Source organism: Micromonospora sp. ATCC 39149 (assembly GCF_000158815.1).
Lineage (GTDB): Bacteria > Actinomycetota > Actinomycetes > Mycobacteriales > Micromonosporaceae > Micromonospora.
The window spans coordinates 6,150,068-6,200,718 of record NZ_GG657738.1; the positions used below are offsets into that span (position 1 = coordinate 6,150,068).

Genomic DNA, 50,651 nt, shown 5'->3' on the forward strand with positions numbered 1-50,651 from the left:
CGTGATCGGTGGGGCGACGCTGTTCCCCGGTACCGGCTTCGTGGAGCTGGCGCTGCACGCCGGCGCCCGGGCCGGCTGCCCCGGGGTGGACGAGCTGACCATCGAGATCCCCCTCGTCCTGCCCGCCGAGGGCGGCGTCCAGCTCCAGTGCGCGGTGACCGCGCCGGACGAGGCCGGGCTGCGGCGGATCACCGTCCATACGCGACCTGAGGGTGGCTCCGCCGACCTGCCCTGGACCCGGCACGCCACCGGGACGCTGGCCCCCGACCGCGGGGCGGCGGGCGGCACCGAACTGGCCGCCTGGCCACCACCCGGCGCCGCCGAGCTGCCACTGGACGGGATGTACCCGGAGTTCGCCGCCGTCGGCATCGACTACGGCCCAGCCTTCCGTGGCCTGCGTCGCGCCTGGCGCCGAGGCGACCAGGTGTTCGCCGAAGTGAGCCTGCCCGAGTCGGCGGACTTTGAAGTGGACCGTTACGAGTCGCACCCGGCCGCGCTGGACGCCGCCCTCCAGGTGATCGGGCGCAGCGGGCTGGCCGGTGCAGAGCCGGCCCTGCCGTTCTCCTGGTCCCGGTTGCGGCTGCACGCGGTCGGCGGGACGAGCCTGCGGGTACGCGTCACGCCGGCCGGCACCGGGGCGGTGTCCCTGCACGTCGCGGACCCCACGGGGCAGCCGGTCGTCACCGTCGACTCGCTCATCCTGCGCCCGATGTCCCAGGCGCCGGTACCCCCGACCGCTGCCGCCCGGGCCACGGACACCCTGCGCCGGCTGGAGTGGCGCCCGCTCACGGTGCACAGTGCCGACCTGACCAGCCGGTGGAGCGTACTCGGCCCGGACCGGTGGGGCTTGGCCGAACCGCTCAGTGCCCCGGTGGTCTCCGACCTGGACGCGGCGGCCGACGCCGACGTGCTGGTGCTCCCGGCCGGTGGCCCGGGCACCGACGTGTACGCCGAGACGGCCCGGCTCCTCGACCTGCTGCGTGCCTGGCTGACCGACTCTCGGTTCGCCGCCGCCCGGCTGGTTGTGGCGACCAGCGGCGCGGTCAGCGGCACCGGCATCGAAGCGGTGGACGCGCCTTCCACCGCCGGCGTCCCGGACCTGGCTGGCGCCGCCGTGGCCGGGCTGGTCCGCGCCGCACAGGCCGAGCACCCGGACCGGATCGCGCTGGTGGACCTGGACACGGCCGCGGCGTCCGGGCACCTGGTCCAGGCCGCGCTGCGCTCCGGCGAGCCGCAGGCCGCGCTGCGCCGGGGCGAGCTCTGGGTGCCACGGCTGGCTCCGGTGAGCCCGCCCGCCGGGGACGGCAAACCGGTCTGGACCACCACCGGCACCGTCCTGATCAGCGGGGCGACCGGCGCGCTGGGCGGGGTGGTGGCCCGCCACCTGGTCGCCCGGCACGGGGTCCGGCACCTGCTGCTGGCCAGCCGGCGGGGTCCGGACGCCGCAGGGGTGGCCGCGCTCACCGGCGAGCTGGCCGACCTGGGCGCGGTGACCGTGGACGTGGTTGCCGTCGATCTGGCCGATCGCGAGGCGGTGGCGGCGCTGCTCGCCACCGTCCCGGACGACCGGCCGCTGCGCGGGATGGTGCACGCCGCCGGGGTGCTCGACGACGGGCTGGTCACCACGCTGACCGCGGAGCGGCTTGGCGCGGTCCTGCGGCCCAAGGTGGACGGCGCATGGCACCTGCACGAGCTGACCGCGGACCTGGACCTGTCCGCGTTCGTCCTGTTCTCCTCGGCGGCCGGCATGCTGGGCGGCCCCGGGCAGGGCGCCTACGCGGCGGCCAACGCGTTCCTGGACGCCCTCGCCGCGCACCGCCGGGCGGCCGGGCTGGCCGGGCTCTCCCTCGCCTGGGGACTGTGGGCGACCGGCGAGGCCGGGATGGGTGCGGGGCTGAGCGAGATCGACACCCAGCGGCTGGCCGCGGCCGGCATCGCGGCGCTGCCCACCGAGGTCGGGCTCGGCCTGCTCGACGCGGCCACCGGCCTGGCCGATCCGGTGTTGCTGGCCGCCCGGCTGGCGCCGCCCGCCGGCGACACGGCGGACCTGCCGCCGCTGCTGCGCGACCTGGCCGGCCCGCAGACCCGTCGGGCCGTCGCGGCGGCGCCGGCCGAGGCCGGGTCGCTGCGCGAGCGGCTCGCCGGGATGCCGCCGCACAAGCGGGCACCGGCCCTGCTCGATCTGGTCCGCAGCCAGGTGGCGGCGCTGCTCGGATACCCCGACTCGGCCGACATCCCGGTCGAACGCGCCTTCCTCGACCTGGGTTTCGACTCCCTGGCCGCGGTCGGTATGCGCAACAAACTCACCCTGCTCACCGGGCTGAACCTGTCGGCCAGCCTGGTCTTCGACTACCCGAACCCGCGGGCCCTGGCCGAGCATCTCGGCGCGCAGCTACTGCCGGAGCCCGAACCGGCCGTCGAGGCGGTCGACCCCGTCGACGTACGGCAGATGCTGGCGTCGATCCCGCTGGACCGGCTGCGCGACGCCGGCCTGCTGGACAGCCTCCTCAAACTCGCCGGCGCCCCGGCGGCACCACACCACCCGACGACCACGTCGATAGATGACATGGACAGCGAAGAGCTGATCAACCTGGCGATCGGCGAGCATGCCGATCGTGGTTGAGCAGTCCATCCCAGCAGCAGCCAAGCCACAGAGAGGGCTGAACCGAATGGACACCACGTTCGCGATCGAGACGAGCGGGCTACGCAAGTCGTACGGCGACGTACGCGGGCTGCAGGGCGTGGACCTGAGAGTCGAACGGGGCACGATGCTCGCCCTGCTCGGCCCGAACGGTGCGGGCAAGACCACGTTGATCCGCATCCTGACCACGCTGCTAAACCCGGATGACGGGGTGGCGATGATCGAGGGCCACCATGTGGTCCGCGACGCCGCCCGGGTCCGCGAGGTGATCGGGCTGACCAGCCAGGACGCCTCCATCGACGGCGTGCTCACCGGTCGGGAGAACCTGGTCATGATGGGGCGGCTGTTCCACCTCGGCCGGTCCGCGGCCCGGCAGCGCGCCGCCGAACTACTCAGCGAGTTCGATCTGGTGGAAGCCGCGGAGCGGCAGGTCCGGTACTACTCCGGCGGCATGCGACGCCGGCTCGACCTGGCGGTCAGCCTGGTCACCGCGCCGCCGGTGCTGTTGCTCGACGAACCCACCACCGGGCTGGACCCGCGCAGTCGGCAGGCGCTGTGGGAAACCATCAGGAAGCTGCTGGCGGCCGGCACCACCATCCTGCTGACCACGCAGAACCTGGAGGAGGCCGACCAGTTGGCCGACCGGATCACGTTGATCGACGAGGGTCGCATCGTCGCGGAGGGCACCGCGGACGAGCTCAAACGCCAGGTCGGCACCGAGCGGCTGGAGCTTGGCTTCGCCACCGAGCGCGACGCCCAACGGGCGCAGGATGTGATCGGTGGAGTACGCCTGGCCGGGACCAGCATCAGCATCCCGGTCGAGGACGCCGGCGAGGTCCGCCGGCTGCTCAACAAGGTCGGTGACGCCGGCCTCGACGTGCAGGGCCTGGCCATGCGCCGGCCCACGCTCGACGACGTGTTCCTCACCCTGACCGGCCACAACGCGGGAGAAGTTCAATGACCCAGACCATGTCGCACGGGCTGACCCGGATCGAACCGCTGCAACGCCCGGCTTTCGTCTTGGCGCTGAGCGACTGCCTGACCCTGATCGGCCGCAACCTGCGGCACATCATCCGGGTCCCGGAACAGCTGATCCAGATGGTCTCGCTGCCGATCATCCTGCTGCTGATGTTCCGCTACCTGCTCGGCGGCGCGATCAAAGTGGACCAGGCGTACATCAACTATGTGATCGCCGGGCTCATCGTGATCAGCGTCGGCTTCAACCTCACCACGACCATCGTCGGGGTTACCGATGATCTGCGTAACGGCATCATCGACCGGTTCCGGTCGATGCCGGTGCTGCGGTCCGCGGTGCTGATCGCCCACGTGGTCGGCGCGTTGTGCCGCAACGCGGTCTCGGCGGCTGTGCTGATCCTGGCCGGGTTCGCGGTCGGTTTCCGGCCCACCGCCGGCCCGCTGGAGTGGCTGGCCACGTTCGGCATCCTGCTGCTGTTCGTCACCGCGCTGTCCTGGGTGGCGGTGATCCTCGGTATCACCGCGAAGTCGGTCGAGGGCGGCAACGGGCTGGGCATGATCCTGGTGTTCCTGCCGTACCTGAGCAGCGCCCTGGTCCCGACCAGCACGATGCCGCCGGTGGTCGAGGCGATCGTGGTGAACCAGCCGGTGAGCCCGGTGGTGGACTCGGTCCGGTCACTACTCACCGGCGTGCCGGCGGGGCACGCGGTCTGGCTGGCGCTGGCCTGGTGGATACCCATCCTGCTGCTCTCCGTACCGCTGGCCGCCCGGCTCTTCCGTCGCCGCACGGTCGGCTGAGCCGGCGCCGGGGAGCTGGGGGAGGTGCGAATCCGATGATCGGGGAGCGAAACGGGCGGGCCGGCCGTCGAGGCGCGCGGGCGGTGATCCTGACCGGCGACGCGCACGACCATCCGGGCGGGCTGTCCATGCGGTGGCGCGCCCTGCAAACCGCGCTGGACCGGCACCTGCCGTGCAGGCTCCAGCAGCTCGGCTGCGACCGGTGGGACCGGTGCCGGGCCGGCTGCCGGCTCACTGGCCGGCCGGGCGGCACCGCCGAGGTCGCCATGCTCGACGACGTGCAGGTCTGGCACGCCGACCGGACCTACTGCCCGGAGTACGTCCGGCGCTTGGCCGGTGAGTTGGTCGCGGCCCGCGTCACCACGGTGGTGTGCAGCGGCCTCGACACCCACCGGTATGTCACCGCCCTGGCCGCGCTGGGCTGGTTCACCGTGGTCTTCGACCTGCACAACGTGGAGGCCCAGCTGCACGAGGCAATCCACGCCGCGCTGCCGCCCGGATCACCGATGGCCGGCTTCTACACCCAGCGGCACGTGCGGCTGGTGGACACCGCGGAGCGGACCGCGGTCCGCTCCGCGGACGCGGTGTGGGTGTGCAGCGACGAGGACCGGGCGGAGGTGATCAGGCGGTACGCGGTGGCAGCCGACACTGTCCGGGTGGTGCCCAACGTCGTCGAGGTCACCGGCGCCGTGCCGCCACCGGCTGACGTCCGCTCGGTCTGCTTCACCGGCCGCATGGACTGGTATCCCAACATCGAGGCCGGGCTCGCCCTCCTTCTCCAGATCGCCCCGCTGCTGCGGAAGCGGGGCCACCAACTGCCGGTCGTGGTGGCCGGCGCGATGGCCCGGGAGATGCTGGGGGACGTGGAGCTGGCGCCCGGAGTCGAGCTGATCTCCGATCCGCCCAGCCCGGCCGCCCTGATCGCCGGCAGCATCATGGCGGTTCCGCTGAAGCTCGGCGGGGGCAGTCGCTTCAAGATCCTGGAGGCGTTCGCGAGCGGTGCGCCGACGATCTCCACGGCGAAGGGCGCGGAGGGGCTCGGCGCGGTGCCCGGCGAGCACTATCTGGCGGCGGAGGAGCCGGAGGAGTTCGTCGACGCGGTGGACCGGCTGGTCGGCGACCCGGCACTTCGCACCCAGCTCACTCGGGCGGCCTGGACGCTGCTGACCGAGCGGTACTCGCTCGACGCGCTCACCGCCCGGCTGGCCGACCTGGCCGTGCCGGCCCGCTGAGCGGTCCGCCTGCCCTGAGCGGTCAGCCAGGGCCGGTCGGCGCCTCCTGGAGGTAGGCGAGCACGGCGAGCACCCGGCGGTTGTCCTCGGCGGCCAGGGTCAGGTCGAGCTTTCCGAAGATGCTGTTGATGTGCTTGCCGACCGCCTTCTCGGTGATCACGAGCATGTTGGCGATGGCGGCGTTCGATCGCCCTTGCGCTATCAGATCCAGCACCTCCCGCTCCCGCCGGCTGAGTCGGGCCAGCGGCGGGCGGCGACTGGCCCGGCCCAGCAGGCTGGAGACGACCTTCGGGTCCAGGACCGTCCCGCCGTCCGCGACCCGGCGCACCGCGTCGATGAACGTCGACACGTCGGACACCCGGTCCTTCAGCAGGTAGCCGATCCCGCCCTCGCCGGAGTGCATCAGCTCCAGGGCGTACAGCTGCTCGACGAACTGGCTCAGCACCAGCATCGGCATGCCCGGCCGGCGCTGGCGGGCCTCGATCGCGGCGATCAGGCCCTCGGTGGTGAAAGTCGGCGGCATCCGGATGTCCACCACCGCCACGTCGACCTCGTGCTCGCGCAGCGCCGCCGCCAGCGCCTCCGGATCGCCGACGGCGGCCACCACCTCGATGCCGTGGGCCTCCAGCAGCCGGGTCAGGCCGTCCCGGAGGAGAGCGAGGTCTTCCGCGATGACAACTCGCACGGAACCTCCAGAGTGATCGAGGTGGGCCCGCCGGCCGGGCTGTTCACCCAGATGATGCCGTCGAAAGCCTCCAGCCGCCGGGCGATGCCATGCAGGCCGGTGCCGCCGTCGACCGACGCGCCGCCGACCCCGTCGTCGACGACCACGGCCACCAGTCGGCCGTCCAGGAAACTGATGTCCACCGCGGCCGTGGTGGCGTGGCTGTGCTTGACCACATTGGCCAGGCATTCGGCGATGGAGAAGTACAGTGCCGACTCGATCGCGGCGGGCGCGGGCCCGGGCAGGTCGCAGCTTACGCTGGTCGGTACGGCGAGGTCGAGGGCCAGCGCCTCGACCGCCTTGTCCAGGCCCCGGTCGGCGAGCACCGCCGGGTGGATCGCCTGCATGACCGCGCGCAGGTCGTCCAGCGCGGACAGGGTGGTCGCCCGGGCCTCGCTGACCAACCGGGCGCCGGCCGCCGGGTCGGTGCGCAGCAGATGCTCGGCCAGCCCGAGCGTCATGCCCACCGAGACCATCCGGGCCTGGGCCCCGTCGTGCAGGTCGCGCTCGATCCGCTTGAGCTCCGTGACCTGCGCGTCGACCGCGCCCCGCCGGGTCCGGGCCAGCGCGTCGATGCGTCGGGTCAGCTCCCGCTCCCGCTCCGGGGGCAGCTGCGACACCACCCAGGCGTGCGTGCCCACCCCCGAGGCGAGCAGCATCAGTGCCCAGATCGGCCAGAAGTACCCGCCTCCGGACAGCGCCCAGACCGCTAGCTCGGCCGACGCCAGCACGCACGCCAGCGCGGCGTGCAGGGCCAGCCAGCGGCGTCGACCACGCGGTACCTGCAGCGCACGCCGGACGGCCAGGTGCGTCCCGACGGCGACGGCCAGGCCGAACCAGGTCCACCGTGGCCAAAAGTAGCCGCCCCCCGTGACCGCCCAGATCATCCCGGTTAGCAGGGCGAGGCTGGCCGCCCCACCGGCCTCCGCGATGATCAGGTCGGTGCCGCCGCGACCGCCGAGGAGGCGGCGACGAGGGCTGGTCGGCATGCTCATCGCAAAATCTCCATCCGGTGCGGTTTCTCGGCACCTTCACCGTAGAAGGAGCACCGGATGCCGGCAAACGACCTATGCCCCCAAATAGGGGTGGGGATTTCCCTACCCTCTACGGCGGGGTCCGGTGGCTGGCCCGGTCGTCAGCTAACGTCGAGCACCGACACGCCGCAGATCCGCAGGGACCCTGTATCGTGCCGAAACTGCGTTCGGTGTCGTGAGCCGGATTCCGAGGGCACGGTCGTGGCGATGGTCGGCGACGGCGTCAACGACGCTGCCGCGCTCGCACAGGCCGACCTCGGCCTGGCCATGGGCACCGGTACCGACGTGGCGATCGAAGCATCCGACCTCACCCTGGTCCGAGGCGACCTGGATGCCCGCCGTCGACGCGATCCGGCTCTCCCGACGCACTCTGGCCACCATCAAGGGCAACCTGTTCTGGGTCTTCGCCTGCAACGTCGCGGCCCTGCCGCTGGCCGCCGCCGGAATGCTCAACCCGATGATCGCCGGCGCCGCGATGGCGTTCTCGTCGGTCTTCGTCGTCTCCAACAGCCTGCGGCTGCGCGGCTTCAAGCCGCTACGCCAGCCGTAACGACTACGGCGACCAGACCGTCCGTGCGGGCCCGAACTCCTCCGAGCCCTGGCGCTGCCGGTAGATGCCATTGCCACGTCGGTGAGTGGGGTGTCGTCAAGCCGGACGCACAGTTCGCCCAGGTCATCGACCTCGCCCATGGTGCGGAGGCTACTCGCCATGGGTGAGTCGGGCGACCGGCTCCGAACGGTGGTCGTCCTCGCGGCGGCGGCGGGTGCGCCGGCCGAACGCGTCGGCGAGCCCCCACCGCCCCGGTACGTCGAGCAGTTCTATCCGGCCCACCGACGACGGCAGGTACGGATCGACGGCGAGATGGTCCGGGTGTGGGGTGAGCCCCAGCATTGTGCGAAGCAGTAGCAGTGGCGCGCCCGCTGACCAGCCCTGAGGGCTGCACGCCGTCGGGTACTCGACCGGGTAGTCGGTGAGGCTCCGGTCATAGCCGGCGAATGCCTCGGGCAACCGGCCGTCGAAATACCCCGACGCGGTGATCATGCCATCGGCGATCCTGGCGGCCTCCTCCCGGAGACCGTAGCGCCACAGACCCCAGGCGATGATCGAGTTGTCGAACGGCCAGACCGCACCGACGTGGTAGCCGATGGGGTTGTACCGCAGGTTGGTGGTGGACAAGGTGCGCACGCCCCAACCGGAAAAGAGGCTCGGTCCAAGGAGGTGGTCCGCCACACGGCGTGCCCGCTCCGGCTCGACAATGCCGCTCCAGAGCAGATGCCCCATGTTGGAGGCGAGCGCGTCGACGGGCTTGCCGTCCGGATCGAGCGCAAGCGCGTAGTAACCCTCCTCCTCGATCCAGAAATCGCGGTTGAACTGTTCCCGCAGTTGCGCCGCCTCGCGCTCCAAGCGGTCGGCGTACTCTGGGTCGTTCCAGAACTCGCGGGCCATTCGCGCCCCGCGCATCTTGGCGTCGTAGGCGTACCCCTGTAGCTCGCAGGTTGCCCTGGGCAGGGCGGGCAGCCGGCCGTCCCGGTAGGAGATCGCGTCCGAGGAGTCCTTCCAGCACTGGTTCTCCAGGCCGTTGCGGGTGTTGCGCCGCCAGTAGTAGACGTAGCCGGTGCCAAGCAGATCGGCGTACTCGTCGATCCAGTTGAGCGCGGCACGGGCCTGCGGTTCGAACAGCCGTACGGTTTCCACGTCGCCGCTCCACCGCTCGTACTCGTCGAGCAGAATGACGAACAGCGGGCTGGCGTCCGCAGATCCGTAGTAGGGGGTGTGTGGCTGTTCCTCGAACGCCGCCGACTCGCCGTACCGGAACTCGTGCAAGATCTTACCCGGCTCCTCCTCGCGGAAGTCGTCGAAGGTGGTGCCCTGCAGCGCCCCCAACAGGCGCAGCACGGGCGGGGTCAGCGTGGGCGCGAACGGCAGTGTCTGCAGGCTGATGAAGATGCTGTCCCGGCCGAGGAGAGTCATGTACCAGGGCAGCCCGGCGGTCGGGATCGGGCTAACCGCGGTCAGCGACGAGTAACGCATGGCGGCCAGGTCGTACAGACTGCGCTTGTATGCCGCCGTGAGCGGCTCGTAGTCGCTTGCGAGTCGCGGCGCGCGGTCGATCCAGTGCTCCAACTCCTCGCGCACCTGTGGCCTGCTCCGCCGGCGGTACGCCTCCCAGACGGTAACGGAGCCGCCGCCGCCTCGGTTGATAATCGGTTCCACCTGGAGCCCGACGTCCCAGCGGCCGTGCGGTTCGAGACAGATGTCGAAGGTCATGCCGCCGTCGTCCACCTTGGCCGGTCTATCACTGGAGATGATGGTGTCCCGGCAAAACGTCGCCCGCTCGTAGTGCAGATGAAGGCGCCCGTCTTCGTGGGACACCGATCGCTTACCGTGCTTCGGCTGATTCTCCTTGATCTCGAATATGTCGGCGAAGTCGGCTTCCGCGTCGATCCGGATGGAGACGTCCGCCGGTTCGATGTCGTGGTTGAGAACCACGAGCCGTTCGACGAAGTTCGCGCCGATGGACTGCTCGCGGATGACCGAGATCTTGGCGTTGACGTAGTGCGTGGGCTGCCCGGGGACGAGCAAGAACCGCGTCTCGAAGAAGTGCAGATCGCTGCGGGACAGGGGGCTGAGTCGCTCCCCGTTGACGCGCAGCACCCAGGTCGACAGGAAGCGGGTGTCGAACGAGAAGAGCCCTGCCGGGGTGTCGGGGGACCTGGTGACATCTCCACGCACATCAGTGACGAGGAAGGTGTTTCCGTCCAGGATGCTGAGCGTCTTCTCGGTCATGATGGTCCGGCGGCTTCCTCATGGACGAAATCCCGTGGGTGACGGCCGGAGGGTGGTCCGGTGAACAGCACCCTTCCGAGCAGGTCCACCAGCCCCAGTTGCCCCTCGACCACAAGCGCGTTGCGGAAGAACAACGGCACGAAACGTTCCTCGCCCCGAACGAGCCGGTCGAACGTATCGTTGTCGGTGCGCAGAACGGCGTCCGGCTCCGGCTGAGGCGTTTCCGGATTTGCCCTGCGGACCCGGGCAGTCCCGCTCTCTATGGCGACAAACCACTGTTCCACGACGGTGCCGGCCGACTCTGTCACGTCCAGGCGGACGGTGCCCTTGGTCTCCCGAGGAATACTCTTGAAAGTACGGCTCTCCCCACGCTCCAGCATCTGAAGTGCGTCAGCCAGCTGGTCGCCCACTTGGCGTCACCCTCCTTCCCTCGCGTGCCACCTCGGCATGACCGAAACCAGCCCCGGTCGGGTCCGCATCACCAGCTGCGCATGACGCCGCCTCTCAGATCCCGGACAGGGACGGGACGCGAGGCCCTAGCGGGTACTGCCGGTCCAACGGCGAGATGGTGATCCACCGTAGGTCGGTGAACTCGGCGAGCGCCGCCCGGGAACCGAACCGGCCCCAGCCGCTGGCCTTGACGCCGCCGAATGGCATCTGCGGCTCGTCGTGGACAGAGGCCCCGTTGATGTGGCAGATTCCGGCTTCGATCCGGCGGGCCACCTGCAAGGCGTTGGCGACGTCGCGGCTGAACACCGCGCTGGCCAGGCCAAGCTCGGTGTCGTTGGCGACTCGGACAGCCTCGTCGACGCCATCCACCTCGATCACCGCAGCGACCGGCCCGAACGACTCTTCGCTGTAGACCCGCATCTTCGGGGTCACTCCACGCAGTACGGTCGGTGGGTAGAACAGGCCGTCGGCTCGGCCCCCGATGAGCACTTTGGCGCCTTTGGTCTGGGCGTCGGCGACGAGCGACGCGACGTGGTCGACGGCTCGCTGGTTGACCAGTGGGCCGAGCTCGGTCGACGGCTCATGCGGATCGCCCATGGTCAGCCTGCCGGCGTGAACCACCAACTGGTCGAGAAACTCGTCGGCGACCGTGCGCTCCACCACGATCCGCTCGGTCGACATGCAGATCTGACCCTGGTTCAGGAAGGAGCCGGCGACGGCGGCGCGCACCGCCGCCGGGATGTCCGCGTCGGCCAGCACCAGCATCGGCGCCTTGCCGCCGAGTTCGAGGACGACACGCTTCAGATGCCGACCGGCCTTCTCGCCGACGATGCGCCCGATCGAGGTCGAACCGGTGAAGTTGATGCAGCGGGTCTGCGGATGGCAGACCAACTCGTCGACTATGTCCGCCGCGTCGGCCGGCGCGTTCGTGACCACGTTGATCGCGCCGGGCGGCATGCCGGCGTCATGCAGGGCGGCGGCGATCGCCACGTGGGTCGCCGGGGCCTCCTCGCTCGCTTTGAGCACCACCGTGTTGCCGTATGCCAGCGGAAGCGCGACGGCTCGCATGCCGAGGATCAGCGGCGCGTTCCACGGGGCAAGACCGACGACCACTCCTACCGGCTGGCGGACGCCGAGCGCGGTCATGCCGGGCACGTCAGACGGGATGACCTCGCCGACAATGCCGTACGTCTGCGCGGCCGCCTCGATGAGCATGTCGGTGGCGAGCTTCAGGTTGAAGTGGCACCAGCTGAGCACCGCGCCGGTCTCCTGGCACATCGCCCCGACGATCTCGTCGCCGCGTTCGGTCAGCAGACCCGCGGCGCGCTGCAGTACCTCGCGCCGTTGCCCCGGCGACCAGGTTCCCCAAGTAGCCTTCGCGGCAGCCGCCGCATCAACGGCGGCCGCCGCATCGGTACGGCTGGCGGCGGCAACCTCCGACAGCGGCTCGTTATCGACATTACGAACTTTTGTGGTCCTTCGCCCTGATTGGGCGGGTGTCCACCTACCGCCGATCAACAGATCGACGGTACGGATGGCGTCGGGCATGGCGATGCTGTCTCCCTCCAGTCGCGCGACACGACCTGTCGCCACGGCGCGGCTCGACCCGCCAGCGCAGCCATGGCCTCGACGTCCGCACGCTGATCGGAATAGCCAAGTTGCACCACCTTCAGCAGGATACTTCTGCAGGCGGCAGTGGGCGTGGTTTTCGAACGGAACCCTCCCCGTCAGGAGCAGCCACCGCCCGATGGAGCGCTCTGCGCGGCTGCTGGTGGCCGTCGGGCGGATCAGCATTACCGCCTGGTCGGGGTGAGTGACCGAGGAGGGCTGCGACGTCGGGCGCGATGGCGTAGCCGAGCACTCCCACCCCCAAGGGTGGGGCCGGGAACCCGTCGTCAGGTGGAAGGCCGGTCACGATCTCTGCTCGGAGTCAGGACGTGTCGGGTCCGGTCCCCGGTCCAGGCCGCTTCGAGGATCGCGGTCAGGCTGGCGGTGTCGGTCGGGCCTGGATGGTTCTGGATCAAGCGGGTGACGCCACTGGCCATCTGGGCGAAGCGCGGGAGGTCGGCGCGCGCCACGCCGATGTCCGCCAAGGTGGGAGGGATGCCGATGTCGGCAAGGAGCCCGTCGAGCCAGGTGAGGAACGTATCTGCGGCCTCGGCATCCGAGGCGTCGGTCACGTCGAGCCCGCACACCCCGGCGAGGATGGCCAACCGGTCACCGATGGCATCCCTGGCCGCGTCCAGCGCGTAGGGCAGTAGCAGCCCGACGCCCAGGCCGTGCGGCGTGTGCGTGGCTGCGCCGATGGGGTACTGGAGAGCGTGCGGGGCCGCGTTGCCCGCGTGGGAAAATGCGAGCCCGGCGAGCATGGACCCATAGGACATGTCCGCTCGCGCGTCCGTGTCGCCTCCGTCCCTGACAGCACGACGCAAGCTACGGGCGATCCGCTCCGCAGCCCGGAGCGCGTAGTGGTCGGTGATCGGGTTGCGGCCGAGGAAGACCTGCTCCACCGGGTCGCGCGGTCCGTGGGCCCGGGGTCGCGCGGTGTAGCTCTCCACCGCGTGACAAAACGCGTCGATGCCGGAGTGGGCGGTGACGGTCGCAGGGCAGGTGTAGGTGAGTTCGGGGTCGACGATGGCGAAGTCGGGCACGATGTGGACGCTGGAAACCCCCACCTTCAGCTCGCGGTCCGGGTCGGTCAACACCGAGACGGGTGAGAGCTCGGAGCCGGTGCCTGACGTCGTCGGGACCGCGACGAGAGGAATCGTCGGCCCCGGCACCTTCGACTCGCCGTAGAAGTCGCGCGGCGTCCCACCGTGGCGCCGTATGACCCCGACGATTTTGGCGAGGTCGATCACTGTGCCACCCCCGATGGCGAGGATCACGTCCGCGTCCACCTCGGCGGCGACCGAGACGGCCAAGGCGACATCGGCGAGTGGCACGTCTGGGGTCGCGTCGGAAAACACCTCGACGACCTCGACCTTCTCCCGCACGGCAACCACGATCTCGGCCACGCCCGGCTGCCCCAGAAGAACCTGGTCGGTCACGATGAGGACTCGCGAGCCGCACTCGGCCACCACTCGTGGGATATTCTGCGCGCCCCCCTCGCCCACTATCAGCTGGCGTGGTCCGCGGACGGTCTCAAGCATGTCAGTGCCTCTCTGGAACGTCGGCGGCGATTTGCTGGGCGGACGTCCAGGTCACCTGCGAGACCGGGACGGCGTCGGCAAGGTTGGCCGCCCGGGTGGCGCAGGCGCGCGCGCCGGGCGCTCGGACTCGATCGTGCCCAGGCGCCCTCGGCTCCATCGCGATGAAGACGTCACCCTTGGTGGACGGGTGGGTCGGGTCGAGGGTCCCGCGGTGGAGGTCGGTCAGGTCATGTTTGCACAGGGCGCGGTGATCCTCGGCGGGTGCCCGGGGCAGCAGGCCGGTCACGGTAGGTCGATCGCCGCGTAGGTGAGGTCGAGGTACTCAAGGATGCCCTCGTGCGACCCCTCCCTGCCGATCCCGGACTGCTTCACGCCGCCGAACGGAGCTGACGGGTCCGATATCAGACCACGGTTGATGCCGAGCATCCCCGTATCCAGCCCCTCGATGAACCGGAGCGCCCGCTGGAGGTCACGGGTGAAGATGTATCCGACCAGGCCGTGCTCGGTGTCGTTGGCCTTTGCCATCACCTCGTCGTCGGACGTGAACGAGATGATCGGCGCCACCGGGCCGAAGATCTCCGTCCTGAGCATCCGCGCATCTTCGGGCACGTCGACGAGGACGGTAGGCGGGTAGAAGTGGCCCGGCCCATCCGGACGCTCGCCGCCCACCAAGACCCGGGCGCCGCGATCGACAGCGTCGGCGACGAGCTCGTCGATCTTGGTGACCGAGGCCTCGTCGATCAACGCCCCGACGTCCACGCCGTCGTCGAGACCATGGCCCACCGAAAGCGCGCCCATCCGCTCGGCGAAGCGCGCCGTGAATTCCTCGCGCACCGGCTCCTCGACGTAGATCCGGTTGGCCGCGATGCAGGACTCCCCGATGTTGCGCATCTTGGCCACCATGGCGCCGTCGAGCGCGACGTCCAGGTCAGCGTCGGCACACACGATCAAGGCCGCGTTGCCGCCCAGTTCCATGGAGGTGCGCAGCACGTTGTCCGCAGCCTGTCGTAGCAGCACGCGCCCGACCTCGGTCGACCCGGTGAACGAGAGCTTGCGGGTCCGACCGTCGGCTAGCAGTGCTGAGACCACCTCGCCGGCACGTTTGGTGGTCACCACGTTGACGACGCCCGGGGGAACGCCGACCTCCTCCATGACGCGGGCCAGGAACAGCATGGTGAGCGGCGTCTGGGCTGCTGGCTTGGTGATCGTCGTGCAGCCCGCCGCCAGCGCAGGAGCGATCTTGCGGGCACCCATGGCCAACGGAAAGTTCCAGGGCGTCACGAAGACGCACGGTCCGACCGGCTTCGGCACGGTGAGGATGCGATATCCACCTGCGGGAGCGGTGCTGTAGCGCCCCTCGACGCGCACCGCCTCCTCGGCGAACCAACGGAAGAACTCGGCGCCGTAGGCCACCTCTGCCCGAGCCTCGGCGAGCGGCTTGCCCATCTCGAGCGTTATCAGCCGGGCGAGCTCCTCGGATCGCTCGGTCAGTGCCCGGTATGTCGCGGTCAACAGCTCCGACCGCTTCCGCGGCGGGGTCGCCGCCCACTCCGCCATTGCCTTGCTCGCCACGTCCAGAGCGGCGATCCCGTCAACGACGTCGGCGTCCGCCACCTCGGCGATGGTCCTGCCGGTGGCCGGGTCCTCGACGGCAAAGGTGGCTCCGCTTGCGGCGTCGCGCCAGGCGTCGCCGATCCGGAGCCGCCGGTGCTCGGGGGCCAGGACGTTCATCAGGTCACTCATTGCGTCAGCTCCTGTGAGGTTCTCGGTGATGTCCGGCGCGCCTCAGCGATCGCGCTGTGCGGGTAGACGAACGGGTCACACGCCCTCGTCGGGGGCGAGGTTGGCGAGCGGGTCGAATGTGGCCTCGGCCTTGGCTGTAGGGCGAGGCCACGCGCTACCGATCGCCTTCTCTGGCCACGGCCGTTTCAGCGTCGTCGGGCCGTGCTCACTGGTGACGGCCCGTCGAGGCTCGACTGCCACGTGCGGGCACATGTTGCCGTCGCCGCCCGGCGCGGTTACCGCCCGGCCCCGGACAGCGACACCCCGGTGCCCGCATCGAACAGGTGCGCACGCTCCAGGTCGACCGTGACAAGCAGCCGCTCGCCCGGCGTACCGGTGACGGTGGGTCGTGCCTTGACCTTGAGGATCTCCGTCCCCACTCGGACATCGACCACCGTCCGGTCACCGAGCGGCTCAAGCCCGTAGAGCTCCCCCGACAACGACGCGTTCCCACGCTGCTCGACGGACAGGTCCTCCGCGCGCAGGCCCAGCAGCAGCGGACGACCGTCCTCAGCCGTGGTCCAGCGGGGCCGCGGCAACGTCCAGCCTTCCGTACCGACCAGACGATCTCCCTCGGCGTGGCAGGCGAGCAGGCTGATCGGCGGGCTCCCGACGAATCCTGCGACCCACTGGTTGGCCGGACGCTCGTACACCTCGGTCGGCGTTCCGACCTGTTGCACCTTTCCCTCCTTGAGGATCGCGACCTGGTCGGCCATGGACAGGGCCTCGACCTGGTCGTTGGTCACGTAGACGAAGGTTGCTCCGAGGCTCCGGTGGATGCGGGTGAGCTCGGTGCGCATCTCGACGCGGAGCTTGAGGTCGAGGTTCGTCAGCGGCTCGTCCATGAGAAACGCGCGCGGGCGACGGACCAGCGCCCGGGCCAGGGCGACACGCTGCATCTCACCGCCCGACAACTGCGCGGGGCGACGCCGCAGCAGACGTTCGATGTGCAGCAGGCTCGACATCTGTTCGACGGCAGCGGCGATCTCGCTCGAAGAACAGCGGCGTGCCCGCAGCGGCGAAGCGATGTTCTCGTACACCGTGTGTCGCGGGTAGAGGGCGTAGCTCTGGAAGACCATGGCCAGGTCGCGTGCGGCCGGGGGGTCACCGGTCGCGTCCCTGCCGTCCAGATGCACCGACCCGGCGTCAAGCTTTTCAAGGCCGGCGATCGCGCGCAGGGTCGTCGTCTTGCCTGCCCCGGAGGGCCCGAGCACGACGAAGAACGAGCCGTCCGGCACGTCCAGCGTCACCCCGTCCAGGGCCTGGACTTTGCCGAAGGACTTGCACAGCCCGTGCACTGCCACGGTTCCCATCAGGCCACCAGTTCTTCCGTGCTCACGTCGTAGACCGCCGGGGTCCCGCCGGTGTGCCGCAGCCCGACCGGTGCGTCAGCGGCGAAACGGCCCGTCGGTGGCATCCGAACCCGTAGGTCGCGCTGGCCGCCGTGGTCAACTACGTAGATGATTTCGTCGCCCAGCCACTCCGCCGAGACCACGCGGGCCGGGACCGAACGTTCCGCCCCTGGTTCTGTTACCTCCAGCGCCTCCGGCCGTACGCCTGCGACCAGGCAACGGTCGCGCGGCAGGCCCGGTGGTGGCGTGAGGACCAGTCCGCCCTGACTGCGCAGCTTCCCGTCGGCCACCTCCACCTCGATGAGGTTCATCGGCGGGGAGCCGATGAACGCGGCGCAGAAAAGACTCGCCGGACGGTCGTAGACTTCCAGCGGCGTGCCGATCTGCTCGACGCGGCCTTTGTTGAGGATGGCGATTCGGTGACCGAGCGACATCGCCTCGACTTGGTCGTGGGTGACGTAGACCATGGTCGTCCCCAACTGCCCCTGCAGGTGCTTGATCTCCGTGCGCATGTCCGCCCTCAGCTCCGCGTCCAGATTGGTGAGAGGTTCGTCCATGAGGAACGCGCGCGGTCGTCGCACCAGGGCGCGAGCAAGCGCGACGCGCTGCTGCTCTCCGCCCGACAGCTGGCGCGGTCGCCGGTTCAGGAGCGGACCAAGCCGCATCAGCCGGGCGGCCTCGTCGACCCGCTCGTGCACCTCCGACTTGGGCAGTCCCTCGGCCCGCAGTGGGAACGCCAGATTGTCGCGGGTTCTCAGATGCGGATAGAGAGCGTAGAACTGGAACACCATGGCGATGTCGCGCTCGGCGGGCGGCAGGTCGTTGACCAGCGTGTTGCCGATGCGGATGTCGCCCGTCGTCTGCCTCTCCAGGCCGGCTATGGCCCGCAGCGTGGTCGTCTTGCCGCAACCCGAAGGGCCGAGCATCACGAACAGCTCGCCGTCGCCGATGGACAGGTCCACGTGATCAACCGCGACCGTCCCGTCCGGGTAGCGCTTGTGCAGGGCGGTCACCTCGATGCCCGCCATCAGCGTCGCACCGCCCCGAGCGTCACGCCGGCGACGAGGTGCTTGCGCACCAGGTAGGCGAAGACGAGTACCGGTAGCGCGAACACCACGGAGGCGGCGGCCACGAGACCCCAGTCCACGGTGGTGCCACCGATGAGGCCGGCGATGGCGGGTGGAGCCGTCCGCACGTTGTCGCTGGAGGTAAGGAAGATGGCGAACACGAATTCGTTCCACGAGAAGATGAGTGCGAAGACCGCCGTGGCGGCAATGCCGGGCACGAGCAGGGGAAGGGTAAAACGCCAGAACGCCTGCAAGCGGGTGTAGCCGTCGAGCATGGCGGCATCCTCGTACTCCGCGGGCACCTCGTCGACGAACCCCTTCATCATCCAGATCGTGAACGGGAGGTTGTACGCGGCGTAGATGAGGATCAGGCCGAGCTTGCTGTCGATGAGTCCGACTTGGCGGTACATGAGGAAGATCGGGATCACGACTACCACGGGCGGCATGAAGCGGGTGGACAGGATGAAGAAGAGTTGGTCCTTCTTGGCCTTCACGGCGAAGCGTGAGTAGGCCCAAGCCGCCGGGACCCCCAGCGTGGTGGCCAGCACCGTGGAGGCCCCGGCGACCACGACGGAGTTGAGGAACGAAACGGACAAGGCCGAGCGACCGCCGCCGGAGGCGACGAACACGTCCTTGAAATGGTCCATAGTGACTTTGAAGCCGAAGAACTCGGCCGGAATGGCGTAGACGTCCCGGTTCTCCTTGATGGACGTCTCGATCATCCACAGCACCGGGAAGAGCATCACGACGGCCAGCACGGTCAGCAGCGCGATCTCCAGCACGGAGCGGCCCCGGCCGCCAACGCGGCGCGCGGGGGGCGTGTGATCCCGGGCAGGACCTGTGGACACGGCCTCGTCGACGGAGACGGCCATCAGCCCTCCTTGAGCTTGTTCAAGTAGCGCAGGTAGAGCTGCGTGAGGACGATGACGACGAGGACCATGAGGATCCCGTACGCCGAGGCGGTTCCGGTGTTGAAGCCCAGGAACGCGACCTTGTAGACGTGAAACGACAACGTCTCGGTGGAGACCCCCGGACCTCCGCTGGTGAGGATGTAGACGAGGTCGAACAGCCGGAAGGCCTCGATGGCCCTGAACAACACGGCGATGAGGAGCAGCGGCCACACCAGCGGAAGAGTGATGGTGCGGAACCGGAACCACTCGGACGCCCGGTCGATCGAGGCGGCTTCGTACAGGTACTTGGGAACCGCGGTAAGGCCCGCCAGTGCGATGAGCATGATGAACGGCGTCCATTGCCAGGTGTCGACCACGATCAGGGAAATCAACGCCGTTCGCTGCCGGGTGAGCCACTCCACCTGTCCCAGGCCGAGCGAGCCGAGCATGCTGTTGATCACGCCGAATTGCGCGTCGAGCATGAATCGCCAGAACAGCCCGACCACGACCGGTGACAGCATCATCGGAACCAGGAACAGAGTGGTCAGCAGTCCGCGCCCGTGCGTGCGCCGTGAGATCAGGTAGGCGATGGCGAAACCGAGCACGGTCTGCAGGCCGACCGCGCCTACCACGTAGATCAACGTCGTCAAGGCCCTCTGGTGGACCTGCGCCGACTTCAGGATGGCGGTGTAGTTCCCGAACCCAATGAAATGGGCGGGCCCCCCGCGGGTGGCCGAGTAGTCGGTGAAAGACAGGTACAACGCCCACAGCAACGGGAACACCGACATTGCGAGCAGCAGCAGCAGCGCGGGGGAGATGAAGGCCACGGCGAGCCCGCGGTCGCTCAGCCGGCGGGACCGACCCGGTGCAGGTGGCGTCGCAGACGCCACCTGCACCGCGTCGGTCCTCAGAGGGACGGGGTCGCTCACAGTCCGCCGCCGCCCTTGCGGCTGCTGGAGTCGAGCACGCCCTGCTGTTCCTTGGCGATGTCGTCGAGCGCATCCTTCGGCTTCTTCGCGCCGTTGAGAGCCGCGTTCACGTTGGTGTTCTCAATGTCGACGAGGCGCGCGTACTCGGGCACGTTCCACATGTCCCGCATCCGGGGAACCGAGTCGGTGTACACCTGGTTGAACGGCCCGGCATTGAGGAACTCGGGCGACTCCAGGGCGTCCGTACGCGATGGCACACCGCCAGCGGCGGCCCACTTCTTCTGGATATCAGCCCGCTCGAACCACTTCATGAAGTTCAGGGCCTCCGCCTGGTTTGCCGTGGAGGAGTAGGCCGACACGTGCATCCCCATACCGCCGAGAGGGACCAGGTTCGTCTTCTGGCTCGGCAGGGTGGCAAAACCCAGCTTGTCGAGAATTTGCTCCCGCGTGGTGCCGAGCGTCGACTGCTTCGGATCAAGCAGGCCGCCGCTCGCGGCGATCCAGTTGAACGCGATGCATGCCTTGCCCTGGGCGACCGCCGCGTTCACCTCGTCGATGAACCAGTTGCCGGAGCCCTTGGCGGTCAGCGGCTTCATCTTGTTGACCAGGACGTCCATCGCCTCCTGGCCCGCAGCGTCGTTGAGGACGCCCTCGATCTTGCGCGTCTTGGCGTCCCAGAGGTTGCCGCCGTAGACGCCGTTGACCGTGTTGTAGGTGACGGCAGCGGCGTCGGAGCCGTTGGCCTGGTGGAAAGCCAGCCCGCTGACGCCGGGGTTGTCCGCCTGGCACCTCTCGGCGACTGAGATCATCTGGTCCCAGGTCTGCGGTGGCTTGTCGCCGATCAGGTCCTTGCGGTAGATCATCGTCCAGGTGTCGCCGAGCAGCGGCAGTCCGTACAGGCTGGCGTTTTCGTCGCGCTTGCCGGTCTCCGCCTGGGGAAACTGGCCGTAGGCCGCCAGGAGGTACGGGTTGTAGGCCTTGACGTCGATGTTGTTCTTGACGAAGTCGGTGATGTCGAGGATGTTGCCGTTCGTCACGGCCTCGCCGATGTGTTGCGAGTCCAGGATCGCGATGTCGAAGTCGGTCTTGCGCGCGGCGAACTGGGTGAACATCGCGTCGTGCCAGTTCGCGTTCGGCACGGTGTTGACCTTGATGGTCGCGTTCGGTCGCTCCTTTTTGTACTCCGCGTTCGCGAAGGCTTCCAGTGCGTGGGCGGGAGGCCAGTCGAACCAGATGAAGCTGAGGGTCAGCGGGTCCTTGGTGAGCTCCGGGATGGCCGCCGGTGCCTTGGGGGCGCTCGCCTTCGCGCCGTCGTCCTGGCCATCGCCGCAAGCCGCCACGGTCGTGGTCACCAGCAGCATGGCCGCCGTCGCCAGCAGCACCTTTCGACCAGAAACGGAAATTCGTCCCATTCGCTGTGGATACCGCATCTTCTTGCCTGCTTTCCGGGTGGGGACTTCTAGAGCCTCGCTATGTGCCTCGCCGAGCAGGTGCTGGGTTGTTCAGGCGTGTTGCCGGGCTGTCGCGGGGGCCGCCCCGCGGGCCGGCGTCACGAGTGCGCCGCGATGTACCGGGTCTTCATGCCGTCGAGAAGTCCTTCGGTTCGTCTGCGGCCGGTGACGAACCGAGCAGGACGTCGATCATGCCCATCGGAACTCAAGGTGATCGAAGTAGAGCGATGGCGGGCGGTTCCGCGATGGTGCAGGATGGCGGGCATCCGACGCTTTTCCTATACGATCGATTGGGGCGTCAGCATGCCGCAGCGTCGTGACTGATGTCAACAGGTTCACGAAGGCGCAAGAAGGGACCTCACGTCACGATGGACGACGAAGCGATGATCGCGCGGGGCCGTAGGGCCGTGACGGGCGGAATGCCGCCGGGAAGGTCTGGCGGCCGGCTTGCCGACGAGGTGTACGACACGCTGCTCGGACAGCTGATGTCGCTACGGATCGAGCCTGGCTCCCGCGTCACGATCGACGTCCTGGCGCGAGAGTTGGGGGTCTCGCAGACGCCGATCCGAGACGCTCTGAACCGTATGGAGGCCGAGGGCCTGGTCGTGCGTGTGCCCCATGCTGGCTACCGCATTCCCCCCCAAATCACCCGGCATCGATTCGAGGACATGCTCGAGGTCCGCCTGCTCCTCGAGCCGGCAGCGGCGCGCAGATCCGCCGAACGCGCCTCCTCGGAGCAGGTGGCCGGTCTGCGACGAATGCTGGAGGAGATGGCGGAGTTGGAGGGGGGCAAAGGGCCCATGGCCTATGGCGCCTTCGGGCTGCGCGACGCCGCTTTTCACGATCTCGTCGCCCTGAGCGCGGAGAACCAGGTCATCCGTGAAGCGCTCGCTCGCCTGCACAGCCACGTGCACCTCTTCAGGCTTCACCACGACACCCAGGTCACTCACTTGGCCATGGCCGAGCACGAGGAAGTTGTGGCCGCGATCGCCGCGCGTGACCCCGACGCCGCCGCCTACGCGATGCGTCGGCACATCTTGCGGTCCGGCGAGCGTTTCCGACGATTGTTCGACGAGGCCAAGGATGCGGACGCAATGGCGGTGGCGGCTTGACGGGCGGGCGGGGCAGAGGAATGCTAGCCCAATCGGATCGGATTGGATCGCGTCCACCTCACCGCCACCAGATGCGAGGAGAAGCAGGTGCCCAGAGCGCTGCTCCTGACCGGCGACGCCGCCGAGGAACTCGACACCATGTACCCCTACTACCGCGTGCAGGAGGGTGGCTGGGACGTTGACGTCTCGTCACGGACGCTGCGTGACGTGCAACTGGTCATCCACGAGTTCGACCCCAACTCCGACGCCTACGTGGAGAAGAACGGCCGGAAGCTGCCGGTTGACGTGCCCTGGGCCGACGTCGACGTCGAGCGCTATGACGCCCTCATCATCCCCGGGGGACGTGCCCCCGAGTGGATCCGGGTCGACGCCGACGTCAGGCGCATCACCGAGCACTTCTTCGCGCGCAACCTCCCCATCGCGCTGGTGTGCCACGGCGCGCAGGTACCAGCGGTGTACGGGCTACTGAAGGGTCGAAAGACGGCGTGCTTCCCCCCCATCACCGGTGACATGGAGAACGCGGGCGCGACGGTCATCGACGCTCCCGACGTCGTGGACGGCAACCTCGTCTCCTGCCGGGGGTGGCCCGACATGCCGCAATTCGGCAGGGCGATGATGGAGGTCTTTTCGAAGTCCGTCAACCCCGCATCGGCATGAGCACACCTGGCTTGCCCCGGTGACGGCACTTCGGACCGTCGCAGTCGACGGTTCCCCCGTCCACGTCCTGGAGAGCGGCACCGGGCCCGCGGTGCTGATGCTGCACGGCTCCGGACCCGGCACGACCGGGTCCGGCGCCTGGGCAACGACGGTGGAGGCGCTGGGCACTTCCTGGCACCTGGTGGCTCCTGACCAGGCGGGGTTCGGCCGTACACCTATCCCGGCGGGCTCCAGGGGTGGGCTCCGGCTGTGGACGGAGCAGGCCGCGGGCCTAATGGATGCTCTCGGTATCGAGCACTACGCCGTGGTGGGTCACTCCATGGGCGGTGCCGTGGCGCTGGCGTTGGCGGCCGCGCGCCCCCAGCAGGTCACCCGTGTCGTGGCGGTCTCGACGATGGGCGCTCCCGGGGCGCCGCTGTCCGCCGATCTCGACGCGATCTGGGCCGCCCCCGCCGGCCCGCTCGGGGCACGAGACATGCTGAGTCGCCTCGTCCTCGACCAAGCGCTCGTGACCGACTCGGCCGTCGATGCCCGTGCAGCTGCGATGCGAGCGGGGGCGGCCGCATTCGCGTCGTTGTTCCCTCCACCTAGGGCACGATGGGTCGACGAACTCACCCTCTCGGCGCACACGCTGGCAGCGGTCCGCGCCCCCGTGCTACTCGTTCACGGCGCCGAGGATCGAGTCACCCCGCTCGAGACGGCAGCCCAGCCCCTGCTGGAACACCTGACCGATGTCCGTCTGCACGTGCTCGGCCGATGCGGGCACGTGCCGGCGATCGAGCACCCGTACGAGTTCAGGCTACTGTTGTCGTGCTTCCTCCGCCGGGACCGAGGTCACTAATTGCTGCGGCAGGTCCGCAGCCCGTGCCGCCAGGTCCGCACCGCAGGTGCTTACGCATGCTCAGCGCTGAGCAGGTTCCCACCACACCAGGTTGGCGGCCACCTGGCCCACCGGTTCGATGATCTCCCACGCCTCGGCTATCAGCCCGTCGTCGATCCGCCAGATGTCGACGACCGCGATCTCCGGTCCCGCGTCGGGAAGCCAGCGCCGCGAGTACATCACGACGTGATCGCCGTCGGTTAGCACCTGATGGATCTCGACCTGCATACCGGCGAGCGGTACCAGTGCGGCGCGGACGGCGGCGAGCGAGTCCTACTACCCGGCGGACGCGGAGAGTGCCGCCTACTTCACGGAGTAGCCTACTTGTGCCGCCCGATCGAGCGCGGCGGGCTGTCCGTCAGTCTCTTGATCAGGTGCGCGGATCTGCCGAAACCAGCTCGCTACCTGGCGTTACGGCCGACCTCGGCGCGGCAGTCGCAGTCCATGAACACGTGATTGATCAGCCCATCGGGCAAAGCCAGTCGATCAGGTGCCCCGCGATGCCTCAGACGTGCCGGACCGGGGCACCAGGACCACCACCGCAGTTTCGGACGAGCGCCGGGCAGCGTAGCCATCCAGGTTCTTGTCGATCTCACGCCAGCGGGCCCACAGCCGCGACCGTTCGTCGCCTGTCGCAGCATGACCACGCACCGGCCGCGGCCCGTCAACCAGGTCAACGGTCGCGTCCGGGTGCGCCTGCAGATTGAGCCACCAGGCCGCGGGTCGCGGGTGGGGCGTCGGTGGCGAGTTCGTGGTGTCCGCGTCGGAGGTTCTGCACGAAGGCGTGGCCGGTGACGATCGTCTGGGCGGTCCGGTCGGTGCGGAGTCCGCGCATCGGTCCGAGCCGGTGTTTGAGCTGGCTGTGGTCGGCCTCGATCGTCCCTCATCAGGGGGCACCGTTCCACGGGCTTCCGCGGCCTTCCCTTACCGCGCAACGGGTTCGGGCGTGTCTGCAACCAACCACCTAAATCGGCCACCCTCCACACTCACGCCGTTACATGGAGAGGCCCAGCGAATTTCGTCACCCGCCGCAAGTCAGATCAAATCGACGCCAACCATTCAATAAAGTTGATGTCTTGTCAGTTACGCCACCTACTGTTAGCGTTCATGTACAGGTAGAAACTCTCTGCTTTGCAGAGTCGACCTTTCCCGCGCCCGCAAATGGGAGCCAGACGTGCGATTCTCGCGACGAAGAATATGACGGCGACCTCTGCCCGTGAATTGCCGCTGCGGCCCGACTCGTCCCGCCCACGCGACTTTCGTCTCTACTGGCTGGCCGGCGGGATCAACCTGCTCGGCTCCCAGGCCTCCGGCCTGGTCCTGCCGCTGGTGGCGCTCGCCGTCAGCGGTTCGCCGACTTCCGCCGGCCTGGTGGGCGGCCTCGGCCTGGCCGGGCGGCTCGTGGCGGCGCCGGCGGCGGGCGTGCTGGCCGACCGGCTGCCCCGCAAGGCCATGATGGTCACCGCGCTGCTGGTGGCGGCCGGCGCCATGGCTACGGTCGCCGGCACTCTGGCGGCCGACGCGGTCACCCTCGGCATCCTGGCCGGTGCCGCCTTCGTGGAGGGCGTCGCCCAGGCCGGTTACGAGTCGGCCGGCGCGGGGGCCATCCGGCGGGTCCTGCCCCCTGACGACCAGCGGGCGCTGGCCCGGCTCGAGGCCCGCAACCACGCCATGCAGATCGCCGGGCCACTGCTGGGTGGGGCACTCTTCCAACTGGCGCGTTGGGCACCATTCCTCGCCGACGTGGTCTCCTACCTGGTCGCCGCGTCCTGCGTTGCCGCAATTCGCACGGACCTCAACCCACAGCGGACGGACCGCAATTCGTTCCTGGCCGACCTGCGGACCGGACTGCGCTTCGTGTGGGAACACCCGTTCCTACGTTTCGTCACCATCTGGGCCGCCGGCATCAACTTCGTCTTCGGCGCACTGATATACCACACGATCCTGGTCGCCGGCGGCCGTGGCGATCTGCCGGTGTCGGTCGGCCTGATTCTCACCATCGCCAGCGTCGGTGGTCTCGTCGGCGCGTTGTCCGCGCCGCGGGTGCTGCGACACCTGCGGCCGGTGGTGGCCATCCCGATCGCGTCGTGGGCGACGGTGGGCCTGGTCGCCGCGCTGTGCGTGGCCCGGCAGCCCTGGAGCTACGGGCTGCTGTTCGGGCTGGTCTTCCTCCTCACGCCCATGGTGGCCATCGTCTTCCAGTCCCGTGCCATCACGATCACCCCCGACCACCTCCAGGGCCGGGTGGCAACGGTGATCGGCACGACCGGAGAGGCGCTGCGGGTGCTCGCGCCGGTGCTCGCCGGCGCGCTGGTCGCCCGGTACCACCCCGGCGCGGTGGCACTGATCTTCGCGGCGGTCCTGGCCATGCTGGCCGCATACGCGACCGCCAACGTCCGGAAGCTGCGCACCGGCACGGCCCCGGCGAAGGAGGACTGAGGATGGCTCGCAACTTCCGCGTCTACTACCCGGCGCTGCCGCTGGTGGCCGAGCACGCGCCGCACCGGGCCGCCTTCGTCGGCGACGCCGACGGGCGCTGCCAGGTCTTCGTCTGGGACCGCGAAGTCGGGTCGGCGCGCCAGGTCACCGACCGGGCGGCCGGCACCGTCCGGGCCGCCATCGACCCTGGCGGCACCACCGTCTGGTGGTTCGACGACGACCTCACCGGGGTGGGCAGCTGGCGGGTCTGCGACATCGACCACCCGGAACACTCGACCGAGGCGCTGCCGGGGCTCGCCCCGGCCCGGCACGCCGGCCTCGCCATGGCCGCCGACGGCACCGCCGTGATCGGCCTTTCCGACACCGGGGGCATGACGCTGTTCCGGCGGACCGCCACCGGCCGGGTCGACCGGATCTCCCGGGTCTCCGGATACGCCCACCTGGTCGACGTGGACCCGGCCGGCCAGCTACTCGTGGTCGGCACCGACGCCGCGTCGCCCACCGCGGTCACCGTGCTGACCGGCGACGGCACGCCGGTGGCGGTGCTGCCGGGCAGTGCCACCGGACGGGTCTGGCCGCTGGGATTCGCGCCCGGGACCGGTCCGGCCCGGCTGCTGCTGGTGGTCGAGGAGAACGGCGAGTACGCGCTGGCCACCTGGACCCGGGCCGGCGGGCTGGCCCGGCACGAGTGGCGCTTCGACACCGAGATCACCGCCAGCTGGTATCCGGACGGAACCCGCGTCCTCGTCCGCCAGGATCGACACGCCGGCAGCCACCTGTACTGTGTCGACCTGTCGGCGGGGACGCGTACCGAGGTACCCACCCCGGCCGGCAGCATCCTGGACGCCGCGGCCTGGCCCGACGGTGACGTGGCGTACGTCTGGACCGACTCCACGACACCGCCGCAGATCCGCTCCGTCGCCGGGGTGGAGCTGCCGACGGCACCGGACGACGGCCCGGGTGACGAGGCGGTGTCGCTGGCGCAGTACTGCCGGCGGACGCAGGTCTGGGTGCCGGGGCCGGCCGGGCCGATCCACGCGCTGGTCGCGGCGCCCGCCGACCGGACCGGGCCGCTGCCGGCGGTGTTCCTGGTGCACGGCGGACCGTTCCAGCACGCCCGGGACGCGTACGACCCGCTGGTCGAGGTGCTCGTCCGGACCGGCTGTGCGGTGGTCCGGGTCAACTACCGGGGCTCCAGCGGATACGGGGCCGCCTGGCGAAACGACTTCCGCGCCGGCGTCGGGCTCACCCAGCTGGAGGACCTGGCGGCGGTCCGGTCCCATCTCTGCGAGCGGGGCGTGATCGTCGAGCACCGGGTGGCGCTCTGGGGCAGTTCCTGGGGCGGGTACCTGACCCTGCTCGCCCTCGGGGTGCAGCCGGACCTGTGGCGGCTCGGAGTGGCGATCAACCCGGTCGCCGACTACGCCGCCGCCTTCGCGGCCGCCACCCCGGCGATCCGCGCGCTGGACACGATGCTGTTCGACGGCACGCCGCAGGAGGTCCCGCAGCGGTACGCGGACTCCTCTCCCACGAGCTACATCGACCGGGTACGCGCACCGGTCTTCATAGCCGTGGCCACCGACGACGTCCGGTGCCCGCCCGCCCCGGTGGAACGCTACGCCGAGGCGCTGTCGCGCCGCCGGGTCCCCGTGAAACTCCTCCGGACGCGAGCCGGGCACGAGGATTTCGATGCCCGTGGTCACGTCTCCCTGATGCAGGCGGTGCTGCTGTTCATGCAGCGGCATTTCGACGGCGTACGGGACGAAGGGACGCCGGTCGCGCTCGCCATGGCGCGACCGACGGACTGACGTACCGGACGGCGGCCTGACGGTCCACGAATGGCGAGGGGAGGTGAGAGCCCATGCGTAAGAACATCATCGAGAACGACCCGATCAGCGGCAACCGCGACCAGGTCCGTTCCGACGTCGCCGTCACGGTGACGGTCACCGTCAAGTTCTGATCCACCACCGAGTGGGATCGCCGGTCCCGCGCCTCGGCCGGCACCCGGCGATCCCACTTCGGTGTCGCCCTCGTCGGGTCCGGGCTTCGTGAGCAAGGAGAGGTGACATGCGGGTTCTGCTGGTCAACATGCCGTGGGCGTCCATCGATGTCCCGTCCCTGGCGCTGGGGATCCTCACCAACAGCGTCCGCCGGAGTTGCCCGGATGCCGAGGTCGAGGTCGTGCACGCCAACCTCGACTACGTCGACTGGGTGGTCGACCGCACCGAGTTCACCCTGCACGACTACCAGTACTATTCCCTGTTCACCTACTTCGCCGGGTGCGGTGACTGGGTCTTCTCCTCCGCGCTCTACGACGACCCGCAGTGGCGGCTGGACGAGTTCACCAGCCGGGTCCGCGACCAGATGTCCGAGCGGGAACTCGCGCGCAACGTCGAGCTGCACCGGTCCGCCCCGCAGTTCATCGCCGAACTGGCGACGCGGATCGTCGAGCGGGCGCCGGACCTGGTCGGTTTCACCTCCACCTTCCAGCAGAACACCGCCGCGCTGGCGGCGGCCAAGCACGTCAAGCGGCTGGATCCGACGATCCGTACCGTGTTCGGCGGGGCCAACTGCGACGGCGAGCAGGGTGCGGCCCTGCACCGCAACTTCCCCTTCGTCGACCTGGTGGTGCGCGGCGAGGGCGAGGCGGCGTTCCCGCGACTGCTGGCCGCCCTGGCCGGCGGCGACCCCGCGCGCCCACCGGTGCCGCCGGGGGCCGCCGCGGGACTGGCCGGCGTCGAGGGGTTGTGCTGGACCGCCCCGGACGGCCGGCGGATCGCGAACCCGATGAGCACCAAGCCGCTGCCGCCCGCCGAGATCGTCACCCCTGACTACGCCGGCTACTTCGAGCGGCTCGCCGCCTCCCGGGCCCGCAACTGGGTCGAGCCGAAACTGGTCGTCGAGGGCGCCCGGGGATGCTGGTGGGGCGAGAAGCACCACTGCACCTTCTGCGGGCTCAACGGCTCGTTCATGGAGTTCCGCAGCAAGAGCCCGAGCAGGTTCTACGACGAGATCGTCTCTCTCGCCGAGCGGCACCAGGTGCTCGACATGTTCGTGGTCGACAACATCCTCGACATGGGATACGTGACCTCGCTGCTGCCCAGACTCGCCGAGTCCGACTACGACCTGCGGTTGCAGTACGAAATCAAGTCCAACATGAAGGGCGCGCAGGTGCAGGCGCTGGCCGACGCCGGCCTGGTGAGCGTGCAGCCCGGGATCGAGAACCTCAGCAGCCGGGTTCTCAAGATCATGGACAAGGGGGTGACCGGCTGTCTGAACGTACGCATGCTGCGCGACGCCGAGACCAGCGGCGTCACCGTCGCCTGGAACTACCTCTACGGCTTCCCCGGCGAGACCGACGAGGACTACCAGACGATCCTGGACCAGTTCCCGGCACTGCACCACCTGGCCCCGGCCGGCGGCAGCAGCCGCATCGCCATCGAGCGGTTCAGCCCGTATTTCAACCGTCCCGAGCTCGGCTTCGGCGACCTGCGGCCGGCGGGACAGTACCGCCTGAACTACGACCTGCCCGAGTCGGAGCTGATGGACCTGGCCTACATTTTCGACGTGCCCGAGCAGGGCATCGGCGCGGAGCTGGCGGCCCGGCTGGAGGAGGCCGTGACCGAGTGGCAGCACGAGTACGCCCGCAGCCAGCTGACCCACCATGATCTCGGCGAGGAGATCGTGCTGGTCAGCCGCCGCAAGCACTTCGCCTGGCGGGTGCTTCGCCTGACCGCCGCGCCGGAGGTCGCCGCCTTCCGGCAGCTCGACCAGCCGCACACCGTCGACTCGCTGGCCCGCCGGCTCCACCGCCCCGAGCCCGAGGTGGCATCCCTCCTGCGGCGCTGGCGGGAGCTGGGCATCGTCTTCACCGACGGCGGGCAGTTCGTGCATGTCGCGCCCCGGGCGATGAACCAGGACCTGCTCCGCATCGACCACCTGCACCCGGAACGCGTCGGCGCGCGGCCGGAGACCGACCACACCGCGAACGGGCCGGCCGAGCAGGCCGCCCTGAGCGCCGTCTGAGGGGAGGCCGCCATGGCCGTCGCCGCATCCACCCGGGAGCCCGTCCTGGTCCGCCTCGCCCGCGATCACGACCCGGCGGTGCGCGCCATACCCGGAATCGACCTCGGCGTCACCGAGTTGCGTGAGCCGGCCGGCGAGGCCGCCGCCCGATGGTTCCACGCCGGGGTACGGCACGTGTCGCTGCCTGATCCGGTGAACCTGGCCGTCGACGACACCGACGCGGCGTCCCGGGACGCGGTGCGTCGCCTCGTGCTGGTACGCGACCTGACCAGCTTCGGGATCGCAGTGGACTGGCGGCTGCTGCTGCCCTACGGCGGGTCGAACTGGCGGGTCTACTGCCACCTGCATCCGCCGACGGAGCTGTCGGCGGCGGCCGACGACGACACCGATGACCCCCTCGACGCGTGGCGCCGCTCCCACTACATCGACAAGTGCACGTTCCGCGCAGGCCCGGGCTTCGTTCAGGTCCGTGACCGCCGGGCCGGCCGGCTCAACCTGCACACCGTCGACGACCCGGCGTACCTGCGGGTCCTGGCCCAGGTCGTCGAGGGCGCGCCGGCCAGCGACGTCGATTTGGACATCGCCCGTGACTTCGCGGCCGAGGGCCTGGTCGCACAGGTGGGCACCATGCTGGTGTGGCTGCCGTACCGGCTGCGCCGGTGGCCGCTGCCGTCCATGATCGTCTAGCGGCGAGGCCGGGCCGGCGATCCTCGCCTGGCGCGGTGGCCGGGCGCAGCATCGGACCGATCAGGCTGGCCACGTTCACCGAACTGGCCCGAGCGATCTGGCAGTCATCGGACGATCTGCGCGGCGCGCCCATCGAGTCGGGCCACCACGTGGCGCAGGAGAACCCGTTGGCTCTTGCCGCGGCTGTTCATCACTTTCTGAGTTGAACGGTGACAGCCGCCGCGGTCATCAGGCTCCAGAGTCGTCGGAGGTGAGAACGCTACCGGGCTCGTGGGCGTGCTGTGGCGACCAGGACGCGGGCGCGTCGGTCCCGTACGACTGGGTCATCCGCCGACCTAGCGGCTGGGTGTACGCCAGAAGGTTCGCGCCAGTTGAACTGGTGACCTATCAGCGCCGCTGGTCATGAACCGGGTGCCCGGCACGTTTCCGGAGAGGGTCGTGATGCGGGGACGGAGGGTCGGGCGTGGTCCGGGTAGGTTCGCCGCTCCCAGTCCATGGTCGACCACGGTGGTGCCAGGTCTTTCAGGGTGCCGATCTCGGTGGGTCTCAGCGGTGCCGGGGCCAGCGCTTCCTCGTGTCGGGCGAAAACCTTGTCCACGTATCGGTGCCCGGTGTCGGCGCCGATGACGAGATGCTCGCGTTCGGGGTGACGTTGTGCCTCCCATGCTGCTACCAGGAAGGCCGCTCCGGTGGACAGGCCGGCGAAGACGGCGTGCGTCCGCATCAGGTCGATCGTGCCGGCCATGGCGTAGCGGAACGTCAGCCAGTGCAGCTGGTCGTAGAGGTCGGGGCGGATGTTGTCGAAGGGGATGGCACTGCCGATGCCGGCGATGATGGCTTCGGGGTCCTGGAAGCGCTCGCTGCCGAAGCTGACGCTGCCGAACGGCTGGACCCCGACCAGTCTGGCCGACGGGTCGTGCTGGCGTAGCGGCTGGATCAGGCCGGCGCTCGACGCGCCGGTGCCGACGCTGGCCACCACCGTCAGGGGTCTGCTGGGCAGCGCGATGTGCACCAGGCCGGCCAGTTCCGCGTAGCGACAAGCCGGATCTTCGAGTTCACCGGCGCACGCGCAACGGTCCGCGCCACCGGCCTCGACCGGTTCTGGCGCGACGCCCGCACGCTCACCCTGCACGATCCCGTGGCATACAAGGCACAAGAGCTCGGCGACTACCTTCTCACCGGGCGGTATCCACGCGTGACGGCATACAGCTGACCGATCCGGCATCGGGCAGGACGCGAGCCGGTGACCCGACAGAGGGACCTCCAGCGAGCGCGATGGCTGGCCACACTGCTGGCCGCCCACACCGGGCGGTGCGGGCGGTGGCGCTTCTCGCACCTCATTAGCAAGTACGTGCGACTGGCATCAGTGGCGACCGTCCCGGCACGCGATGATCAATACCTCCGTCGGGGGTGCTCGACCGCTTCCGTGCCGACAATTCTTCGAGGAGCTGCTGGTGGGCGTCAGCACCATGACTCGTTCCGTCGGCCGCGTCGAGGTTTGCCGACGTCAATCTCGATTCGCCGTTTCCGAATAAGCACATCTTCTTGGCCGCTCGGATGCTGGCTGACGAGGGCTTTATTGAACAATTCCGTCCAAGGGTGGTGTCCACGACACTGGCCGTGGCCTGGGTCGCTGCTGGGCGCCGCGCCGCCTATGTCACAGATGGCCATCTGCGCGACAGTGTTCACTTCGCCGCCGGAATCGCCCTCTGCCAGGCGGCCGGATGCGTTGTGACCGGGATCGAGGGTCAACCACTGCATACCGGCGCTGGGGGCCTGTCGTGGCCGCGGACGGACAGACATATGCCGCCCTGCTGGCCCTCATAGGTAAACAGCGGGTCAAAGCATGAGTGAGTTCGCTGTGCCAATGGTCCTCGGTCATGGGCCGGATCAGCGGTTGTTGGCGGCGGGAAGGGCGATCAGCTGACCGGCTCTGCCGGTGTGCAGTTCGTGGTTCTCGGCGGCGGTGGCTCTGACCGTCGAGTGGCTTGAGGTGCTCCAGCCGGCGGGTTGGCGCCCGGCCACAGGCGCGCTCGTCACGGCCTGCACCGTCCTCGTCGCAGCGATCGCTGCCCGTTCGGTGCAGACCTCCCGACGGCACTGAGCGAAACCCCAGGGGAGGGCATCATGTCGCACCAATACCTGGCAGCGCTCACGACTCCGTCGGTGGAGGCCGCACAGAGGGAGTACGGCAGCTACACCGCAATGCAGCGAATGACGGCCAACTGGCACACCGATGGCGTTCTCGGCGACGACGAGGTCGACTACATCGCCGACCGGGACGGCTTCTATCTCGCAACAGTCGGCGAGAGCGGGTGGCCGTACGTGCGGTACCGTGGCGGTCTGCCCGACTTCCTCAAAGTCATCGGTGCCGAAGCGGGCGCCTGCCTTCTCGCTTGGGCGGACTTCCGCGGTAACCGCCAGTACCTGTCAACCGGCAACCTGAGAGCCTCCCACCGGGTGTCGCTGCTCCTCATGAGCCATACCTGTGCTCGTGTTGCTCTGCTGGTCAGGTGACGGGCAGGCCGGCCAGCCCGGCGGCGAGGCCGAGGAGGGCGCTGACTCCGAGGACACGCAGAACGGACCACCTGAACCGGAAGATCAGCACACCGGCGATGACAGCGATGCCCAGAGGTATCCACCGCACCGTGCCTAGTTCCGGCAGTTCCAGGCGCAGCGGCCCGCTGGTGACGGTGTGGCTGTCAGCGAACAGGGTGTGGACGGTGAAGTACAGGCCGAGGTTGGCGATCACGCCGACGACGGCGGCGGTGATGCCGGTCAGCGCGGCGGAGAGGGTGTGGTTGGTACGAAGTCGTTCGACGTAGGGGGCGCCGAGCAGGATGAACAGGAAGCAGGGCACGAAGGTGACCCAGGTGGTCAGCAGCGAACCCACCACTCCCGCGACCCAAGGGTCGAGGCTGCCCGGGTGGTGGTAGGCGCCGAGGAACGCGACGAACTGCACCACCATGATCAGCGGACCGGGAGTGCTCTCGGCCAGGGCCAGGCCGCGGACCATGTCCCCGGCAGAAAGCCAGCCATAGTCCTCGACAGCCCGTTGCGCGACGTAGGCCAGGACGGCGTAGGCGCCCCCGAAGGTGACCACCGCTGTGCCGGAGAAGAACAACCCCTGCTGGGTGTAGACGCTGCCGACCCCGGTGGTCACGGCGACCAGCGCGACCGGAGCTAACCAGGCGACGAGCCCGACGGCGAGGATCGTGACGGCGCGCCGAGCGGACGGGCTGTCGTGATGCAGGGCGTCGTCCGGGATCAACGGCGCCGGCCCGTCCTTGCTGTTGCCGCCGTGCCCACCGGCCGTGACGAGTTGCGGCCGCCACCGGTGCACGGCCCAACCGGCGAGCGCGGCGACCGCGATGACGACCGGGAACGGCACACCGAACACGGCGAGCGCGACGACCGCGACGACCGCGAATCCGACCAGGACCCTGTTGTTCAGAGCCCGGCTGCCGACCCGCCACACCGCCTGAGCGACGATCGCGACCACGGCCGGGGCGAGACCGGCGAACACGGCGGTCACGGCGTGGGTGTCGCCGTAGCCGACGTAGATCGCCGACAGCGCCAGCAGCGCGACCAGCCCGGGAAGCACGAACAGGGTCCCGGCTACCAGGCCACCCCGGATGCCGTTGAGTAGCCAGCCGACGTAGATCGCGAGCTGCTGGGCCTCGGGACCGGGCAGCAGCATGCAGTAGTTCAGGGCGTGCAGAAACCGGCGTTGCCCGATCCAGCGGCGCTCATCGACCAGGTGGCGCTGCATGACGGCGATCTGCCCGGCCGGTCCGCCGAAGGTCTGCAACGAGATGGTGAACCACGCCTTCACGGCCTGGCCGAAGGGTACGACGTCACGGGTCGCCGGGGGTTCGGTGGTCGTCACCGCAGGACCTCCAACTCGAATGGGTGGCCGGTCGGGCTCAGGGATGGCGGGCAGGATCCAACGCGCGCACGCCTCGGACGCGTCGCGTGATGGCGGGGTGGGCGGGCTATGCGGGCGTGCGACCCAGAAGCAGGGCGCGACGGTGGTACTCGTAGAGGCCGTCGAACAGGGGCGCGGTGAGTTCCAGCGTGCGAGGGTCGTCGCAGACCATCGACAGGCCGCGCAGAGCGACGTCCAGGCCGGCCGCCTCCGGCGCGTCGTAGCGTCCGTCGTCGATGTCGGCCTCGTGCACGATCTCAGCGATCCGCCAGAGCACCGGATCGGCGAGGTCGTAACGGCGCAGGATCGTCTCGAACGTGCAGTCCGACCCGTGATGCGACAGGTCGACTCCGCGCATGTCGAACGGCGTCGCGTCAGCCGGAACCTCGGACGGATCCGCGACGAAGACGAACTCTGCCTGCGCATCAACATGCCGGCGGATCAGCCACGCACAGGCCGCTCGATCGATGTGCACCCCGGCTCGGGTCGCCCACCTCACGACGCACCCCCACGTACCGGCTCCGTCGCCGGCTCGCCCGCGAGCGTGGCGACCGCCTGCTGGGCGACATCCCGTTCCGGTGGCGGAAAGAAGTCCCGACGCTGGACGCGGTGCAGCTCCCCGCGCAACCGGCGGACCGCCGTGGCCCGCTCCTGCCCGCCCAGCTGCCTGGAGGTGTCGGCCTCGGCAGCGATCTTCGCGTACTCGACCGCGCGGGCCGCCGCCATCTGCCCGGCCAGCTCACGCTCTGCCGCAGCCGACGCCGGTCGGGCCAGCCACACACTCGCCGTGCCATTCGCAGCCGCCACGTCGTCGGCAACCCACTCCAGCTGCTCCCGGGTCCGGGCATCGGCGGGTAGTCCGACGAGGCCGTCGCCGATCTGCGCGACGCCGAACTGCTTGAGCCGCCGCCAGATCGCGATCCGCGGCGACGACGGCTCCCGAGGCACCCGGTAGGCAAGCAGGACCCACTCGCCCGGCTTTGAGCCCACAGCCACCACCTCCCCCTGATGCAACGAGAACCAATGTAACCACGGTTGCATCATCGGGTCCAGGGTCAATTCCGCAGCGAGGCGGAGGGGATGCGGCTCGCCACCAGCGAAATCCACGGTCTCGCGCCCAGGCCGAAGGGTGGCTCGGAGAGATCGAGGGCATCGACCTCACCCTGCGGTTCTTGGCCGAGAAGCAGAGCCAAGCCCAGCGACTGCAACGGATCGGGCGCCACCCTCGGCATCGACGTCGAAATCGTCACCAAAGACCCATAGGCCAGGGGATTCTCAGTAGTCAAGCGGCGGTGGGTCGTCGAACGCAGCCTCGGCTGGATCATGCAGCACCGACGCCTCGCCCGCGACTACGAAGCCCTACCCGACAACTCCGCCAGCATGATCCGCATCGCCATGATCGACAACCTCGCCAAACGCCTCACCAACGAAACCACCCCAACCTGGCGAGACACATAAACACGCATCACTCGCAAAAAACGTGAATCAGACGTCCTCTAGCCTTGATCTTTAACCTGTGCGGCGTGGCCTCGGGTTATCCGAAGTCTTCGTTTTCTTCGTGTCGCCTTTCGGCTTGTGCTGGTAGCGGCGGTGGCGATGTGGACGTCGTGGCGGGCTGTCGGGTGGCGGTTGGGTAGTCCGGGTGGTCGGCCGGGTCCTGGCCGGGAGGGTTTCGGCGCGCGGGCGGGGTTGCCGGCTTTGCTGCGCAGGTGCCGCAACCCTCGCCGGACGCGGGCGGGTGTGAGTCGCTCGGGGGGCTGGGCGTTCCCATGGTCGGCGTGGTCGCCGACGGCGCCTCGGGCGAGGCGTAGCTGGGTGTAGCAGAAACGCGCTCCGGACAGGTGTGCGCCTCCGGCCGCAGCCAGCAGGTGACGTCCACCGCCAAGACGAGCCGGCCGTCAGCGGCCCGCGGCAGCGGCACCACCGCCACCGCGGTCCACAGCCGACCGATGTCGATCCGACCACGGTTCAACGCCGCATACAACGAGCCGTGACCGCGACGGCACTCACCCACCAGCGACAACTCCATCAGGGACCGCACCGGCGCGTCCGCGCACAACAGCGCATCGGCCAGCTCGAACAACGCACCCCGGCCAGCGGTCAGACAGACGTGGAACTCGCACCGGAACGCGGCCAGCCGCCCGACCTCACCGGTCGACCTGGCATCGAGCACACCGATCACCAGACAACCCCTGGTATGCGATCTTCTTCCCCAGACAAGAGGAATGATCGATCAAGGACTGTCCCCATGATCAGCCAAGGACGACACCACCGCCCCGCAGGTCAAAGATCAAGCTAGGCCCGGGACGAGATCGTTCCGATCCGCGCCAACGGCGAGGTGATCGGCGGCCGTGGCGGGCTCAGGCTGAGCACCAGACACTTCCTAACCGGCCAGTACCCAGCCGAGGCCAGGGTCCGCCACGTCATGGACGGGGTGGTGCAGCCCTAGCTAGCCGCCGAGCGCGGTCGCCGCGAGGGCCGTTCCCTCGATACGGGCTTTGATCTTGGCGAAGGCGGTGTCGCGGGAGGTGGACACATCGTCACCGAACGGCGAGAAGCCACAGTCGTCGCAGGTGCCCAGGCGGTCGGTGCCCAGGTAGCGGGCCGCGAGCAGTACCCGGTCGCATACCTGCTCGGGTGTTTCGACGACGGGGTTGATCGGGTCGGTGACACCGACGAAGATCCGCTGACTAGGTCGTGCGTGATCGGCGACGATCTCCAGCACCCGTTCGGGGTCGGGTTCGCTGGCAAGCTGGATATAGAATGTGCCGACACGTAGCTGGAGCAGGCTCGGCAGCAGGTCGGCGTAGTCGATGTCGGCGCTGTGCGTCGAATCCTGATCGCCACCCGGACAGGTATGCACCCCGAGCCTGGCCCGTTCGGCCTCGCTAAAACGGTCGAGTACAGCGTTGTTGAGTTCGATGAACGACCTGAGCAAACCGCCTGACGGGTCAAGTTTGAGCGAGAGCCGTCCCTCCGTGAAATCGACCTGCACTGAGGCCGCACCAGCATCGAGCGCTCCCCGGATGTCGGCTTCCGCCTCGTCCATCAGGTCAGCGAGGAATTCCTCCCGGGAATATCCGTCGACGCCGCCGGTCGGATACAGCAGGCTCAGCGCCGAGGGAGCGATAACGGCCTGCTTCACCTGGGTGGTCGTCAACGCCCGAGCCGCGGTCACGTACGTCGCGGACCGGACTCCGTACCGGAAGGGTCCGGCCGTGAGGCGTGGAAGCTGCCGGGTGTGTCCATCGGCGAACGGGATGACCGCACCATCGGGAGCAAGCATGGTCAAGCCCTGCAATGGGTAGGTGGCGAAGCTTGGCTTGGTCTGCTCACCATCCGTGATCACCGAGGAGCCGGTCGCCTCAAAACGCGAGATTGTGTCGCGAAGGGCGGCGTCATAGAGGTCCTGAAGTTGCTCTGGTCCGATGCGACCGGCGGCATGGTCATCCAGCCCGGCGAGGAGCGATGCGGGACGAGGGATGCTGCCGATTGGTTCGGAGGGAATCATCATGTACGTAAAATAATAAGAATACTGCTATCGATCAATGGCGATCGGCGACCGCGGCGTGGAGAACGTCGGTAACCAGGGCGCGCTCCTGACGTCCACCGGGCAGTGCGGCGAGGAATGCTCATGTATCTTCCAGCCCCATGTCCTTCCTCAAGCTCCGCCTGGTGGCGGGCGCGGCCGCGCTGGTGGTCGCCACGTCCGTCGGCGCTTCGATATCTTCACCCGTGCTGGCCGCGGGACCGCAGCTGGAGATCTCCTACGACACGGTCGGCGAAGTCGACAACAGCGGTCGGCTGGTCGGGGCCTACGCCTACAACTGGGGCGACGAACTGGCCAGTGACGTGACGATGACATTCGACGCCAGCGGGCTGCGCGACATCGACATCAGCGTGCCCGACTGGATCGACCACTGTCAGCTCGACCGTCAGATCGTCACCTGTCATCTCCCGGCCCTGGCTGCGGAGCACACCGAATGGACGCATGCGTTCGAACTCAAGAGCAAGCAGCAGTCCAAGCCGGGCCCCGCCGGCACGGTCAAGGGCACGATACGCGCGTTCGGCCCCGACGGCACCGAATACACCGGCGGCGGTGACCTCGAGGTCTCCATCGTCGAGAGTGGTCCCGACCTGGTCGCGTTCACCGCGGACATCAACAGCGCGGACGACCCCGTCGGCGGCGGCGACGTGCGTCCGGTAAGGGCCGCCATCTACAACGACGGCGACACACCGGCCGGCGACTGGTACGTCCAGATCTCGGTGCCCACGGGCGCCGGCATCGTCGAGCGGTACTCGGACTGCGAGTACCGGGACTGGTGGCCGGGCGAGCACCCCGACGGTTACGTGTACGGCCCCAACGTGGTCACCTGCCCGGCACCTGCGGACCTGGACCCGCTCGCTGGCGGCGAAGGACTCAACTTCGCCGACGAGACTGGCAGGTCCCTCTTCCACGTCGCGTTCGGCAAGAACCTCCGCGGTCCCGACGAGACTGGCGGAGCCGTCCAGGTCGGCTTCGTCGACGACCTTGAGGCGGAGCGCGCGCCGAGTAAGCTGACCCGCAAGGGGTCATCCGGTAAGACGTTCGCGGACGCGGTCGCCGAGCTGAAGCCCACCACTCGGGCTGCCAGCCGGCGTGAGGGCAACACCGCAAACAACTGGGCCGGCTTCGCCATCTGGACCAAGCCGAACACGCACGACTTCGCCATCACCGCGGAGCCGGTCAGCGGCGACATCGGCGACACCGTCGAGATCCCGTACGCGGTGATCAACAATGGGCCGTCCGACGGCGGTGCCAGCTGGACGTTCAAGGCGCCGGCCGGCACCGTCCTGGTCCGCGACGACGAATACGACGGGCCGTGGTGCAACTTCAGCGACGAGGATGGCCATCCGGTCAAGGAATTGTCCGAGGTAAGCTGCAGCACCGAAAGCGAGTTCCCGGCCAAGGCCTCCGGCTACCAGGGCGTCAAGGAGAAGATGAAGCTCCGGATCATCTCCACGCCGGGTAACGACGGCACCCTGCGGGTCCGCACGTACCCGGCGAACGCCGATCCCAACCCGGCCAACGACGAGGTCGAGCTGGTCGTCACGGTGGGCGGCAGTGGCGGTGGCCTGCCGGTCACCGGGGCCAACGCGGCGTTCCTCGGCGGGATCGGCGGTGGGGTCGTGGCGATCGGCGCGGCGCTGTTCTTCTTCGCCAGGCGGCGGCGGATCGTCACCTTCAGCGAGTAGCACCGGCTCCGATGCAGGGGGTTCCGCCGGCCTCGGCGGTGCCCCCTTTCGCTGAGCCCTGTCGAGCACTGGACGTTGCCGGGCTGCCCGGAACGCCGGCGTCGGATCAGCACTCCGGTCAGAACATCTGCGGCGACACCCGGGTGGGGAGATCTGCAACTACTGATCCGCTCAGCGGGCATGTCGCTGACCGGTGGCCGGTATCGGCTGAACGGGTCAGGAGGCGGGCAGGTCCACCGCGAGGCCGGCGGCATCGGCCTCGATCGGATTGTTGGCGGGTCGTTCGACGTGGTGCCACGCCGAATCCCGTTAGGAGAGGTTGAACCGCAGGTACCAGCGGACGGCCAGCACGATCACCTCGGACGGCCAGCACGATCACCTCGGGCGGGAACCGGAACCCGACGAACGCCGACGCCGGCGGAGACCAGGACCGAACACGAGACGACAACCTCACCGACCAAGCACACCACACCGGCCAAGCCGATATCGATCATGCTCTCGCCCACGCAACCCTATCGACCAGCGCGCGTCCGGCCGGCTGGAGATATGGCGTTCGACGGTGCGTCGGGGGAGAAACAGCTCGATCCGACAGTACGTGAGAGGGCGGGTGGATTGGAATCCGCGTCGACCTCGCCTGATTCCGTTCGCGACCGGCGGACGGGCGAGCCGGCCGCGCCGATCGTCCGGCGTGCGGAAGGCGGCAGGTGAGCCCGTCGACCCTGGTCCCGCCAACAGAGTTTCATCGCGATGGGTGATGACGTCGGGAAGAAGGTCGCACTGTCGGCGCGCGGCAAGGTGTCGCAAACGGAGAAGGTGGGAAAATTACCTCCGCCCCGACAAGCAGGACCTGAAGGGATGAGCACGGCAGATGACCACGTACCGCAACCCCTTCGAGGGGCAAAGCGAGCCGCTCCCCACCGAGCTGTCCGGGATCGGCTACCGGCACGAGTTCGCCGAGCTGGACGGGATCGTCCTGAGCTACCTGCGTGGTCCCGAGGCGGGTCCGCCGCTGGTGCTGGTACCGGCGCAGATGGGCACGTGGACGACGTACGCCAAGGTCATGCCGGCGTTGGCGGAGCGCTTCTCGGTCTTCGTGGTGGAGTTGCGCGGGCACGGGAACTCGTCCTGGACGCCGGGAAACTACTGTTGGGACTCGGTCGGCGGCGACCTGCGGCTTTTTCTCGAGCGGATGGTCGGGCGGCCGGCAGTAGTCAGCGGCAACTCCTCGGGCGGGATCCTCGCGCTGTGGCTGGCGGCCAACGCGCCGGGCCTGGTCTCCGGCATCGTGCTGGAGGACGCTCCGGTCTTCTCTGTGGAGATGCCCCGCTTCGCCGAGCGTGATCGCTTCGTCTACAACGGTCTGGCGCACATCGTCGAGGTGCTGGGTGATCGCGAGAATCGGCATCTGGCGGACTACTTCCGCGGTCAGGGGCTGCCGGTGTCCGAGCGGCGGACGAAACGAATGCCGGGCTGGTTCGTCGATCTGCTCGACCGGGCGATCACCCGCTACGAACAGCGGCATCCGGGGCAACCGTCCGGAGCGGACGCGTGGTGGTTGCCGGCCTCCATGGGCGAACTCTTCCGCTCGCTGTCGATGTTCGACCCGGATTTCGCCCGTGCCTTCGTGGATCGCCGCTTCTACGGAGACTTCTCGCACGAGGCGGCGCTGCGGGCGGTGCGCTGTCCGCTGTTGCTGCTTCACGCCAACTGGCACCGCTACGCAGAGCACGGTCTGGTCGGCGCGATGGACGACGACGACGCGCGGCGGGTGTGCGCGCTGGTCCCGGGTGCGGTCTACCGCAGGATCCCCGCGAACCATGTGATCCACCGGCGGAAGCCGGAGGAGTTTGTCCGGGCGATCGAGGAGTTCATTGCCGAGATCAGGGGCGTGCCCATGTTGGGCGTTCCACCCGATCCGCATGGGCGGTAGCCGCACGGAGGGTCGGGTCGGGGGCCTGCGGTCGGGGTCGGCGTCCAATGAGGACATCCCGCGACAGATCGGAGCGGACAACTCGAATCGTCCGTACCGGGGCGGATTGCGATTATCCTTGGCCATCGACTGGCGTCGGTGTCGGGCTTGATCAGGTGTGACTCCATCAAGTACGCTCGAGTCGCTTCGAAATCGCCATTGTTTGACTATTTGTCGACAGTCGGAATGTTTCCCGCCGGTAAAGTGGCGCTGTCCGTTCAGTTAATTTATCCTGGCCCTTCAGGCTGGTGGCGCGCCGGCCGCCGGGCCGCACGTAGTTTTGTTCTACCCGCTCTGTAGGAGGAAGCTTGTCTCCCGTTGTCGACATCCGCTCCCTGACGAAGCGGTACGGTAAGGCGCGCGGTGTCGAGGACGTGACATTCCAGGTCGAGCAGGGCGAGATCTTCGGGTTTATCGGCCCCAACGGGGCCGGCAAGACCACGACGATCCGTACGCTGCTCGGTTTCCTCCGGCCGACCAGTGGCTCGGCCAGGATCTTCGACCTGGACGTGGTGAGCCAGGGGCAGGAGATCAAGAAGCGGATCGGGTACCTGCCCGCCGACGTCAACTACTACGACGACATGCGCGCCGGGGAACTGCTCGACCTGTCCGCCCGGTTCCACGGGGTGGCCGCGTCGGCCCGGATCGCCGAACTCAGCCAGGCGCTCGGCCTCGACCTGGGCAAGCGCATCCGGTCGCTGTCCACCGGCAACCGTAAGAAGGTCGGCATCGTGCAGGCCCTGCTGCACGAGCCCGACCTGCTGATCCTCGACGAGCCGACCAGCGGGCTGGACCCGCTCGTCCAGCACACTTTCTTCGAGTTGCTGCGCGCGGAGAAAGAGCAGGGCCGCACGATCTTCTTCTCCTCGCACGTACTCAGCGAGGTGCAGCGGTTGTGCGACCGGGTGGCCATCATCCGCGACGGTCGGATCATCGACGTGGAGCGGGTCGACGGCCTCGGGGTCGGCCAGTACAAGCGGGTCAGGGTCAAGCTACGCAACCCTGGGGCGACGCTCGACCTGCCCGGGGCGCACCGGCCAGCAGGGCCCGGCGCCGACGTCGAACTGATCTATCGGGGCGGCATCGACGACCTGGTCAAACAGTTGGCCCGGCACGAGGTCGAGGACGTCTGGATCGAAGACCCTCCGCTGGAGGAAATCTTCCTGCACTACTACCAGGGCGACGCGGAGCGGTCCGCCGCCGACGGGGATGGGGTGGCCCGGTGAGCGGCGTACTGTTCCGCAACGAGTTGCGCCGGCACCGGCGAGGCTTTCTGATCTGGGCGGCCGTGCTGCCGCTGCTGAGCTTGTTCCGGATGGCGGAGTATCCGACCTTCTACCGGGAGAACCGGAACGCGCAGGCGGCCCTGGAGCAGTTCTCGCCGACCGAGATCGAGCTGTTCGGCCTGGACAGCCTCCGGCTCACCGAGATCGTCGACTACTACGGCGGCCGGATCTACTCGCTGCTGCTCCTGCTGGGCAGCGTCTACGTGATCATGCTCGCCGCGACCATCCTGGCCAAGGAGGAGGACGACAAGACTGTCGAGTTCCTCCTAGTCAAGCCCGTGACGAGAAGTTCGGTCGTGACGGCGAAGCTCGCCGCCGTGGTGGTCTACACGGTGGCCCTCAACCTCGTGCTCTTCCTCGCCGTGTGGGGGATGTTCGCGGCGTTCGAGCAGGAGGGGTACGACCTCGGGACGCTGGCCGTGCTCAGTGTCGGGTCGTTGCTGGTGCACCTGGCGTTCGTCGTGGTCGGATTCCTGCTCTCGGTCTACGTGGTGCGGGCCAGGACCGTTTACCCGATCTCCATCAGCCTGGTGCTGCTCGCCTACTTCCTGCTTATCGTCGCGAATTCGAGTGAGAACGCCGGCTGGGTGCGGTACCTGTCCTTCTTCGCGTACGTCGACGCGGCAGACATTGTTCGAAACGGGGCGATCAGCGCCGTCTACCTGGTGCTTTTCGCGTCCGTGATCACGGCGGGAACGGTGCTTTCGTATCTGACCTACAACCGCAAGGATCTATCAGCCTGACGCTTCCTCGCCGGGGGGCAGTACGGGTTGTTTTCGCTGGGGGGCGAGGTGGGGGATTTCTTGCGTCAGCTGATGCTGCGCAGAAAAGAGGGTGATCACCGGGGCGTGCTCTGTGTGACGGACGCGTTCGACGGTCCACGGGGGGACGGACCGTCGGGTTACCTGCACCCGGAGGAGGCCGGTTACCTGGCGGGCCTGCGCTATCCCAAGCGCCGTGGCGACTATCTGATCGGTCGGTACGTGGGAAAGCGAGCGGTCGCGGCGCTGGTCGGCGAGCCGGACCCGGCGGGATTCCGGATCGACCGGGGAGTTTTCGGCCACCCGGTCGTGCGCGGTACCGCTCGGGCCGGTGTGCAGGTGAGCATTACACACAATGGACCCGCCGCCGCAGCCGTCGCGTTCGACGAGGCGCATCCGATGGGCGTCGACCTGGAGCAGATCGACGAAAGTCGCCTCCCCACCCTGCTGCGGCAGCTCAGCGGAGACGAGCGGGCGTTGGTCGACCAGCTCGGACTGCCGCTGCTGGAAGCGGCGGTGCGGCTGTGGAGCGCCCGGGAGTCGCTGACCAAGGCGATGCGGACCGGACTGACCGTACCGATGCCGCTGCTGGAGGTCTCGGCGGCGGTCGCCACCGTCGGCTGTGTCCGGTTCGAGTTCCGCAACTTCTTCCAGTTCGCCGCGATGACCGTCCGGATCGGCGCGTACTGCCTGGCGTTGGCGCTGCCCCGGTACACCCGGCTGGACCCGCTGACCCTGCCAGCCGGCACCCTGGGCAGCCCGGCGGAGGTGCGCCTTGGCTGACGGCCTGGTCTTCCTGTTTCCGGGGCAGGGCTCGCAGTACCCGCGCATGGGCGAGGAGCTGTGGCGGGCGTACCCGGACTTCCGCGACGACCTCGTCGCGCTCGACGATCGGCTCGCGGCCCGCCGGGGGCACGGGGTCCTCACCCGGCTCTACGACCGGTCGACGCCGCCCGGCCGGCCCTTCGACGACCTGCGCGACACCCACCCGGCGATCTTCATGGTGCAGTACGCGACGGCGCGGTTGCTGATCCGTCGGGGCGTCCGCCCCGACCACGTGCTCGGCGCCAGCCTGGGCGAGGTTGCCGCCGCCACGATCGCCGGGGCGCTCGACGCGGAGACCGCCCTGGACCTGGTCTGCGGACACGCCGAACGGGTCATCCATAGCTGCCCGCCGGGCGGAATGATGGCGGTGCTGGCGCCGCCGCAGCTGACCGCCACGGAGCCCCTGCTGCGGGACCGGTGCGAGCTGGTCTCGGTCAACGGCCCGGAGTACTTCGTCGTCGCCGGTGCCCCGGACACCCTGGACGAACTCGCCCGCCTGCTCGACGCGCGGCGGATCGCCCACCAGCGGCTGCCGGTCGGCTACGCCTTCCACTCCGCGTACGTCGAGGCGGCCCGACCCGAGTTTGACGGGCTGTCGGAGGTGGGCACGGGGCGGCCGCTGCGCCTGCCGATGGTCTCCTGCGCCACCGGCGGGCCGCTGACGGCGCTGCCTCCGGGGCACTGGTGGCGGGTGCTGCGCGAGCCCATCCGCGCGGTCGACGCGCTGCGTGCGGTGGCCTCGGTCGGCAGCCACCGCTACGTCGAGATCGGCCCCGGTACCCCGCTGACCGCGACGCTGCGCCAGAACAGTGTCGCGTCGCGGTCCAGTCACACCGTGCTCACGCCGTTCCACGCCGAGCCCCGCACCCTGGCCGAACTGTGCCACCTGGTGGGGTCGCCGGCACCGGCGGCACGGCGGAGCGGTCCGGCCGGCCAGACCAGAGAGGACCAACCCATGCTCGCGTACGTCTTTCCCGGTCAGGGCGCACAGCGCAAGGGCATGGGCGCGGACCTGTTCGACGAGTTCCCCGAGCTGGTGGCCCAGGCCGACGAGGTGCTCGGCTGGTCGGTACGGGAGACCTGTCTGGAGGACCCGCACGGGCGGCTGGACCGGACCGAGTACACCCAGCCGGCGCTGTACGTGGTCAACGCGCTGAGCTACCTGCGGCAGCTCGCCCGTACCGGCCGCGAGCCGGATTTCCTGGCCGGTCACAGCCTGGGTGAGTACGATGCGCTGTTCGCCGCCCGGGTGTTCGACTTCGCCACCGGACTGACCCTGGTACGCCGCCGGGGCGAGCTGATGTGTGCCGCGACCGGTGGCGGGATGGCGGTGGTGATCGGACTGCCCGCCGACGATGTCAGCGCCCTCCTCGCCCGCGACGGCCGGGACACGGTCGTCCTGGCCAACTTGAACACACCGTCCCAAGTGGTGCTCTCCGGTCCGCGCGCCGACGTGCTCGCCTGTCGGGACCTGCTCACCACGGCCGGTGCCCGGTTCGTGCCGTTGAACGTCAGCGGTGCGTTCCACTCCCGCTACATGCGGGACGCGCAGCGAGAATTCGGCGCGTTCCTGGCCGGGTTCACCCTGCCTGCGCCGAGCATCCCGGTGATCTCCAACGTCACCGCGCGACCGTATGGCGCCGACGTCGCGGATCTGCTGGTGCGCCAGATCGCCAGCTCGGTCAACTGGACTGACACGGTCCGCTATCTGCTGGCCCGGGGCGTCACCGTCGAGCAGGTCGGTCCCGGCGCGGTCCTCACCGGCCTGACCCGGGCGATCCAACGGGAGGCGGCACCGCTGGTCCTCGACGACCTGGCCGACCCGGTCCCATCGGCCCGTGCCTCGGCCGCTCCCTCCGGACGAACCTCCGCACGGCCCGTCGTCACGCCACCGGTGGTCGTACCAGCGGCCGTCACACCGCCCGTCGTCACGCCAGCGGCCGTCATCCCTCCGGTGGTGGCTCCCGTCGCGGCGGCTCCCGCGCCGGCCCGCACCCGGGCGATCGGGGAGGCGTCGGCGCCGACCGGCGGTACCGTGCTCGGCAACGACGAGTTCCGCGCCGCGTACGGGCTGCGGCACGCCTACGCCAGCGGATCCATGTACAGGGGCATCGCCTCGAAGGAACTGGTTGAGCGGTTGGCCCGCGCCGGGATGCTGGCCTTCGTCGGCACCGGCGGGATGCGCCGCCCCGACGTGGTCGACGCCATCGAGTACCTGCGCCGCCGGCTGCCGGCCGGCACCGCCTACGGCTTCAACCTGCTGCACAGCCACGGCGACCCGGAGCGGGAGGAGGAACAGATCGACCTGTTCCTCGCCCACGGTGTCGAACTGGTGGAGGCCTCCGCGTTCATCGACGTTTCCCCGGCGCTGGTGCGGTACCGCCTGGCCGGGCTGCGTCGTGGTCCGGACGGTCGGGTCCGGGCCGGCAACCGGATCATGGCCAAGGTCTCCCGTCCCGAGGTGGCCACCGCCTTCCTCAGCCCGGCACCACGGCGGGTGGTGGAGGCCCTGCTCGCCGCCGGTGGGGTCACCCCGGAACAGGCCGCGCTCGCCGCCGAGCTGCCGATGGCCGACGACCTGACCGTGGAGGCCGACTCCGGCGGACACACCGACGGCGGGGTGGCGTACGCGCTCATGCCGGCGATGCTGCGGCTCCGTGACGACCTGAGGCGCCAGCACGGGTACCACGACCGGGTGCGGATCGGCGCGGCCGGCGGCATCGGCACGCCGGAGGCCGCCGCGGCGGCCCTGGTGCTGGGCGCTGACTACCTGGTCACCGGGTCGATCAACCAGTGCACCGTCGAGTCTGGGGCCAGCGACCCGGTCAAGGCCCTGTTGCAGGACATCAACGTCCAAGACACCGACTACGCCCCGGCCGGTGACATGTTCGAGTTGGGCAGCCGGGTGCAGGTGCTGCGCCGGGGGGTGTTCTTCCCGGCCCGGGCCAACAAGCTGTACAGCCTGTACCGGCAGTACGACTCGCTGGAGGACATCGACGCCCGGACCCGCCAGCAGTTGGAGCAGCGCTACTTCAAGCGCACCTTCGACGAGGTGTGGGAGTTGGTCCGCCAGCACAAAGTCCGCCGAGGAGGGGGACCCGTGCGGCGGCCAACCCCAAGCAGCGGATGCTGCTGGTGTTCAAGTGGTACTTCGCCTACTCCAACCAGCTCGCCCTCGACGGCGACGAGGAGAACACCGTCGACTTCCAGGTGCACTGCGGTCCCGCGCTGGGTGCGTTCAACCAGTGGGTCAAGGGCACGCCGTTGCAGGACTGGCGGGCCCGGCACGTGGACGACATCGGCCACCGCCTGATGGCCGGCACCGCCGAACTGCTCGACCGGCGGATGCGTGACCTGGTCCGGCCGGCGGCACGGCCGCCGCAGGAGCTGGCCCCCGCCCTGACCTAGACCACCGGCGCCCCACGCCCCGGTGCCTCCGCGCCGGGGCCCCGCGTCCCGTCGAGCCACCACTCCCTGACTACAGGAAGGCGTCACCGGTGAAACCAACGCTGGAGGTCCTGCGCGACGGTCCTACCTCGGCGGCCGTCGGGCCGCCGCTGCTGCTCGTGCACGGCGGCTACTTCGCTGCCTGGTGTTGGGAGAACTTTCAGCCCTACCTGGCCGACCGGGGCTATGCCTCGTACGCGCCGAGCCTGCGAGGGCACGGTGGCAGCCCCGGCATCGAGCGGATCGACTCGTTCCGGACGGCCGAGTACGTGGCCGACGTGGTCAGCGTGCTGGAGACCATCGACGAGCCGCCGGTGCTGGTCGGCCACTCGATGGGCGGCGGCCTCGTACAGCGGGTCGTGGCCGAGCACGGCGACCGGGTTCGCGGGGCGGTGCTGCTCTCCTCGTTGCCTCCGGACGGCTTCAGCAAGGGCGCCGCCTTCGGCTGGCTGCGCAGCGGCATGCGCCCGCTGATGCAGCTGTCGAAGCTGCACCGCGGCAAGCTGCCGCCGGACGCGCCGGACTCGCCCGAGACGTTCCCCTACTCGTGCTTCTTCCACGGTGACCTGCCCGCCGAGCGGCTCGCCTCGTACGGACGGCGGATGCAGCGCGAGTCGCAGCGCGCGGGCAAGGAGCTGACCCGGCGCGTGGTCCGCGACCCGGGTGCGATCCGGGTGCCGATCGCGGTGATCGCCGGCGCCGAGGACTGGTTCTTCCCGCCGGTTGTCGCCGAGCGGACCGCCCGGGCGTACGGGGTGGAGCCCATCCTGGTGCCCGGTACCGGGCACGCGGCCATGTTGGACACCGGCTGGGAGGAAGTGGCCGAGCACATCCTGGCCTTCCTGCCCCGTTGTGTGACCCGCTGACCCGCCGTACGAGAGAGGACAGTCAGTGGGGACAACGGGCTCGTACGACGTGAGCAGGATCGGCGCGAGCGTCGACGCGGAGATCGATCGGCTGGGCGGCCAGGTCGAACTGTTCTGGGCCAAGGAGAGCCAGCGGTACGCCGGCTACGGTCTGACCGCCGGCCTGACGGTGGTGGAGCTGGGCTGCGGGCCCGGTTACCTGCTGGAGAAACTGGCCACCGCCTTTCCCGGTCTGAACCTGCACGGCCTGGAACTCGACCCGCTGCTGGTCGAGCGGGCCAGTCGGTACCTGTCCGAGCAGGGGCTGGACGTGTCGGTCCGGCAGGGCTCGATCCTGGACACCGGCTATGCGGAGGCCACCTTCGACTTCGCCGTCATCCGACTGGTGCTGGAACACCTGCCCGAGCCGATGACGGCGATCCGGGAGGTCTACCGGATCCTGCGCCCCGGTGGCCGGGCGGTCTTTGTGGACAACGACTTCGAGATGCACCTGATGAGCTTCCCGCCCATCCCGGAGCTGCGTGAGGTGTACGACGCGTACTGCCGCTCGCGGGAGGACGAGGGCGGCAACCCGCGGATCGGCCGGGAACTGCCGGTGCTGCTGGCCGCCGGCGGGTTCGTGGACGTCGACTACGACGTGATCAGCGCGCACAGCGCCCTGCTCGGCGACGATCTGTTCGCCCGTTCCGAGGGAGTGGGCATCCCGTCCCGGCTGGTTCAGGACGGCTACCTGAGCAGCCGCACCCTCGGGCTGGTTTCCAGCCGCTGGCGTGACCTGCTGCGCAGCGACGGACACGCGCTGATCCGTCAACTACACCTGGGCACCGGCCGCCGGCCGGCGGCCGACCGGTAAGGGGACGGAGCGATGGCGGCTGTGGTGCTACCGGTGGTGGTCGGGGAGGTCGCGCGCCTGCTCGGCGTGCCCCCGGAGACGGTCGACTGCGAGGGAACCCTCGTCGACCAGGGGATCGGTTCGGTCCTCGGGATGGACCTCGTCGACGCGCTCAACGCTGCGCTCGAACTGGACCTGGGCCCGGAGGTGGTCTACGACCACCCCACGCCGGTCCGGCTGGCCGAGGAGATCGACCGGCGGCGCGTCCCGACACCCGCTCCCGCCGTCTGCGGGCCGGGTCTCGACGGCGACCTCGACGACCCGGTACGGCGGCACGTCGCGGCGCTCGCCGGCCTGCCGGTCGACGTGGTCGTCCCCGACGTGCCTCTGGTGGACCAGGGGATCAACTCGGTGCGGTCGGTCGACCTGGTGGACGCCC

At 69.2% G+C, this 50,651-nt stretch carries 43 protein-coding genes and 6 pseudogenes; 26 read left to right on the forward strand and 23 right to left on the reverse strand.

Going from position 1 to position 50,651, the window contains the following annotated elements:
* The 4 genes from MCAG_RS26785 to MCAG_RS26800 form a co-directional block, all read left to right on the forward strand.
* Positions 1-2,623: type I polyketide synthase (locus tag MCAG_RS26785; RefSeq protein ID WP_198141651.1), on the forward strand; the 2,623-nt coding region annotated here is incomplete at its 5' end.
* 46 nt (positions 2,624-2,669) lie between these two features.
* Positions 2,670-3,602, forward strand: coding sequence for a daunorubicin resistance protein DrrA family ABC transporter ATP-binding protein (locus MCAG_RS26790; RefSeq protein WP_036375425.1), 933 nt, complete (start codon positions 2,670-2,672; stop codon positions 3,600-3,602).
* A complete protein-coding gene (locus MCAG_RS26795) occupies positions 3,599-4,414 on the forward strand; it encodes an ABC transporter permease (protein WP_007076081.1) in 816 nt (271 codons plus the stop codon). Before MCAG_RS26790 ends, MCAG_RS26795 begins: the two co-directional genes overlap by 4 nt.
* Before the next feature lie 35 nt (positions 4,415-4,449).
* Positions 4,450-5,646, forward strand: a complete 1,197-nt coding sequence (locus MCAG_RS26800) for a glycosyltransferase family 4 protein (protein WP_036375428.1) — start codon at positions 4,450-4,452, stop codon at positions 5,644-5,646.
* A 22-nt stretch (positions 5,647-5,668) separates the two neighbouring features.
* Here the strand turns inward: MCAG_RS26800 and MCAG_RS26805 are convergent, their stop codons facing one another.
* On the reverse strand, positions 5,669-6,331 hold the full coding sequence (locus MCAG_RS26805) for a response regulator transcription factor (RefSeq protein ID WP_007076083.1): 663 nt from the start codon (positions 6,329-6,331) through the stop codon (positions 5,669-5,671).
* Entirely contained in the window at positions 6,283-7,365 is a 1,083-nt protein-coding gene (locus tag MCAG_RS26810; protein ID WP_007076084.1) for a sensor histidine kinase, read from the reverse strand. The genes MCAG_RS26805 and MCAG_RS26810 overlap by 49 nt, the downstream gene beginning before the upstream one ends.
* Before the next feature lie 228 nt (positions 7,366-7,593).
* On the opposite strand from MCAG_RS26810, the pseudogene MCAG_RS31465 reads away from it, so the two are divergent.
* Positions 7,594-7,954, forward strand: a pseudogene (locus MCAG_RS31465) (HAD-IC family P-type ATPase); the annotation flags it as partial.
* A gap of 150 nt (positions 7,955-8,104) precedes the next feature.
* Here the strand turns inward: MCAG_RS31465 and MCAG_RS26820 are convergent.
* The 11 genes from MCAG_RS26820 to MCAG_RS26870 all read right to left on the reverse strand — a co-directional run bounded on the left by MCAG_RS26820 (position 8,105) and on the right by MCAG_RS26870 (position 21,193).
* Positions 8,105-10,192 carry a glycogen debranching N-terminal domain-containing protein gene (locus tag MCAG_RS26820; RefSeq protein ID WP_007076086.1) on the reverse strand — a complete coding sequence of 696 codons (2,088 nt, stop codon included), beginning with the start codon at positions 10,190-10,192 and terminating at the stop codon, positions 8,105-8,107.
* Positions 10,189-10,602 (reverse strand): SCP2 sterol-binding domain-containing protein, encoded by a 414-nt coding sequence (locus MCAG_RS26825; RefSeq protein ID WP_007076087.1) that lies wholly within the window; start codon positions 10,600-10,602, stop codon positions 10,189-10,191. The genes MCAG_RS26820 and MCAG_RS26825 overlap by 4 nt, the downstream gene beginning before the upstream one ends.
* Positions 10,603-10,696: 94 nt before the next feature.
* A complete protein-coding gene (locus MCAG_RS26830) occupies positions 10,697-12,190 on the reverse strand; it encodes an aldehyde dehydrogenase (protein ID WP_007076088.1) in 1,494 nt (497 codons plus the stop codon).
* Between the two features lie 347 nt (positions 12,191-12,537).
* The gene (locus tag MCAG_RS26835) at positions 12,538-13,791 is read right to left on the reverse strand and encodes an iron-containing alcohol dehydrogenase (RefSeq protein ID WP_007076089.1); all 1,254 of its coding nucleotides are present in this window, start codon (positions 13,789-13,791) and stop codon (positions 12,538-12,540) included.
* 1 nt (position 13,792) lies between these two features.
* Positions 13,793-14,077, reverse strand: coding sequence for a hypothetical protein (locus MCAG_RS26840; RefSeq protein ID WP_007076090.1), 285 nt, complete (start codon positions 14,075-14,077; stop codon positions 13,793-13,795).
* Positions 14,074-15,534 (reverse strand): NAD-dependent succinate-semialdehyde dehydrogenase, encoded by a 1,461-nt coding sequence (locus tag MCAG_RS26845; RefSeq protein WP_036375431.1) that lies wholly within the window; start codon positions 15,532-15,534, stop codon positions 14,074-14,076. The genes MCAG_RS26840 and MCAG_RS26845 overlap by 4 nt, the downstream gene beginning before the upstream one ends.
* A gap of 275 nt (positions 15,535-15,809) precedes the next feature.
* Positions 15,810-16,823 (reverse strand): ABC transporter ATP-binding protein, encoded by a 1,014-nt coding sequence (locus MCAG_RS26850; RefSeq protein ID WP_232290298.1) that lies wholly within the window; start codon positions 16,821-16,823, stop codon positions 15,810-15,812.
* Between the two features lie 62 nt (positions 16,824-16,885).
* On the reverse strand, positions 16,886-17,953 hold the full coding sequence (locus MCAG_RS26855; protein ID WP_036375434.1) for an ABC transporter ATP-binding protein: 1,068 nt from the start codon (positions 17,951-17,953) through the stop codon (positions 16,886-16,888).
* Positions 17,953-18,864 (reverse strand): carbohydrate ABC transporter permease, encoded by a 912-nt coding sequence (locus tag MCAG_RS26860; protein WP_036375437.1) that lies wholly within the window; start codon positions 18,862-18,864, stop codon positions 17,953-17,955. Before MCAG_RS26860 ends, MCAG_RS26855 begins: the two co-directional genes overlap by 1 nt.
* Complete coding sequence (locus tag MCAG_RS26865) at positions 18,864-19,811, reverse strand: carbohydrate ABC transporter permease (RefSeq protein ID WP_007076094.1); 948 nt, start codon at positions 19,809-19,811, stop codon at positions 18,864-18,866. The genes MCAG_RS26860 and MCAG_RS26865 overlap by 1 nt, the downstream gene beginning before the upstream one ends.
* A complete protein-coding gene (locus MCAG_RS26870) occupies positions 19,808-21,193 on the reverse strand; it encodes an extracellular solute-binding protein (RefSeq protein WP_232290299.1) in 1,386 nt (461 codons plus the stop codon). Before MCAG_RS26870 ends, MCAG_RS26865 begins: the two co-directional genes overlap by 4 nt.
* Positions 21,194-21,630: 437 nt before the next feature.
* Here MCAG_RS26870 and MCAG_RS26875 point away from each other — a divergent pair, with 437 nt between their 5' ends.
* The 3 genes from MCAG_RS26875 (at position 21,631) to MCAG_RS26885 (ending at position 23,872) form a co-directional block, all read left to right on the forward strand.
* Complete coding sequence (locus MCAG_RS26875; RefSeq protein WP_036375439.1) at positions 21,631-22,374, forward strand: GntR family transcriptional regulator; 744 nt, start codon at positions 21,631-21,633, stop codon at positions 22,372-22,374.
* 87 nt (positions 22,375-22,461) lie between these two features.
* Positions 22,462-23,031 (forward strand): DJ-1/PfpI family protein, encoded by a 570-nt coding sequence (locus MCAG_RS26880; RefSeq protein ID WP_036378073.1) that lies wholly within the window; start codon positions 22,462-22,464, stop codon positions 23,029-23,031.
* A 97-nt stretch (positions 23,032-23,128) separates the two neighbouring features.
* Positions 23,129-23,872: an alpha/beta fold hydrolase gene (locus tag MCAG_RS26885; RefSeq protein WP_232290421.1), complete on the forward strand. Its 744-nt coding sequence runs from the start codon at positions 23,129-23,131 to the stop codon at positions 23,870-23,872.
* A gap of 60 nt (positions 23,873-23,932) precedes the next feature.
* On the opposite strand, the pseudogene MCAG_RS26890 reads toward MCAG_RS26885, so the two are convergent.
* The 3 genes and pseudogenes from MCAG_RS26890 to MCAG_RS35330 all read right to left on the reverse strand — a co-directional run.
* Positions 23,933-24,163: pseudogene (locus tag MCAG_RS26890) on the reverse strand (nuclear transport factor 2 family protein); the annotation flags it as partial.
* 234 nt (positions 24,164-24,397) lie between these two features.
* Positions 24,398-24,631: pseudogene (locus MCAG_RS31470) on the reverse strand (nitroreductase/quinone reductase family protein); the annotation flags it as partial.
* Positions 24,585-24,788, reverse strand: coding sequence for a DDE-type integrase/transposase/recombinase (locus MCAG_RS35330; RefSeq protein WP_369751391.1), 204 nt, complete (start codon positions 24,786-24,788; stop codon positions 24,585-24,587). The pseudogene MCAG_RS31470 and the gene MCAG_RS35330, both read right to left, overlap by 47 nt.
* Before the next feature lie 320 nt (positions 24,789-25,108).
* Here MCAG_RS35330 and MCAG_RS26895 point away from each other — a divergent pair, with 320 nt between their 5' ends.
* From MCAG_RS26895 to MCAG_RS33010, 5 genes are all read left to right on the forward strand, one after another.
* Positions 25,109-26,350, forward strand: a complete 1,242-nt coding sequence (locus MCAG_RS26895; RefSeq protein ID WP_157548267.1) for an MFS transporter — start codon at positions 25,109-25,111, stop codon at positions 26,348-26,350.
* Positions 26,351-26,352: 2 nt separating this feature from the next.
* Entirely contained in the window at positions 26,353-28,158 is a 1,806-nt protein-coding gene (locus MCAG_RS26900; protein ID WP_050778087.1) for an alpha/beta fold hydrolase, read from the forward strand.
* Positions 28,159-28,417: 259 nt separating this feature from the next.
* Positions 28,418-30,376, forward strand: a complete 1,959-nt coding sequence (locus tag MCAG_RS26905) for a RiPP maturation radical SAM C-methyltransferase (RefSeq protein ID WP_007076102.1) — start codon at positions 28,418-28,420, stop codon at positions 30,374-30,376.
* A gap of 12 nt (positions 30,377-30,388) precedes the next feature.
* A complete protein-coding gene (locus MCAG_RS26910) occupies positions 30,389-31,063 on the forward strand; it encodes a DUF5825 family protein (protein ID WP_007076103.1) in 675 nt (224 codons plus the stop codon).
* 35 nt (positions 31,064-31,098) lie between these two features.
* Positions 31,099-31,269: a hypothetical protein gene (locus tag MCAG_RS33010; protein WP_198141652.1), complete on the forward strand. Its 171-nt coding sequence runs from the start codon at positions 31,099-31,101 to the stop codon at positions 31,267-31,269.
* Between the two features lie 194 nt (positions 31,270-31,463).
* On the opposite strand, the gene MCAG_RS26915 is transcribed toward MCAG_RS33010, so the two are convergent.
* On the reverse strand, positions 31,464-32,075 hold the full coding sequence (locus MCAG_RS26915; protein WP_198141653.1) for a pyridoxal-phosphate dependent enzyme: 612 nt from the start codon (positions 32,073-32,075) through the stop codon (positions 31,464-31,466).
* On the opposite strand from MCAG_RS26915, the gene MCAG_RS36420 reads away from it, so the two are divergent.
* The 3 genes and pseudogenes from MCAG_RS36420 to MCAG_RS26920 all read left to right on the forward strand — a co-directional run bounded on the left by MCAG_RS36420 (position 32,070) and on the right by MCAG_RS26920 (position 33,580).
* The gene (locus MCAG_RS36420; RefSeq protein ID WP_198141654.1) at positions 32,070-32,276 is read left to right on the forward strand and encodes a hypothetical protein; all 207 of its coding nucleotides are present in this window, start codon (positions 32,070-32,072) and stop codon (positions 32,274-32,276) included. The genes MCAG_RS26915 and MCAG_RS36420 overlap by 6 nt on opposite strands.
* Before the next feature lie 260 nt (positions 32,277-32,536).
* A pseudogene (locus MCAG_RS31485) lies at positions 32,537-32,913 on the forward strand (inositol monophosphatase); the annotation flags it as partial.
* A 277-nt stretch (positions 32,914-33,190) separates the two neighbouring features.
* Positions 33,191-33,580, forward strand: coding sequence for a pyridoxamine 5'-phosphate oxidase family protein (locus MCAG_RS26920; protein ID WP_050778088.1), 390 nt, complete (start codon positions 33,191-33,193; stop codon positions 33,578-33,580).
* Here the strand turns inward: MCAG_RS26920 and chrA are convergent.
* The 4 genes from chrA to MCAG_RS34010 form a co-directional block, all read right to left on the reverse strand.
* A complete protein-coding gene (gene chrA / locus MCAG_RS26925; RefSeq protein ID WP_007076106.1) occupies positions 33,573-34,952 on the reverse strand; it encodes a chromate efflux transporter in 1,380 nt (459 codons plus the stop codon). The two genes, MCAG_RS26920 and chrA, sit on opposite strands and share 8 nt — an antisense overlap.
* 106 nt (positions 34,953-35,058) lie before the next feature.
* Complete coding sequence (locus tag MCAG_RS26930; RefSeq protein ID WP_007076107.1) at positions 35,059-35,490, reverse strand: chromate resistance protein ChrB domain-containing protein; 432 nt, start codon at positions 35,488-35,490, stop codon at positions 35,059-35,061.
* The gene (locus tag MCAG_RS26935; protein WP_036375445.1) at positions 35,487-35,981 is read right to left on the reverse strand and encodes a Chromate resistance protein ChrB; all 495 of its coding nucleotides are present in this window, start codon (positions 35,979-35,981) and stop codon (positions 35,487-35,489) included. The genes MCAG_RS26930 and MCAG_RS26935 overlap by 4 nt, the downstream gene beginning before the upstream one ends.
* 65 nt (positions 35,982-36,046) lie before the next feature.
* A complete protein-coding gene (locus MCAG_RS34010) occupies positions 36,047-36,241 on the reverse strand; it encodes a hypothetical protein (RefSeq protein ID WP_198141803.1) in 195 nt (64 codons plus the stop codon).
* On the opposite strand from MCAG_RS34010, the pseudogene MCAG_RS31490 reads away from it, so the two are divergent.
* A pseudogene (locus MCAG_RS31490) lies at positions 36,207-36,449 on the forward strand (transposase); the annotation flags it as partial. The gene MCAG_RS34010 and the pseudogene MCAG_RS31490 sit on opposite strands and share 35 nt — an antisense overlap.
* A 76-nt stretch (positions 36,450-36,525) precedes the next feature.
* On the opposite strand, the gene MCAG_RS31495 reads toward MCAG_RS31490, so the two are convergent.
* Together MCAG_RS31495 and MCAG_RS26945 are read right to left on the reverse strand one after the other, a co-directional pair.
* Entirely contained in the window at positions 36,526-37,173 is a 648-nt protein-coding gene (locus MCAG_RS31495) for a transposase (protein WP_007076110.1), read from the reverse strand.
* Between the two features lie 267 nt (positions 37,174-37,440).
* Complete coding sequence (locus MCAG_RS26945) at positions 37,441-38,505, reverse strand: cobalamin-independent methionine synthase II family protein (protein WP_007076111.1); 1,065 nt, start codon at positions 38,503-38,505, stop codon at positions 37,441-37,443.
* A gap of 137 nt (positions 38,506-38,642) precedes the next feature.
* Here MCAG_RS26945 and MCAG_RS26950 point away from each other — a divergent pair, with 137 nt between their 5' ends.
* From MCAG_RS26950 to MCAG_RS34015, 9 genes and pseudogenes are all read left to right on the forward strand, one after another.
* Entirely contained in the window at positions 38,643-40,226 is a 1,584-nt protein-coding gene (locus tag MCAG_RS26950) for an LPXTG cell wall anchor domain-containing protein (RefSeq protein ID WP_007076112.1), read from the forward strand.
* Between the two features lie 868 nt (positions 40,227-41,094).
* Positions 41,095-42,156, forward strand: coding sequence for an alpha/beta fold hydrolase (locus MCAG_RS26955; RefSeq protein ID WP_007076113.1), 1,062 nt, complete (start codon positions 41,095-41,097; stop codon positions 42,154-42,156).
* Positions 42,157-42,503: 347 nt separating this feature from the next.
* Positions 42,504-43,421: an ABC transporter ATP-binding protein gene (locus MCAG_RS26960; RefSeq protein WP_007076114.1), complete on the forward strand. Its 918-nt coding sequence runs from the start codon at positions 42,504-42,506 to the stop codon at positions 43,419-43,421.
* The gene (locus tag MCAG_RS26965; protein ID WP_007076115.1) at positions 43,418-44,224 is read left to right on the forward strand and encodes an ABC transporter permease subunit; all 807 of its coding nucleotides are present in this window, start codon (positions 43,418-43,420) and stop codon (positions 44,222-44,224) included. The genes MCAG_RS26960 and MCAG_RS26965 overlap by 4 nt, the downstream gene beginning before the upstream one ends.
* Before the next feature lie 72 nt (positions 44,225-44,296).
* Entirely contained in the window at positions 44,297-45,025 is a 729-nt protein-coding gene (locus MCAG_RS26970; RefSeq protein ID WP_083802364.1) for a 4'-phosphopantetheinyl transferase superfamily protein, read from the forward strand.
* A pseudogene (gene fabD, locus MCAG_RS29975) lies at positions 45,018-48,214 on the forward strand (ACP S-malonyltransferase); the annotation flags it as partial. The gene MCAG_RS26970 and the pseudogene fabD, both read left to right, overlap by 8 nt.
* Positions 48,215-48,564: 350 nt before the next feature.
* Positions 48,565-49,380: an alpha/beta hydrolase gene (locus MCAG_RS26980; RefSeq protein ID WP_007076118.1), complete on the forward strand. Its 816-nt coding sequence runs from the start codon at positions 48,565-48,567 to the stop codon at positions 49,378-49,380.
* A 25-nt stretch (positions 49,381-49,405) separates the two neighbouring features.
* A complete protein-coding gene (locus MCAG_RS26985; RefSeq protein WP_007076119.1) occupies positions 49,406-50,233 on the forward strand; it encodes a methyltransferase domain-containing protein in 828 nt (275 codons plus the stop codon).
* A 12-nt stretch (positions 50,234-50,245) separates the two neighbouring features.
* Positions 50,246-50,651 (forward strand): acyl carrier protein (locus MCAG_RS34015; protein WP_007076120.1); only part of this gene is annotated, 406 nt, incomplete at its 3' end.

Coding starts and splice junctions, on each gene's coding strand:
- MCAG_RS26830 (WP_007076088.1), bottom strand. CDS start 12,190: ATGCCCGACGCCATCCGTACCGTCGATCTGTTGATCGGCGGTAGGTGG.
- MCAG_RS26900 (WP_050778087.1), top strand. CDS start 26,353: ATGGCTCGCAACTTCCGCGTCTACTACCCGGCGCTGCCGCTGGTGGCC.
- MCAG_RS26855 (WP_036375434.1), bottom strand. CDS start 17,953: ATGGCGGGCATCGAGGTGACCGCCCTGCACAAGCGCTACCCGGACGGG.
- MCAG_RS26835 (WP_007076089.1), bottom strand. CDS start 13,791: ATGCTTGAGACCGTCCGCGGACCACGCCAGCTGATAGTGGGCGAGGGG.
- MCAG_RS26950 (WP_007076112.1), top strand. CDS start 38,643: ATGTCCTTCCTCAAGCTCCGCCTGGTGGCGGGCGCGGCCGCGCTGGTG.
- MCAG_RS26920 (WP_050778088.1), top strand. CDS start 33,191: ATGTCGCACCAATACCTGGCAGCGCTCACGACTCCGTCGGTGGAGGCC.
- MCAG_RS26945 (WP_007076111.1), bottom strand. CDS start 38,505: ATGATGATTCCCTCCGAACCAATCGGCAGCATCCCTCGTCCCGCATCG.
- MCAG_RS26845 (WP_036375431.1), bottom strand. CDS start 15,534: ATGAGTGACCTGATGAACGTCCTGGCCCCCGAGCACCGGCGGCTCCGG.
- MCAG_RS26885 (WP_232290421.1), top strand. CDS start 23,129: ATGCTGCACGGCTCCGGACCCGGCACGACCGGGTCCGGCGCCTGGGCA.
- MCAG_RS26955 (WP_007076113.1), top strand. CDS start 41,095: ATGACCACGTACCGCAACCCCTTCGAGGGGCAAAGCGAGCCGCTCCCC.
- MCAG_RS26810 (WP_007076084.1), bottom strand. CDS start 7,365: ATGAGCATGCCGACCAGCCCTCGTCGCCGCCTCCTCGGCGGTCGCGGC.
- MCAG_RS26895 (WP_157548267.1), top strand. CDS start 25,109: ATGACGGCGACCTCTGCCCGTGAATTGCCGCTGCGGCCCGACTCGTCC.
- MCAG_RS26820 (WP_007076086.1), bottom strand. CDS start 10,192: ATGACCGAGAAGACGCTCAGCATCCTGGACGGAAACACCTTCCTCGTC.
- MCAG_RS26970 (WP_083802364.1), top strand. CDS start 44,297: ATGCTGCGCAGAAAAGAGGGTGATCACCGGGGCGTGCTCTGTGTGACG.
- MCAG_RS26800 (WP_036375428.1), top strand. CDS start 4,450: ATGATCGGGGAGCGAAACGGGCGGGCCGGCCGTCGAGGCGCGCGGGCG.
- MCAG_RS26905 (WP_007076102.1), top strand. CDS start 28,418: ATGCGGGTTCTGCTGGTCAACATGCCGTGGGCGTCCATCGATGTCCCG.
- MCAG_RS26790 (WP_036375425.1), top strand. CDS start 2,670: ATGGACACCACGTTCGCGATCGAGACGAGCGGGCTACGCAAGTCGTAC.
- MCAG_RS26910 (WP_007076103.1), top strand. CDS start 30,389: ATGGCCGTCGCCGCATCCACCCGGGAGCCCGTCCTGGTCCGCCTCGCC.
- MCAG_RS26860 (WP_036375437.1), bottom strand. CDS start 18,864: ATGGCCGTCTCCGTCGACGAGGCCGTGTCCACAGGTCCTGCCCGGGAT.
- MCAG_RS26875 (WP_036375439.1), top strand. CDS start 21,631: ATGGACGACGAAGCGATGATCGCGCGGGGCCGTAGGGCCGTGACGGGC.
- MCAG_RS26795 (WP_007076081.1), top strand. CDS start 3,599: ATGACCCAGACCATGTCGCACGGGCTGACCCGGATCGAACCGCTGCAA.